The sequence below is a fragment of the Pseudoalteromonas sp. LC2018020214 genome, assembly GCF_016598755.1.
In the GTDB taxonomy this organism is placed as follows: Bacteria; Pseudomonadota; Gammaproteobacteria; order Enterobacterales; family Alteromonadaceae; genus Pseudoalteromonas; species Pseudoalteromonas distincta.
The window spans coordinates 1,903,161-1,960,831 of record NZ_CP066804.1 but is presented as its reverse complement, the minus strand read 5'-3'; the positions used below and the strand labels follow the sequence as shown (position 1 = coordinate 1,960,831).

The 57,671-nt window shown below is 38.1% G+C and carries 50 protein-coding genes and 2 tRNA genes (2 of these 52 cut by a window edge); 32 read left to right on the top strand and 20 right to left on the bottom strand.

Annotated elements, in window-relative coordinates; translation table 11 throughout:
* Nucleotides 1-812, bottom strand: partial view of a PQQ-dependent sugar dehydrogenase gene (locus tag JG479_RS08680; protein WP_200218717.1) — the 5' portion only. It extends 379 nt beyond the left edge of the window; only the first 812 of its 1,191 coding nucleotides appear in the window; the start codon lies at nucleotides 810-812; its stop codon lies beyond the left edge, outside the window.
* Here JG479_RS08680 and JG479_RS08675 point away from each other — a divergent pair.
* The gene (locus JG479_RS08675; protein WP_200218714.1) at nucleotides 797-1,249 is read left to right on the top strand and encodes a hypothetical protein; all 453 of its coding nucleotides are present in this window, start codon (nucleotides 797-799) and stop codon (nucleotides 1,247-1,249) included. The two genes, JG479_RS08680 and JG479_RS08675, sit on opposite strands and share 16 nt — an antisense overlap.
* Nucleotides 1,250-1,352: 103 nt before the next feature.
* Here the strand turns inward: JG479_RS08675 and JG479_RS08670 are convergent, their stop codons facing one another.
* The 4 genes from JG479_RS08670 to JG479_RS08655 form a co-directional block, all read right to left on the bottom strand.
* A complete protein-coding gene (locus JG479_RS08670; RefSeq protein ID WP_149602550.1) occupies nucleotides 1,353-2,552 on the bottom strand; it encodes an Nramp family divalent metal transporter in 1,200 nt (399 codons plus the stop codon).
* Between the two features lie 293 nt (nucleotides 2,553-2,845).
* Nucleotides 2,846-4,108, bottom strand: a complete 1,263-nt coding sequence (locus JG479_RS08665) for a valine--pyruvate transaminase (RefSeq protein WP_200218712.1) — start codon at nucleotides 4,106-4,108, stop codon at nucleotides 2,846-2,848.
* A 137-nt stretch (nucleotides 4,109-4,245) separates the two neighbouring features.
* Nucleotides 4,246-4,905 carry a glutathione S-transferase gene (locus JG479_RS08660; protein WP_200218710.1) on the bottom strand — a complete coding sequence of 220 codons (660 nt, stop codon included), beginning with the start codon at nucleotides 4,903-4,905 and terminating at the stop codon, nucleotides 4,246-4,248.
* A 10-nt stretch (nucleotides 4,906-4,915) separates the two neighbouring features.
* On the bottom strand, nucleotides 4,916-7,207 hold the full coding sequence (locus tag JG479_RS08655) for a peptidase U32 family protein (RefSeq protein WP_200218708.1): 2,292 nt from the start codon (nucleotides 7,205-7,207) through the stop codon (nucleotides 4,916-4,918).
* Nucleotides 7,208-7,713: 506 nt separating this feature from the next.
* Between JG479_RS08655 and JG479_RS08650 the strand changes: the two genes are divergently transcribed.
* The 3 genes from JG479_RS08650 (at nucleotide 7,714) to JG479_RS08640 (ending at nucleotide 11,990) form a co-directional block, all read left to right on the top strand.
* Nucleotides 7,714-8,817 carry an endonuclease/exonuclease/phosphatase family protein gene (locus tag JG479_RS08650; protein WP_200220328.1) on the top strand — a complete coding sequence of 368 codons (1,104 nt, stop codon included), beginning with the start codon at nucleotides 7,714-7,716 and terminating at the stop codon, nucleotides 8,815-8,817.
* A 177-nt stretch (nucleotides 8,818-8,994) separates the two neighbouring features.
* A complete protein-coding gene (locus JG479_RS08645; RefSeq protein ID WP_200218705.1) occupies nucleotides 8,995-11,382 on the top strand; it encodes a tetratricopeptide repeat-containing diguanylate cyclase in 2,388 nt (795 codons plus the stop codon).
* Between the two features lie 188 nt (nucleotides 11,383-11,570).
* A complete protein-coding gene (locus tag JG479_RS08640) occupies nucleotides 11,571-11,990 on the top strand; it encodes an MAPEG family protein (RefSeq protein ID WP_002963227.1) in 420 nt (139 codons plus the stop codon).
* 127 nt (nucleotides 11,991-12,117) lie between these two features.
* On the opposite strand, the gene JG479_RS08635 is transcribed toward JG479_RS08640, so the two are convergent.
* Both JG479_RS08635 and JG479_RS08630 read right to left on the bottom strand, forming a co-directional pair.
* Complete coding sequence (locus JG479_RS08635) at nucleotides 12,118-13,965, bottom strand: ABC transporter ATP-binding protein (RefSeq protein WP_138489146.1); 1,848 nt, start codon at nucleotides 13,963-13,965, stop codon at nucleotides 12,118-12,120.
* A gap of 97 nt (nucleotides 13,966-14,062) precedes the next feature.
* Nucleotides 14,063-14,899, bottom strand: coding sequence for a hypothetical protein (locus tag JG479_RS08630; RefSeq protein ID WP_200218698.1), 837 nt, complete (start codon nucleotides 14,897-14,899; stop codon nucleotides 14,063-14,065).
* A gap of 223 nt (nucleotides 14,900-15,122) precedes the next feature.
* On the opposite strand from JG479_RS08630, the gene JG479_RS08625 reads away from it, so the two are divergent.
* Entirely contained in the window at nucleotides 15,123-15,527 is a 405-nt protein-coding gene (locus JG479_RS08625) for a GFA family protein (RefSeq protein ID WP_200218696.1), read from the top strand.
* Between the two features lie 6 nt (nucleotides 15,528-15,533).
* Here the strand turns inward: JG479_RS08625 and JG479_RS08620 are convergent, their stop codons facing one another.
* Complete coding sequence (locus tag JG479_RS08620) at nucleotides 15,534-16,331, bottom strand: hypothetical protein (protein WP_200218694.1); 798 nt, start codon at nucleotides 16,329-16,331, stop codon at nucleotides 15,534-15,536.
* Between the two features lie 149 nt (nucleotides 16,332-16,480).
* On the opposite strand from JG479_RS08620, the gene JG479_RS08615 reads away from it, so the two are divergent.
* The 3 genes from JG479_RS08615 to JG479_RS08605 all read left to right on the top strand — a co-directional run bounded on the left by JG479_RS08615 (nucleotide 16,481) and on the right by JG479_RS08605 (nucleotide 19,036).
* The gene (locus tag JG479_RS08615) at nucleotides 16,481-16,894 is read left to right on the top strand and encodes a hypothetical protein (RefSeq protein ID WP_002962719.1); all 414 of its coding nucleotides are present in this window, start codon (nucleotides 16,481-16,483) and stop codon (nucleotides 16,892-16,894) included.
* A 174-nt stretch (nucleotides 16,895-17,068) separates the two neighbouring features.
* The gene (locus JG479_RS08610) at nucleotides 17,069-18,472 is read left to right on the top strand and encodes a M28 family peptidase (RefSeq protein ID WP_200218691.1); all 1,404 of its coding nucleotides are present in this window, start codon (nucleotides 17,069-17,071) and stop codon (nucleotides 18,470-18,472) included.
* Nucleotides 18,473-18,589: 117 nt separating this feature from the next.
* Nucleotides 18,590-19,036, top strand: coding sequence for a DUF4826 family protein (locus tag JG479_RS08605; RefSeq protein WP_002962716.1), 447 nt, complete (start codon nucleotides 18,590-18,592; stop codon nucleotides 19,034-19,036).
* A 62-nt stretch (nucleotides 19,037-19,098) separates the two neighbouring features.
* Here the strand turns inward: JG479_RS08605 and JG479_RS08600 are convergent, their stop codons facing one another.
* The 12 genes from JG479_RS08600 to JG479_RS08545 form a co-directional block, all read right to left on the bottom strand.
* Nucleotides 19,099-19,557, bottom strand: coding sequence for a GNAT family N-acetyltransferase (locus JG479_RS08600; RefSeq protein ID WP_039488036.1), 459 nt, complete (start codon nucleotides 19,555-19,557; stop codon nucleotides 19,099-19,101).
* A gap of 154 nt (nucleotides 19,558-19,711) precedes the next feature.
* Nucleotides 19,712-20,869 (bottom strand): ribosomal protein uL16 3-hydroxylase, encoded by a 1,158-nt coding sequence (locus JG479_RS08595; RefSeq protein WP_200218688.1) that lies wholly within the window; start codon nucleotides 20,867-20,869, stop codon nucleotides 19,712-19,714.
* 88 nt (nucleotides 20,870-20,957) lie between these two features.
* Complete coding sequence (gene purB, locus JG479_RS08590; RefSeq protein WP_002962710.1) at nucleotides 20,958-22,328, bottom strand: adenylosuccinate lyase; 1,371 nt, start codon at nucleotides 22,326-22,328, stop codon at nucleotides 20,958-20,960.
* A gap of 31 nt (nucleotides 22,329-22,359) precedes the next feature.
* Nucleotides 22,360-22,962: a high frequency lysogenization protein HflD gene (gene hflD / locus JG479_RS08585; RefSeq protein ID WP_033028400.1), complete on the bottom strand. Its 603-nt coding sequence runs from the start codon at nucleotides 22,960-22,962 to the stop codon at nucleotides 22,360-22,362.
* Complete coding sequence (mnmA, locus tag JG479_RS08580) at nucleotides 22,962-24,062, bottom strand: tRNA 2-thiouridine(34) synthase MnmA (RefSeq protein ID WP_002962705.1); 1,101 nt, start codon at nucleotides 24,060-24,062, stop codon at nucleotides 22,962-22,964. Before mnmA ends, hflD begins: the two co-directional genes overlap by 1 nt.
* A 246-nt stretch (nucleotides 24,063-24,308) precedes the next feature.
* A complete protein-coding gene (locus JG479_RS08575; RefSeq protein WP_200218685.1) occupies nucleotides 24,309-24,749 on the bottom strand; it encodes an NUDIX hydrolase in 441 nt (146 codons plus the stop codon).
* Nucleotides 24,742-25,428, bottom strand: a complete 687-nt coding sequence (locus tag JG479_RS08570) for a pseudouridine synthase (protein ID WP_200218682.1) — start codon at nucleotides 25,426-25,428, stop codon at nucleotides 24,742-24,744. The genes JG479_RS08575 and JG479_RS08570 overlap by 8 nt, the downstream gene beginning before the upstream one ends.
* Complete coding sequence (locus JG479_RS08565; RefSeq protein WP_002962700.1) at nucleotides 25,428-25,757, bottom strand: TusE/DsrC/DsvC family sulfur relay protein; 330 nt, start codon at nucleotides 25,755-25,757, stop codon at nucleotides 25,428-25,430. Before JG479_RS08565 ends, JG479_RS08570 begins: the two co-directional genes overlap by 1 nt.
* Nucleotides 25,758-25,760: 3 nt before the next feature.
* Complete coding sequence (locus tag JG479_RS08560) at nucleotides 25,761-26,027, bottom strand: DsrH/TusB family sulfur metabolism protein (protein WP_200218679.1); 267 nt, start codon at nucleotides 26,025-26,027, stop codon at nucleotides 25,761-25,763.
* Complete coding sequence (tusC, locus tag JG479_RS08555) at nucleotides 26,024-26,380, bottom strand: sulfurtransferase complex subunit TusC (RefSeq protein WP_002962696.1); 357 nt, start codon at nucleotides 26,378-26,380, stop codon at nucleotides 26,024-26,026. The genes JG479_RS08560 and tusC overlap by 4 nt, the downstream gene beginning before the upstream one ends.
* Nucleotides 26,377-26,730 carry a sulfurtransferase complex subunit TusD gene (tusD, locus tag JG479_RS08550; RefSeq protein WP_024607063.1) on the bottom strand — a complete coding sequence of 118 codons (354 nt, stop codon included), beginning with the start codon at nucleotides 26,728-26,730 and terminating at the stop codon, nucleotides 26,377-26,379. Before tusD ends, tusC begins: the two co-directional genes overlap by 4 nt.
* A gap of 55 nt (nucleotides 26,731-26,785) precedes the next feature.
* Nucleotides 26,786-27,451, bottom strand: coding sequence for a Bax inhibitor-1/YccA family protein (locus JG479_RS08545; protein ID WP_008133668.1), 666 nt, complete (start codon nucleotides 27,449-27,451; stop codon nucleotides 26,786-26,788).
* Nucleotides 27,452-27,702: 251 nt separating this feature from the next.
* On the opposite strand from JG479_RS08545, the gene JG479_RS08540 reads away from it, so the two are divergent.
* The 24 genes from JG479_RS08540 to JG479_RS08425 all read left to right on the top strand — a co-directional run.
* Nucleotides 27,703-27,793, top strand: a tRNA-Ser gene (locus JG479_RS08540).
* 83 nt (nucleotides 27,794-27,876) lie between these two features.
* Nucleotides 27,877-27,967, top strand: a tRNA-Ser gene (locus JG479_RS08535).
* 371 nt (nucleotides 27,968-28,338) lie between these two features.
* Complete coding sequence (locus JG479_RS08530) at nucleotides 28,339-29,235, top strand: LytR/AlgR family response regulator transcription factor (RefSeq protein WP_234047840.1); 897 nt, start codon at nucleotides 28,339-28,341, stop codon at nucleotides 29,233-29,235.
* A gap of 118 nt (nucleotides 29,236-29,353) precedes the next feature.
* A complete protein-coding gene (locus JG479_RS08525) occupies nucleotides 29,354-30,166 on the top strand; it encodes a CPBP family intramembrane glutamic endopeptidase (RefSeq protein WP_200218676.1) in 813 nt (270 codons plus the stop codon).
* Between the two features lie 13 nt (nucleotides 30,167-30,179).
* Nucleotides 30,180-30,428 carry a hypothetical protein gene (locus tag JG479_RS08520; RefSeq protein WP_138489135.1) on the top strand — a complete coding sequence of 83 codons (249 nt, stop codon included), beginning with the start codon at nucleotides 30,180-30,182 and terminating at the stop codon, nucleotides 30,426-30,428.
* 173 nt (nucleotides 30,429-30,601) lie between these two features.
* Complete coding sequence (locus JG479_RS08515) at nucleotides 30,602-30,982, top strand: hypothetical protein (RefSeq protein WP_002961912.1); 381 nt, start codon at nucleotides 30,602-30,604, stop codon at nucleotides 30,980-30,982.
* A 128-nt stretch (nucleotides 30,983-31,110) separates the two neighbouring features.
* Nucleotides 31,111-31,569: a GAF domain-containing protein gene (locus JG479_RS08510; protein ID WP_138489133.1), complete on the top strand. Its 459-nt coding sequence runs from the start codon at nucleotides 31,111-31,113 to the stop codon at nucleotides 31,567-31,569.
* A complete protein-coding gene (locus JG479_RS08505; RefSeq protein ID WP_002961910.1) occupies nucleotides 31,569-31,847 on the top strand; it encodes a hypothetical protein in 279 nt (92 codons plus the stop codon). Before JG479_RS08510 ends, JG479_RS08505 begins: the two co-directional genes overlap by 1 nt.
* A gap of 15 nt (nucleotides 31,848-31,862) precedes the next feature.
* Nucleotides 31,863-32,513: an RNA chaperone ProQ gene (gene proQ / locus JG479_RS08500; RefSeq protein WP_002961909.1), complete on the top strand. Its 651-nt coding sequence runs from the start codon at nucleotides 31,863-31,865 to the stop codon at nucleotides 32,511-32,513.
* Nucleotides 32,514-32,539: 26 nt separating this feature from the next.
* Nucleotides 32,540-34,564, top strand: a complete 2,025-nt coding sequence (prc, locus tag JG479_RS08495; protein WP_138489132.1) for a carboxy terminal-processing peptidase — start codon at nucleotides 32,540-32,542, stop codon at nucleotides 34,562-34,564.
* Nucleotides 34,565-34,745: 181 nt separating this feature from the next.
* The gene (nhaC, locus tag JG479_RS08490) at nucleotides 34,746-36,209 is read left to right on the top strand and encodes a Na+/H+ antiporter NhaC (protein ID WP_002961908.1); all 1,464 of its coding nucleotides are present in this window, start codon (nucleotides 34,746-34,748) and stop codon (nucleotides 36,207-36,209) included.
* A gap of 47 nt (nucleotides 36,210-36,256) precedes the next feature.
* Entirely contained in the window at nucleotides 36,257-38,851 is a 2,595-nt protein-coding gene (gene pepN, locus JG479_RS08485) for an aminopeptidase N (RefSeq protein ID WP_200218674.1), read from the top strand.
* Nucleotides 38,852-39,073 carry a DUF2835 family protein gene (locus JG479_RS08480; RefSeq protein ID WP_010552655.1) on the top strand — a complete coding sequence of 74 codons (222 nt, stop codon included), beginning with the start codon at nucleotides 38,852-38,854 and terminating at the stop codon, nucleotides 39,071-39,073.
* A gap of 252 nt (nucleotides 39,074-39,325) precedes the next feature.
* Nucleotides 39,326-41,425, top strand: a complete 2,100-nt coding sequence (locus tag JG479_RS08475; protein ID WP_002961905.1) for a DUF1302 domain-containing protein — start codon at nucleotides 39,326-39,328, stop codon at nucleotides 41,423-41,425.
* Nucleotides 41,426-41,438: 13 nt separating this feature from the next.
* Nucleotides 41,439-42,803 (top strand): DUF1329 domain-containing protein, encoded by a 1,365-nt coding sequence (locus JG479_RS08470; protein WP_200218670.1) that lies wholly within the window; start codon nucleotides 41,439-41,441, stop codon nucleotides 42,801-42,803.
* A gap of 126 nt (nucleotides 42,804-42,929) precedes the next feature.
* A complete protein-coding gene (locus JG479_RS08465; protein WP_200218667.1) occupies nucleotides 42,930-43,925 on the top strand; it encodes a WD40/YVTN/BNR-like repeat-containing protein in 996 nt (331 codons plus the stop codon).
* Complete coding sequence (locus tag JG479_RS08460; RefSeq protein WP_200218664.1) at nucleotides 43,925-46,246, top strand: efflux RND transporter permease subunit; 2,322 nt, start codon at nucleotides 43,925-43,927, stop codon at nucleotides 46,244-46,246. The genes JG479_RS08465 and JG479_RS08460 overlap by 1 nt, the downstream gene beginning before the upstream one ends.
* A gap of 208 nt (nucleotides 46,247-46,454) precedes the next feature.
* The gene (locus JG479_RS08455; protein ID WP_002961899.1) at nucleotides 46,455-51,296 is read left to right on the top strand and encodes an NAD-glutamate dehydrogenase; all 4,842 of its coding nucleotides are present in this window, start codon (nucleotides 46,455-46,457) and stop codon (nucleotides 51,294-51,296) included.
* A gap of 120 nt (nucleotides 51,297-51,416) precedes the next feature.
* Nucleotides 51,417-52,427, top strand: a complete 1,011-nt coding sequence (gene pyrD / locus JG479_RS08450; RefSeq protein WP_200218655.1) for a quinone-dependent dihydroorotate dehydrogenase — start codon at nucleotides 51,417-51,419, stop codon at nucleotides 52,425-52,427.
* Nucleotides 52,428-52,544: 117 nt separating this feature from the next.
* Nucleotides 52,545-53,075 (top strand): cell division protein ZapC, encoded by a 531-nt coding sequence (locus JG479_RS08445; RefSeq protein WP_002961896.1) that lies wholly within the window; start codon nucleotides 52,545-52,547, stop codon nucleotides 53,073-53,075.
* Nucleotides 53,076-53,167: 92 nt separating this feature from the next.
* Nucleotides 53,168-55,285, top strand: a complete 2,118-nt coding sequence (rlmKL, locus tag JG479_RS08440) for a bifunctional 23S rRNA (guanine(2069)-N(7))-methyltransferase RlmK/23S rRNA (guanine(2445)-N(2))-methyltransferase RlmL (protein WP_138489126.1) — start codon at nucleotides 53,168-53,170, stop codon at nucleotides 55,283-55,285.
* Complete coding sequence (locus JG479_RS08435; RefSeq protein WP_002961779.1) at nucleotides 55,278-55,517, top strand: glutaredoxin family protein; 240 nt, start codon at nucleotides 55,278-55,280, stop codon at nucleotides 55,515-55,517. Before rlmKL ends, JG479_RS08435 begins: the two co-directional genes overlap by 8 nt.
* Before the next feature lie 15 nt (nucleotides 55,518-55,532).
* A complete protein-coding gene (gene uup, locus JG479_RS08430; protein ID WP_200218652.1) occupies nucleotides 55,533-57,446 on the top strand; it encodes an ATP-binding cassette ATPase Uup in 1,914 nt (637 codons plus the stop codon).
* 11 nt (nucleotides 57,447-57,457) lie between these two features.
* Nucleotides 57,458-57,671, top strand: partial view of a DUF3466 family protein gene (locus tag JG479_RS08425; protein WP_182695654.1) — the 5' portion only. Its footprint extends 1,544 nt past the window's final position; 214 of the gene's 1,758 nt are visible here — the first part of the coding sequence; the start codon lies at nucleotides 57,458-57,460; its stop codon lies beyond the right edge, outside the window.

The window sequence follows — 57,671 nt, the reverse complement described above, 5'->3', positions numbered from 1 at the left end:
AAGTAGTTTAGCTCGTCACCGCCTGCAGGGCCGTGTTCGTTGCTAATAATTTGCTGAGTATCGTAATCATAAACTAAGCCTTGAGGGTTACGATGACCGAGTGAGTAAACAGCATGCGCATTTGGGTTTTTGTGATTAATAAATGGGTTGTCTATTGGAATGGTGCCATCTAGGTTTATACGTAATATTTTACCAAGTTGGCTGGTGATAACTTGTGCTTGCTCTCTAAAGTCAAACCCATCGCCCGTTGAAACTAATAACGTATTGTCGGGTAGGACAAGGGCGCGTCCTGCGTAATGTTGCGGTGTGTTTTTATCAGTCGCTACTTTATAAATAATGTTAGGTTTTGAAAAGTCAGTGCCATTAAACGTGGCTTTGGCAACAACAAGCCTGTTTGCGCTTGCACCACCTTGGGCATAGGTAAAAATAACTTCTTTGGAGTCGTTATAATCTGGTGATAATACTATGTCGAGTAAACCACCTTGGCCCGCAACGTATAAGCCCTCAAGGTTTAATTTTACTCTTGATTGCGCGTTGTTTTTAACTATAACTACATGACCATCACGCTCTGTAATTAACCATGTGCCGTTTGGTAGTTCAACCATACTCCACGGAGACTGTAATTGCGTAGCCAGTGTTTTTGTACTGTATTGCTCCTTTGGGAGCGCAGCGATTGCATTAACAGAAAACGCACAAAGCGAAAGCAGAGTAAAAAAAGAGATACATTGTTTACGGGGCAAGCCTTTGCTAGCATGGCTAGTATAAGAAAAAAGCTTTATTTTAAGTTGAGATAACCATGTCGTTTTTAACACGTATATTGCCTTCATTTTTAGTTTCTTGGTTATTTACATTCACACTAGCTAGCTTGTTTCATAGCCAATACGTTGTCAATCAATTAGTTAATGTAGGTGTAGTGGTGGACTTAAGTGATCGTGCTAGTTTAACGTTTGATGATTGGTTAGGCCTATTACCTACCTACGGCGCTATTATTGCCCTAGCACTTGCCATCGCTTTTTTTGTTACCGCAAAGCTTAATAAAAAGGTTAAAAAATACAGTACTCAGTTATTTGTTATTGCTGGCATTGTGGCATTTGCCATTGTGCTAATTGCCATTGAATCAATTATGAATATTCATATTATAGCGGGCGCAAGAGGCTGGGGTTTTTATGCTCAACTGCTTGCAGGCGCGGTAGGTGGTTTTACATTTTCACAATTATTTAAAGCAACTAAAAACCAAAAAGCGTATTAGATGTGTGAATATAAGTACGACTTATACGTTATTTGGTGATTAATAAATAAAGCCCGCTGTTTATTGTAAACAGCGGGCTTTAAATATGGCCTTTAGAGTTAAATTAAAAAATTAAACTAATTAGTTTGTAGCTACTTAACCCAAAAATTAGGATTAAAACGGGCAGGGTCACCAGGTTTAACACCAAAGAATTTGTGTAGTTTCCCATAACCCCTTTTTGATTAACCAGCCATACAAGGTAGGTGCTAACAATAGGGAGTAATAACCCGTTAGCCGCTTGCGCGAATATAATTACCGCGACAGGGTCTAAACCGAGTGACGCCACAGCAGCACCAAACAATAAAATAACAATAGCGACGCCTTTAAAGCGCGTGTTGCTCATATCGTTAGACCAACCTAACATGCCACACACGGCATAAGCACCGGCAAGTGGCGCTGTAATCGCGCTTGTTAAACCTGCAGCAAATAAGCCAATAGCAAAAAAGTAATGAGCGGCGTCGCCAAGCAATGGCTCTAGCTGCACGGCCATGTTAGCCGCACTAATTTGCCCCGCATCGGTGCCATAAAATGCAACTGAAGCTGTAGATAAAATAGCTAAAGTGATCACACCGCCTAAAGTGATTGATAGGCCTGTATCAACATTTGTTTGTTTAATCACTTTTTGCATGTCGCTGTTACTGTCGTGTCTAGCAGCGAGTACGCCGGAGTGCAAAAATAAGTTGTATGGCACAATGGTAGTGCCTACTAATGCCAATATTGTCGTAATAGAACCTTCAGGCATACTAGGAATAAAACCTGCAAATACATCACCCAGTGAAGGCGCTGCCATTACAAGTGTTGAGATAAACACTAAGCTCATTAAAATAACGAGTAAAATTAGCGCGTTTTCAACCACTTTATGTTTGCCGCTATACAGTAAAGCTGCACTAAAAAAAGCAATAAGTGGTGTCCATAGTTGAGGACTAACTTGAGGGAATATTTCAATTAATCCCATGCTAGCGCCACTTAAATTACCAGCTTCATAAGCTGCACTGCCCACACCAATGGCGCTGATGACTAAAAATATAGCTAAAGATTTGAATAAGGGCGTTTGAATATGTGCTCTGAGCGCTTGAGCTAAATCTTGCCCGGTAGCAACGCCAAGGCGCGCCGCCATAGATTGTAATAATATAGTGGCAACTACTGAAAACAGTAATGTCCATATAAGTGCAAAACCAAAGTTTGCACCTGCCACGCTGGCGGTAGTAATGGTCCCTGGTCCAATGAAGGCAGCGGTGACAAGTAGTCCTGGTCCTAATCGCATAATTGACCTTAATAGTGCTATTGCATGTTGCTATTTAAAGTTACATCTAACGTTTAAAATCAATAATTATACGCGATGCCGATTGTGTTAAAGCTGTCACTTACAGTAAGTGCCTTGCAGCAGTATTCGCTCCTTGACGAGTTCTTTTTTATAAGCATATGCTAAAAAAGGGCGCGTAGGATACCAACTTGTATATAAATTTAAAGGGGATACAGTGCGTTTGCATGAATTTTAAACGAATATATAAGCGAGTTAAATGAATGATGCCGATATTTATATCGGCATCAGTATATTTACTTTATTAGGCTTTTAATCGCTTCTAAGCCTTTTTTTAGGGTATCTGCATCGGTAGCATAGTTAATACGAATACACTCGTGCTTGTGCGCCCAATCATCGTCAATGCCGATAAAAAAGTTATGACCTGGGATCACATACACGTCTTGCTCTTTAAGTTGTTGATACAATACCTCGCTTGTTATTTTTGCATCTTTAAACCACAGCCACATAAAAAATGCACCTTCAACTTTGTGCAAATAAACAGGCAGTTCGGCAAATACTTCATCAAACAACTCAATCGCGATTTGTGCTTTATTACGATAAAAAGGCAGTACAACATTACGACTCAGTGGCAGTAGTTCGTTGTCGTTAATTAAGCGTGTCACTAAGCTTGGGCCAATACTATTTGGCGATAAAACCATGCTGCCGTTTACGCGGCCAATTGCTTTAATAATCTCATTGTTTGCAACCACAATGCCGCTGCGTAAACCCGGTAGGCCAAGTTTTGAAAGTGACATACATAAAATAATATTTGAGTTCCACGTTAGGTTTGCATCGGTGTAAATACAACCTGGGAACGGATCGCCATATGCGTTATCAATAATGAGTGGAATGCCATATTGCTTAGCGAGCAAATCAAGGTGTTTTACTTCATCATCAGTAATTACATTACCTGTTGGGTTAGTAGGGCGTGAGACGCACAGCGCGCTTATACTGCTGTCGTTTGCTAGTGTTTTTTCAACTGCTTTAAAATCAATGACGTATTTAAACTGTTTTGATGTGCTGCCTGTATTTAAAATTTCGATATCAGGCTTTATGGCAACAAACATATCAGCCGATAAACCTTGATCGGCATAACCTATATACTCTGGCGCGAGGGGGAATAAAATCTTTTTGTGGCTGCCATCAGGCATTTCGCCTGCCAACATATTAAACAACACAAAAAAGTTAGCTTGGCTGCCATTGCCAAGTGCTACATTATCGGCACTAATATCCCATGCGTACTCTTTACTTAGCTGGCCAGCTAATGCGGCTCTAAACTCGTCGTTACCGGTTGGGCCATCGTAGAGCCCAAATACTTGCGATACCTTGTTACTGGCAACGAGTTTTTGTAATTCACTTAAAAAAACCTCATTTACTTGTGGTACTAATGCGGGATTACCGCCACCCAGCATAACAATATTAGGATTGTTACTGTTTTTAGCCCCGCCTAAGTCTTCCATTAATTGGGTAATGCCGTTGGGTTGTGTAAATTTAGTGCCAAAGTTTGAGTAGTTCATAATGCATAGCGTTTGTTAATATTGGGGGAGGGCAGTATAGCGTAAATATAGGGCTTAAATCCGATGATGAGAATAATTCAATGCTGAGATTTACAGCTAGTTAAAGTAATGTAATTCCTTATAAAACAAAGGCTAATTTAAGACTTTTTAACGCCGTATAAAAACTCTTCGCCGCAGTCCATATACAAATCAAATTTGGCCATGACTTTGGTGAACATGGGGGCGTGTAAAAACTCGTTTAACCATGCGCGTACATGCGTGTATTCACTTTGTATGTACCAGTGTTTATCTACACGGGCAAACTGTCTAATAAATGGCAGCAGGGCATAATCGGCTAGACTTTTTTCATCGCCCATTAAGTATTTGTGCGTGGTTAGTTTTGCTTCAAATTGCTTAATAAACTCTTCGCAGGCTTTTTGGTAATAAATTTGTGCCATGTCTTTTGTACGCGCATAAAATTTGTACTTTTCGAGCACAGGTTTAAATTGCGTATCGTTTAGCTTAATTAACTCAAGCATGCGCTCAAGTGCTAATGGGTCTTGAGTATGCAGTAAATTATGCGGATCGTTTTGCTTTAAAGCCCACAGCATAATATCGAGGCTTTCATCTATAACTTGGTTATTAGGCAGTAATAAAACAGGCACAGTGCCCTTAGGCGATATTTGCAATAGATGCGGCGGTTTATTTTTAGTTTTTATAGCGCGTAGAAGTACTTGTTGCTCTGCCATTAAAATACCCATTCGTGCACGCATTGCGTATGGGCAGTGTTGTAATGAATATAATAATGGCAATGTCATGTTAGTTACCTTAGCTGTTTAGGCCTTCAACATACTGCTGACGGGTTTGTACTTTAACCAAGCTATTTAAGTGTTCAACCGCTTGTGTTTCCCCGTTAATTAAATCTTGAAAATGCGCAAGTAACACGGCTTTGTCTAGCTTTTCTTTATCGCCTGAACCAATGTCGGTTAAATCAATCATAAACTCGTCAAATTTGTCGGCAAAGTCACTCACAATATCCATGTTTAAAAATTGCTCATGGTTATAAATACTTGGGTAGCCGCCTTTTTGCTTATCAATAGCAAAGCTAATACCTTTAACATTGGTAACGGTAGTTTCTTTTTTACAGCTCAGCATACAGCTTGCGTCAATACGTGGTTTTTTACATCCTACTGTTTGCTGGAAAAAACATTGTCGGCTAGTCATCATTAGTATTGGATGATAAATGCTGTACATCATTTTAAAGTTGTTAGGACGTTTAATATTACGCATTTGTGGTTTGTTTATTTCGTTTGAAATAAACGCGCCTTTTGCGTTTAAATCTTCTTGTAGTGTTAGTAACGCATAAGAGTTTGTGGTGTTTAACAACGGGCCTGCAATCCAGTCAATACCCATTTGTACTGCTTTAAATGCAACGCCTGTGTTGTTACTAATAATAAGCTTAGGTTTTACAACCTCGAGCAAACGTACCGCTTCTTCAAAATCTTTACCAATTAACACCGCCGGAAACCACGGAATTAACTGTGGGTGCTCTAAAAATACATTAATGTATTTATCGTTATCGGTTCTAAAGCTCTCTGGTAATTTAAAGTAGACATCGCCACCTGTTAAATCACATAGATGAACGTCTTTTATGTCCGATATTAAAATAGAGAGTGTTGTTTTGTTATCGGCTTTAGGGTGGTTTATTAGTTTTGGCAGTTCAACAGGGGCGAGGACGTCTTTGCCTTCGTTTAATAAAAACGCGACTTGCTTTTTAATACGGGCAAGCTCTTTAAACGGAATGCTTAAGTTGTTGCCTAAGTTTGAGTAATCCATATTTTTAATTTCAAAATTGGCATTACTAAAGGTTTTAAAGCGCTTATCAATGGCAGCAATATCAACAACTGATTTATCGGCGGTTTGCATAGGCATTTGCGATTGAACTTCAAAGCGTAGAGGTTGAAGGGCGCTTTGCTCTGCTAGGGTGTTGTCGTGTTTATCGTTTATTGTCAGTGTGACTGTAAATAGCTGGTTTAATTGGCCTGTAAACTCAAAGCGTAGTTCTCGCTTTGAAATATCTAAAAACTCAATCTTCTTTTTAACTAACGTATCAATGTCATTTTTTTCTGCGGCGAGCTCTTGTTGTGCATCGTAAATTTGCACAACCGAAATTGCGTTATTCTTTTCGTTAGCGTGATCAAAGCTATGGTCGCGTGGGTTATCGGTAAACATGTTTTTGGTCATGTCGCCGGTTAAAAACTTATTAGTAAAGTTACGGTTAAACACTTTATACAAGCTTGAATCGTCTTCAATTAGGTTACCGGTTTGCACAAAGGTGTCTATCTGTTTACGCCAGCTATCAATAACCGTATGTACGTAGTTAGCGCCTTTAATACGACCTTCTACTTTTAACGAGTCGACACCCGCGGCTACCAACTCCGGTAAATCAAAATAGGCTGAATTGTCTTTTAAGTTTAACGGATGTTTGTTACCCATAGCCGTTGGCTCGTATTCATCACGACATGCTTGTGAGCAACGACCACGGTTACCTGAGTTACCCACACTTACTGAGCTTGAATAACATTGCCCCGAAAACGCAATACACAATGCACCATGTACAAACACCTCGGTCAATACATCGCATTTGTGCGCTACATCGGTCAGTATTTTAATTTCAGTTAAGTTAAGCTCGCGGGATAAATTTACACGTGTAGCGCCAATGCGCGCTAAAAACTCAATCTGTGATTCGTTATGCGTAGTTAACTGAGTTGATGCGTGAATATGCAAAGTAGGAAAGTGCTTTTTAACTATATTGAACAACCCTAAATCTTGAACAATAATGCCATCGAGCGTGGTATTTACTAGCTGATTTAATAGCTTAAATAGCGCACCCATTTCGTGCTCTAATATAACTACATTTAGCGTTAAAAAAATCTCACAGCCGTATTCATGGGCTAGGCGAAGTGCGCCGTTAAGCTCATCAAACGAAAGATTAGACGCTCGGTTACGTGCATTAAAGGTATCTAATCCACAATAAACCGCATTAGCACCGGCTACAATGGCGGCTTTTACCGCGTTAACATCACCGCCTGGGGCTAATAGTTCAATCTTTCTACTCATTACAATGTCGCTTTGCTCATATTTAATTGCCGCGAATTTTATATGGTTAAGCACGTTAATGCTATTTATTGAGGGATATAATAAAGACTAATACCAATTCGCTTAATTAAGTGATCTATTTTGAGGCTGGAAAAACGTGTTGATAGCTAGGCAAAAAATTTGCTATTTAGTTGTTCTCGGCAATTGCTCCTGCATTGCTCTACCTTCTGCATCCATGCAGTCGTAAATGAGAATTTTTTAACACTGGTAGCGACACGTTTAGCCCCGTAAAATGATTAAGTATTATTGCGGATTGGTATAGAATAAAAGAGTGCATAAAATTACAATTAAGCTGGCTGATTTATTACGTAAACATGTAATAAAATGATAGTTTATAAGCAGGCAACACTTTCAACTTTACTTAGGCGAACCCCATCAGCAATCAAGATCTTAAACATTTAGATACAGATTTAAACAGTGATGAATCTGGAATTATTAACACCCAACTAAAAATAGCCACATTTAACCTGTTTAACTATCTTGAGCCGCCCAATGCATACTATGAGTTTGAGAAAATTTATACCGCGCAGCAGTGGGCTAAAAAGCAGCGTTGGATTGTTGATTACTTAACAGAACATGCCCCTGATGTGATTGGTTTTCAGGAAGTGTTTAGTATTGACTCGTTAAAAGAGCTAGTAGGCGAGCAAGGTTATGATTACTTTGCTGTAGTTGATACGCCAGAGGTGATTGATGACTTTATTTATAAACGCCCTGTAGTGGCAATCGCCTCTAAATACCCCATAGTTGAAGTAGCAGCGGTTGAGCACGATAGTGAGCTTGCAAATGCGCTTGGCCTTAATAGTGAGTTTACTTTTAGTCGTAAAGTACTAATAGCAACTATAACGCTGCCGCATATAGGTAATACCGATTGTTACGTGGTGCATTTTAAATCTAAGCGCCCTATGATTAATGTTGATGAACATAATAAAGAGCTTACACCCGAGCAAAACATAATTGAAATTTTAAAAGCGAATGTAGCGGGTGGGTGGGGCTCAACTATTCAGCGTGGCAGTGAAGCTACATTACTCATGATACAAATGATTGCTCGTCGCGAAGCTACGCAACAACCCATGTTATTAATGGGGGACTTTAATAATGAACTTGCGGATGGCGTATTAAGCCATTTACTGACGAGTACGCTACGCTTTGCGCCTGCATTTGATGCTAAAACCTACCTCGCTAAATATTGTTTAAATGATTCATGGGATTTGTTTGTTAAGTCGCAGCTAAGCGAAGATGAACTATTTAATGGTGAGGCAATGACTAGCGATGAAATAAGCGATAGTAAAAGCAATAGCATTTTTGATTTAGCTGATGAAAACGAAGTAAAAAATGTTAATGCAACTAAGCTTATGCCTTTAAGAGCACCAACACATTATTATGGCGCGAGCAGCTCCGTGCTTGATTATATTTTATTATCTTGTGAGTTTGATGCCAGCTACCTTGGCAGTTTTTTTGAGGTGATTGAGTATAATACTTATGATCGTCATTTAATAAACCCCGAATTTGAGCGTGATGATTTAAGTACCGATCATGGTATTGTGTTAGTTACACTAAAACTAAGAAGTTAGGCTTGCTCTATGCATAATTATGCTAAAATTATAAATTAAAAGTATTCATATAGCAGCAATACTTGATGTATTGCGCCGGTTTGTATATTTTATCACCAGCCTTTTGAATTGTATTAATAATAAATTACTAAAATGGTAAATATGGAATTTTATACCTACTTGAATCATAAGCGAAATATGGATTTACCTTCGCAAATACATAGTTTCATTGTAAAGCGAATTTATAATTTTACATTTTTAGTGAAAGCTTTGCTTTTTGCTTTGTTTGTTAGCTTAAACAGCGCTTACGCACAAGAAACCACCTCATACAGTTTAACTAATGAATCTAATGCAGGGCTGCTTAAAAGAGCTGAATTACTTATAGATACTGACGTTATAACAAGTATTGAACTAAGTAAGTCGTTGTTGTCACAAGCGCAAAGTGCTGATGACACGTTACTCAGCGCAAAGCTACATAACTTGCTAGGTAGGGCGAATAAAAAAAATAATAATATTAATGAATCGCTCGAGCACTTTTTACAATCCTCTGTTTACTACAGCAAATTAAATGATTCACGAAACCAAATAAAGGCGTCTATTGATTATATAAATATATTATTAGAAGAAAAACGTTATGACGAACTTACTACCCGTATTGAAACTTTATTACCAACAACCCTTGTGTATGGCGATGACTTTTTTATAGCGCAAGTGCTACTTATTAAGGGAGATTCGTTTTATGGGCAAAAAAAGTACGATAACGCGAACGCGCAATATACATCTGCTTTAAAATACCTTGTTGACGAAGACGAATTAATACAAAGACAGTTAGGTGAAACGTATAAAAAATTAGCTCAGTCGTACAAACGCCTCAAAAATAGAGAGCAAACGGCTCACTTTTATACAAAAGCTTTAGAAATATACACAAGTTTAGGTGATTTAAAGCTAATGGCGCGTACTTTAAATACACTAGCAGAAGCACACCGTTATTTAGATAACTTAGTTTTAGCCCTTGATTACTCCACTCGCGCATTAGAAATACATAAAGACATTGACGATCCTGTTGGCTTTGCTAAAGCATTACTAGGGGCGGGTATTATTTATCGTCATATTAATCTTTATGAAAAATCACTTGAACATATAAATGAGGCATATTTATATTATAAAAAAGTAAATAACATGCTTGGGATTGCTAAAACATCAAATCAAATGGGACTGGTATATACACGATTAAGGCAGTTTGATCAGGCCGAATTTTTCTATCAAATAACTATCGATTTGCCAAAAGGTATGGTCGAGGAAAAAACGCTCGCTTCAGCTTTAAGAGAAATGGCTGTTATTAACCTCGAATCTGGCGACTTAGCATCAGCAATGCAATATGCTAAAAAAGCTTATATCACTTATAAAAACAAAAACCTTACATCGTACATTTCTACAACAGCACGTATTATTGGTAATATTTATCGTGCCCAAGGAAATAACAACAAGGCTATAGAGTATTACAAAGAGTCGTTGTCGTTTGCCAGAGAAACAGGTGGTAAACTTTATGAGATAAAGTCGCTTACTGCGCTTGCGGGCATTTTAATTGGTATTGATACAAATGAGGCGATTTCCTTACTGAAAAGGTCACTCGCTTTATCAACCGAAATAGATGATAAATTACATATGCTATATGCCTATCGTGAAATTCGAATAGCAGAAAAATTGCGTGGTCGTATAGAAGAGTCACTTCGTTATGCAGAAGAAGAAATAGCCCTAACCGATATTATTCAAAATGAAAGAAATGAAGATAAATTGGCGCTTGAAAAAGCACATTTACATTCGCACAAAATGGAAATAGAGCTTGAGACGTTAAGAGAAAAAGAAAAACGCCATCAGCTTGAGCTTGAAAAGAAAAATAATCAAATTGAAATCGCCGCCCAAGCTAGAGTTATATCAGAGCTAGAGCTATCAAAGAATAAATACGCCAGTATTGCGCTCGCATTTTTATTAGCCGCTTGTTTAGCTATTGTATTACTGGTTTATAGAAGTTTTATTGCCTCTAAAAAACGTAATGAAGAGTTAGACTATTTGGCAGCAAGAGACCCTTTAACCAATTGTTATAACCGTCGTATTTTATTTGAGGTTATGAATCGCGACTTTTTGGATTTACCTCAGATTGAAGAGTACTGTATTTTAATGGTCGATATTGATCATTTTAAAAGCGTTAACGACACCTATGGGCATAGCATTGGCGACACAGTACTTTGTGGCGTAGCCGAGCTTTTACAAGCTAATATACGTAAAAGTGATAGCGTGGCCCGTTTTGGTGGCGAAGAATTTTGTATTATTTTGCCCAACACAACTCAAGAGCAAGCAATACGTATAGCTGAGGCTATTCGTATTAAAGTTGAAAAAGCGACATTTGATGATATTCCTGTTACGTGTAGCTTTGGGGTTACGTCTATTAAATTTAAAGCAAGAACACCTTCTGAGTTGATTGAACAGGCAGATTTAGCTCTTTATGAGGCTAAGTCCTTGGGGCGTAATCAGGTTGCGTTATGGGATGCTTCGCTTGAAGAGTTTAAGCTTTTTAGATCGGAGTAAACCAGCAGTATACAGTTTAGTTTTGATGTTATTTTTTAAAATTATAACAAGTAAATTTTATATAATGCTGTGTGTTACTTACATATGTAATTAGGCTTATTAAATTAACCCCTTTAATATCAGTGTATTAACTTAGGCTTTAAAATTGCAATCAATACTAAGTTAAAAACAAAACAAGGGATTTAATAATGACTGAAGTTGCACTTTCTGCCTATTTGGCATTTTACCTCTATTTAATTATGTTGCTTGTACAGTGGGCTGTGGCTACGTTTAGCAAAGCTAAAGAACCAAATGCTGTACCAGGTAAAATTGACGAGGATTTATCGCACGACAGCTTTATATTTAGAGCACATCGTACGTTTCATAATACGCTTGAAAACAGTGCATTATTTATAGGTACGGTGTTATTTGCGTTTGTAATTAATTATCAAAGCCCGATTTTTGCAATGTGTATTTGGGTGTATTTAATTGCGCGTTTAATTCACATGGCGCTGTACTACGCTATAGCAACGGAGAAAAACCCAAGCCCACGTAGTTACTTTTTTTTAATCGGCGTACTTGCTAATGTGGTTATGCTGATAATGATAGGGTTAAGGCTAATCTCTTAATTTATAAAAAAGTTATAAAATTTATTTATAACGATAAAAAAAGCGAAGAGCCTTTAAGGCATCTTCGCTTTTTTGTTTAAAGTAGAAGCAGAATAAAACCACCTCTACCGTAAGGTAATATTAATGGTTAATCGACGCCTATAAACCCGCCTGTTTGGTGTGTCCATAGTGCTGCGTATATTCCACCCTTAGCAATTAATTGTTCATGAGTGCCTTGCTCAACTACGCCGCCGTCATCAAGTACAATTAATCTATCCATTTGTGCAATGGTTGAGAGCCTGTGCGCTATGGCAATAACTGTTTTACCTGTCATTAAATCATCAAGACTTGCCTGAATTGCGGCTTCTACTTCTGAGTCGAGTGCGCTGGTGGCTTCGTCGAGTATAAGTATGGGTGCATTTTTAAGTAGTACACGTGCAATAGCAATACGTTGGCGTTGACCGCCTGAAAGCGTAACACCGCGTTCGCCCACTTGTGCATCAAAGCCTTTATTACCTTTGCTGTCGACCAAGTCGTTTATAAACTCAAGCGCCTTAGCTTGTTTGGTGGCGTTAATCATCTCATCGTGGGTTGCATCGGGGCGACCGTACAAAATATTGTCTTTTACTGAGCGATGAAGCAAGGAGGTATCTTGCGTTACCATGGCTATATATCTGCGTAGGCTTTCTTGGCTTACGTCTGTGATGTTTTGCCCATCAATTTTTATTGTTCCAGAGTCGGTATCATAAAAACGCAGTAATAAGTTAACAAGTGTTGATTTACCCGCGCCAGAGCGACCAACTAAACCAATTTTCTCGCCAGGTTTAATATTTAAGTTTAAACCGTTCATTACAGGGCTGCGATTAGTCTCGTTTGCAGCTTTTCCGTAATTAAAGTGTACGTTGTTAAACTCAATGGCACCTTGGCTTACGTTAAGCGTATTAGCGTTTGGTTTATCGGCAACTTCGATAGGGTTTGACAGTGTTTTCATACCATCGGCTACGGTGCCAATGTTTTCAAATAAGCTGCTTATTTCCCACATGATCCACTGCGCCATACCGTTTAATCTAAGCGCTAAACTAACAGCAACTGCAATGGCGCCGGCGCTAATTGCACTAAGTGACCATAAATAAAGTGATACAGCGGCAACCGAAAATACTAATAGGTAATTTAAGCTTTGAATAACAAAGTTTAAGCTGGTTACTAAGCGCATTTGCTTGTACACAGGCTGTAAAAATACATCCATGCTTTGTTTTGCGTATTGCTCTTCACGCTGGGTATACGAAAACAATTTAATAGTTGAAATGTTAGTGTAACTATCAACAATACGGCCGGTCATTTCTGAGCGCGCATCGGCTTGTGAGCTGGCAATTTTTTTAAGGCGCGGTACAAAGTAAAGTTGCACGCAAATGTATAAAACCAACCAAACTAATAAAGGGATCATTAAGCGCCAATCAGCTTCGGCAACTAAAAATACCATTGAGCCAAAATAAACCACGATATACATTAATACATCGAGTAGTTTGGTCACTGTTTCGCGAACGGCTAAAGAAGTTTGCAGTACTTTAGTGGCTATTCTTCCTGCAAATTCATTTTGATAAAAGCTAACACTTTGGCGCAGTAAATAACGATGCGCTAACCAGCGAATCGACATAGGGTAATTGCCCAGTAATGCTTGGTGCAAAATAGCAGAATGAAAAAATACGACTACGGGCAATACCAGTAAGAGCATGACAGCCATTTTGATAAGTTCTGATTTTTGCTCTACAAACAAGGTTTCGGGTGTGTAGGCCGTTAACCAATCAACAAGTTGGCCCATGTAGCTAAATAAAGAAACCTCTAAAATAGCGAGCATGGCGGCGCTGATTGACATTAGCACCAACGACAATTCCATTCCTTTGGTGTAGTGACGACAAAAAGCAAATAAAGTCGAAGGCGGCTGAGTGGGTTGGTCCTCAGGAAATGCTTTTGTCATTTTTTCAAATAATCGATACATTTTAAAAACTTAAATGGCAAATAATGGTGAGTATCATACCATTTAAGTATTTTTAAATGCAGGTTTGTGGGGCATTAATTATGAGTGTTATTCTTATTTATTGCGTTGGGTTACTTAGGTTTATTCCTTCGCTCATGTATAAATCGTCATATCTGAGACCACCATTTCCGTAAGGTTTTTTAATTGGGCCTGTATTACAATTTGCTAAAAAGTATATAAGAGGTTGTTCGCGCTTCATTCTAAATTGTGCATTTTTATATACCAGCGTTTGACTGTTAAACTCACCACCTTTTACGTAAACATCATATTGCTGACCTTGCTCTGAGGCTGCTGCGTTATTAACAACGTACCATACGTCGTACCAAGTATTTGTTTGCAGAGGTTTAGCTGACTGTTTTGTAGTGTAGTTTTGAATGTTGCTATATCCGCTGTCGGTTTTAACCATTAAAGCGCCATCGTTTACAAACCCGTTTGATTCTGTTTTATCGGTTACGCGAAGTGTTGGCTCAAAGGCATCGTAAGCATGTTTATTTATTAGCGCTGGAGTAAGGTTACTCAATCCAAAAGCATGGTTATTAGGAAACGCAGCGACGTTTATACGTATATAAAATGTGTAGGTTTGACCAACTTCAACCGCTTGTGGAAGCTTTGTATAAGAAAGTGCTTTACGATTTCCTACAATGCCCTCAGCCGCAGGCTTTTTGAGTAAATAATGATTTGTTGATGAGTTTGCTTGTTCTGATTGTATAACCGTGATTTGTGGATTTTTAACCTGTGGCTTAGTTTCATTTTGGGTATCGACACTTTGCCACTTGCTAAGTGAATTTTCAAAGTCATCAATAAGTAGCCAATCGCTCGATGTATTTTTGTGAATGTTTGAACACGCTGAGAGCGTGCTGAATAAGCAAAGAATTAGAATATGTTTGGAATGCATAATTGGCTCTCGCAATATTATTGATGTTTGGTTAACCAATTTTAATTTTGGCTATAACCTTAAAGTAAAGGCTATGTAACCAATTTAATTTTTTTATGTCAATCACTAAAATAAAAGTTATGGTTTAATAGAGCTGAGAAATATAATGTTGTTATTGTATTTATAAAATCAACTCAGCAAATTTTAACTGAGTATAAAAATAATTTAATAGTTAGGACGTTATATGTATACGGGTTCGTGTTTGTGTGGTGAAGTAAACGTTGAAGTGTCGGGCAGTATAACCAGCATTATTCATTGTCATTGTTCACTGTGCAGAAAAAACAGCGGGACTGCATTTGCAACCAATGGCTTTGTAAATACAGATGACTTTACAATAACTAAAGGTCAAGAACGACTCAGTGAATATAGTTTTAAAGCAGGGCGCACACGTTATTTTTGTAGATGTTGTGGCTCGCCTGTTTACAGTAGCAATAATGATGACAAAAGCAGAATACGAATTCGGTTAGGAATATTCGATACCGATATTACTGAGCAGGTATTATCGCATAATTTTGTTACGTCTAAAGCTAACTGGGAGCAGCTCGAAACAAGCTTACTGTGCTATGAAAAACATGAACCTGGTCGGTAAAGCGTTTTATTCAATATGATAAATGCTGTTAATACTTTTATAAAGGTCTGGCGCAAAGTTTATAAACACCGGTGAGTTTTGTATTTCATCAACGTTTATATGCATTAATGTTTGCTGGCTTAGTATGATCACTATATTTTTGTATTCGTTAAACTCTATTATCGCTAAGCACTTAAAATGTTGCCTTAAAAGTACTAAAAGCATTTGCAGCTCTTGGCCTGTTTGTGGGTTTAAATTAATGATTACTTGCGTATTTTGCTCACTGCAGCGATTTATATTTTGCCAAAAGCTATCGCTAGTTAAAAAAGGCTGATGATATTCACCACTAAAAATATCGATAGTGATTACGTTAAAGTGATCAGAGCATTGGGTAATATATTGCTCGGCGCATTGTAAATAGCTGCTGTGCTTAATAGGTAACTTAAAGTGCTGGGCTGCAATTAAGGCAATGCTTGGGTTTATTTCTACCGTGTTAAATGTATTGATGGTGTTTATGTAATGCGTATTACTTTGTAAGTGATACATAATTCGCTCAAACCCTGCAGTGCCTAAACCTAAATTTAATATATTTAGTGTATCTACCGGTTTAAGTAAAAATAACATCATACACTGGTTTACAGGTACTATTACTTGCTCTGGGTGCGTAAGGTTCATAACGCCTTGAATTGTTATATCTTTATTGGTTTTTTGTGCAAGCGTTAACCAACGGTATTCTTTGTTTTGATACACGCATACGGGGCCGTATGCACTTTGCTGCGACTCAATAAGGTTACTTTTAATTGTATTTTCTTTTAGCTGACGCATAACTTAAACTATTAATGTATACACAATTACAGTGTGCCACGAAAATCGCATTTTTTTATAGATTATTGTGTAACAAGGTTTGTAATTTAACCTCTAAATATAATATTGTATTAGCAATTAATTACTTAGACGTTATTCAAGGATTGGAAATGGGGTTGATTCTAGGGCCTGCTGTTTTAGCGTGGTTTGCGGTATTTATCTATTCTTTACGATTAGGGTATGTGCTTATTTATAAAAATATGAGCGTGTTAACCACAGTGTCTACTTTTGCAATTAGTATTGTTGGTATGTTGGCTTTTATGACGTATGGATATAGGCAGTTTGTAAACAATACCTCTGTTTGGGCATTTGAGATCCCGAGTTACTTTTTATTTAGCAAAATAGCTTTTATAGGTGTGTTGAGTGGTTTTTTACTTAACTACTATATTAAGCCTGAAAATAGTTCGGAGTTTTTGAGCTGTTTAGCATTTGTATTAATATTTATGTTTTCTGCTGGTGTGCTTGCAAGCTTAGGAGGACATGAGGCCTTTTTGAAAGAATTTGATATTAAAACCACTCATTAAAAATATGCATAATAAATTTTGGCCCAGTACCTATAAAAGGTAGTGGGCTTTTTACTATCCTAATAACCTCTTGTAAATGCGCTTTAGCGTGATCCTTTCTACATCTACCTCAAATGTATTGCCATAAAATCTTAGTTAAGTAATGGTTACACTATAATAATTAGGAGCTAATAGATGCTTAAAACACCTTTGAAAATCACAACAACGTTACTTAAATTTACTGCAATTGCAGGCGCCTGCACACTTGCATTATCAGCACATGGGAAAACACAACTTCAATACACAGAACAGCAAAAATTACATGATATAGCAGCTCAAGTATCAGCTGAACGTATTGGTAGTGACATTCAAACGCTGGTGGATTTTGGTACTCGCCATACGCTTTCAGAAACTAAATCGGATACTCGAGGCATTGGTGCGGCTAGGCGCTGGATAAAAAATGAATTTGAAAAAATATCCGCGCAGTGTGGCGGTTGTTTGGAAATCATTGAAGTAAAGGACATCATATCGGGCGAAAAACGCATTCCTAATCCTGTTGAAGTGGTTAACATTGTGGCTATTCAACGAGGGTCAAGCGAGCCTAATCGCATGGTGATTATGTCGGGTGATATAGATTCTCGTGTAAGTGATGTTATGGACTTTACGAGTGATTCACCTGGGGCAAATGATAACGCATCAGGTGTGGCGGGAGTAATTGAAGCTGCTCGTGTTTTAAGTAAATACAAATTTAATGGTTCGGTAGTTTACGCGGCGCTTTCGGGCGAAGAGCAGGGTTTGTTTGGCGGAAAAATATTAACGGCTTATGCGCAAAAGCATGACTGGCAAGTTCATGGCGTTTTAAACAACGATATGATTGGCAATATTACCGGTATTAATGGGGTAACTGATAATACAACTGCGCGTATATTTTCAGAAGGTACCCGTGTTGTAGAAACAAAAGAGCAAGCCAATACTCGGCGCTTTACGGGTGGTGAAGTTGATTCGGCGAGTCGAAATTTAGCTCGCTACATAGATACTATTGCTGACAGATACATTCCTAACCTAGATACAATGCTTGTATATCGATTAGATAGATTTGGCCGTGGTGGGCATCATCGTCCATTTAATGATGCAGGTTTTGCAGCAGTGCGTATTATGGAAACTAACGAGCACTACGATCGTCAGCATCAAGATTTACGCACTGAAAATGGCGTTGAGTATGGCGATACTATTGAAGGCGTTGATTTTGATTATACGGCTAAGTTAACTTCACTTAATGCGGTAACTATGGCATCTATGGCGTGGGCGCCCGCACCGCCAAAAGAAGTTAAAATAAAGGGAGCTGTTACAGCTGATACGTCGTTTTCATGGCAACAAAGCAGTGATGAAAATATTGCTGGCTATAAAATTTATTGGCGTTACACGAGCGAGCCGCAATGGCAGTTTAGTAAATACGTTGGTAAGGTTTCACAGTACACACTTAAAAACGTAGTGATTGATAATTATTACTTTGGTGTAGCCTCTGTTAGTAAAGACGGTGTTGAGTCGCCAGTAGTATTTCCGGGTGATGTGGGTTCGTTTGATCACAATATAAAATAATAGTTTGGCTAAAAACACAGCAAACAGAGCGCTTTAAGGTGCAAATGACCGTTTTATACTTGCACCTTGTTTACTAAGCCCTTAGAGTGTTAAAAAAGAAGTAAAAGGTTAATAAAAATGCAGCAACAAGAAAAAAAGCCGTTAACAGCAAAAGAACAAGTTATAACTGATGAGCAAAGAATGCAGTGGCAACGCGAATGTTTTCAAACAGCGCAAAAGCATTTAGCCGAAAAGGGTATTATGCCAAAATCAGTAGTTGATAAAGACAGCCGATTTTTAGCACCACTTTGTGCAATGTGGAAATTTAAAGCACAGAACGGTAAAACATATTGGGTAGTAACAGGGCGCTTACCTACAGATCATGCTGAAGTAAGTGCAGCTACAGATGCGCGTGATGCAATGCGGTATTTTTCTTTGCAGTGGCAATTAAAAGCGGATCAGATTATGAGTACAGGCGCGCGTGATAAAACACAAGTAGACTTTGCTAACTTACTTATAAATAGAGCACATGGCTTGTACGAAATGTATGATAATGAACCGTTGTGGGCAAATGAGACAAAATAACGACAGTTTGGGTTAAGTAAAAAAGTAGAGGGTGATAGCTTATTTATTGCCCTTTTCTTTATCTAATGGACAAGTGTAAAGGGAGTAGTATTAAACGCCGAAACGGGGCATTGCATACGTTGCCTAGGAATTCCCGCCTCCATAAATACATTCCCTTGCTGAATAAAGCCATTGCGCTTAAAACGTTCTACCTCATTTAAAATACAATTAATGCTTACTTCTTTAATACCTTGGTTTGACGCTAATTCAACAATAAAGTTGAGAAGCGATTTATATACTTTGCGATTACGGTGCTCAGGTAATACAGCTATTCTGCCGATTAAGCCATCTGTACATAATCTACCTGTTGCTATTGGGCAGTTTGCATCGTCTGTAACAAGTACATGTAATGCGATTTTATCTAGGCTATCAAATTCGATATGCTTGGGGATATGTAACTCGTAAACAAAAACTCGCTCTCGAATTTTTTGTAGCATATCTTTTTTTATATCCCATTCAACCTTATCAACCAGATAGCCCATTGCAAACTCCTATTGATACCAAATTAGAATGAGTAAGCAATCACAGCAAAATTATTTAAGCCAATATCAGATGAAAATTAAAAATTTTAACTGGCCTGTATACATAATATTTTACGCTGTAAAATGCTCATCATTATTAATATAATTGGTATTATTACTCGTGGTCTATATTAAACCAGATCCCCTCATTAACAAGTGTAGTAAAAGTTTGAGTAAAAACTAAACTTGGCTTTGTTAAATTTAATGCTGAACTTTCAAACTCAGTATGATCGGTAAGTAGTTTTACCGCCGCTAAGTCGGTTAACGGCATAGCGTAATTTTCGCCATTTACACTTAGTAAAACTTCTGTATCGAGTTGCTGATAAATAGCGCGTGTGCCACCTAAACGCTCAAACACAGCTTCTTCATTACTTAAATCATCGCTTATTTGCTCTGACGTAAATGGAGGCTCTACTGGCGCTAAATCCATTTCATGTTTGGGCTGACTAAGCGTTGAGCCTAACCATTGTTTAAATAAATCGTCATTTTCTAAAAGTGCTGCCATCAGTGTTTTAACTTTATCAACTTCAAGGTTTGTAAGTTCACCCTTTGATTTTCTTAATGTGATGTTGTGATCGGTATAACGTTTTTGGCCGCTTTCGGTATCAATAATATGATCGGCAAAGCTCGACAATAAATCTTGTTGATTTGGCGCTCTAAAACCAACTGAATAATTTAGTGCGTTTTCTACAGCGTAACCTTCGTGAGGGCACCCTGGTGGAATATACAAAATATCGCCTGGCTCTAATATGCAATCGATTACGGCTTCAAATGCTTCTACTTGCAGTAATTTTTTGTTTTGAGCAAACTGCTTAAGTGTTGGATCGGGCAGGCCTACGCGCCAATGACGTTTACCTTCGCCTTGAATAATAAATACGTCATATTGGTCTAAATGTGGGCCAACACCACCATTAGGCGTTGAATAGCTGATCATTAAATCATCTATGCGCCAGTTTGGAATAAACCTAAATGGCTCTAGTAGTTGTGCAGCTTCGCTATGCCAGTGATCAACTGCTTGCACGAGCAATGTAGAATGATCGTCTGTTAACTGCTCAAAGTCTTCAAATGGACCTTGGTGCGTTTGCCAGTCATTTTTATGATTGGTGATAATACGTGACTCTATGCTTTCTTCCATTGCGAGACCGGCAAGTTCATTAGCATCAAGCGGGTCTTGAAAATCAGCAAAACCTTGTTTGATTAAAAGCGGTTTTTTTTGCCAAAAATGGCTTAAAAACTCTTGCTCAGACAAATTATTTATTTTTAATTGATACATACATTATGCCTACTAGTTAGTGCAATGGGGTTAAAACAAAAAAAGCGAAAGGATGATCCTTTCGCTTTTTAAAAGAGCAATTTAGTTTTTAAACTAAATCATCAATAAACTCAACAGCACGACCAATGTAATTAGCAGGTGTTAGTTTTTTCATTTCTACTTTAGCGTGCTCTGGAAGGTCAAGACCATCGATAAAGTCAGCCATTATTTCTTGATTTACACGTTTACCGCGTGTTAAATCTTTGAGTTTTTCGTATGGCTTTTCAATGCCATATTTACGCATAACTGTTTGAATCGGCTCGGCTAGCAATTCCCAGTTTTGATCAAGCTCGTCAGCTAAACGTTGCTCGTTTACTTCAAGCTTGCTTACACCTTTAAGTGTTGATTGGTATGCAATAATCGCATAACCCATACCTACACCTAAGTTACGTAATACCGTTGAATCGGTAAGGTCACGCTGCCAGCGAGAAACTGGTAATTTTTGTGCTAGATGAGCAAAAATAGCGTTTGCTAAGCCTAAGTTACCTTCTGAGTTTTCAAAATCAATTGGGTTAACTTTATGCGGCATTGTTGATGAGCCAATTTCGCCAGCAATTGTTTTTTGCTTAAAGTGATTAAGGGCAATGTAGCCCCACATGTCACGGTCAAAATCGAGCAATATAGTGTTAAAACGTGCAATTGCGTCAAACAACTCTGCAATATAGTCATGCGGTTCAATTTGTGTCGTAAATGGATTTAGTGTTAAACCTAAGCTTGATACAAATTTATCTGCGTGAGTATGCCAGTCGTAATCTGGGTATGCACTAAGGTGAGCGTTGTAGTTACCAACAGCACCGTTAACTTTACCTAGCATTTCTACTTGAGCAATTTGGTCTCGTTGACGCTTCAAACGCATGTATACGTTAGCAAACTCTTTACCCATCGTTGATGGTGTAGCTGGTTGCCCGTGCGTACGAGTCATCATTGGAATGGCTTTGTACTCAATCGCTTTTTCTTTAATTGCGCTTAAAAGCTCATCGCAATAAGGAAGCAAAACCTTGTTACGTGCTTCGCTAAGCATTAAACCATGAGATAGGTTGTTAATATCTTCTGAAGTACAAGCAAAGTGAATAAATTCATTGATTGCATGAAGCTCACTGTTATCGGCTACTTTTTCTTTTAATAAGTATTCAACCGCTTTAACATCGTGGTTTGTCGTGCGTTCAATATCTTTAACGCGCTGTGCATCAGCTTCGCTGAAGTTATCTACAATAGCGTTAAGTAGTGCATTTGCTTGCTCGCTAAATGCAGGTACTTCTTTTATATCGCTTGCTGCAGCTAACGCTTGCAACCAACGCACTTCAACAATTACGCGGTATTTAATTAAGCCAAATTCGCTGAAAATACTGCGTAGTTCAGTGGTTTTGCTGCCGTAGCGACCATCCACTGGAGAGATAGCCGTTAACGCTGAAAGCTCCATAATAACTCCTAAATTTTAGTTTGAACGATAGTTAAATTTTTGATTTAGCAATGGCGAGTATTTTTCTTTTTGAAAAGAAAAAGTGACGGCGTTTACCGCCCATTTGTCGCCATAATACTGCACTTCTAACACCGGCTAGTAATAGCGCACGGATTTTATTTTGAGTGAGCTGCTGTTTTAATAACTCGGGTTTACCATAAACCTGTATTCGGTGCCCAAGGGGGCTCAGCACCGACGAGTATATATCTGCTAAGCCGGCAACAACACTCTCGTCGGTAATAGCAAAATGATCCAAACGACGATGAATATCATCAATTCGTTTGCCTAATTCGTTTAAGCTCTTGTCGTTTGCATTTAGTGCACGTTCAAGCTGCATTAAACCACCTACGTACTTTACTATTTCAACATCTTTTTGAGCGCCAGCAGTTAGCTGTGCCATTAATGTTTTATAGCCATCACGCAGGTTATCTGTACCTTGATAAACGTCCTCCGGTGATTCAGGAGATGTTTGAATAATACTTGAAAGTAAGATTTCTAAATCGTGTTCGTTGTTGCTGCCGTATTGAGCAATTTTTTGAACTTGTTTAGCAACCTGGCACATGGCGGCAAGCGCCATGACTTGGTATTCATTCATTACTTAATCACCGAGTCAATAATACCACCACCTAAACACACATCTTCTGCATAAAATACAGCAGATTGACCTGGCGTAACTGCTTTTTGTGGTTCATCAAATAATACACGAGCCATGCCGTCTTCACCTACAAGTAGGGTACAGCTTAAGTCTTCTTGACGGTAACGTGTTTTAACTGTGCAGCGAGTGGTACCTTTAGGGCCAACGCGGTCTACCCAATGTAATTGGTTTGCATTAAGACCATTACTGTATAGGCGAGGGTGATCTTTACCTTGGCCAACAACAAGTACGTTACGTTCTAAATCTTTATCAACTACGTACCATGGTTCGCCAGACCCTTCCTTCATACCACCAATTAACAAGCCTTTGCGTTGTCCAAGCGTATGGTACATTAAGCCTTCGTGCTCGCCTACGTTGTTACCGTCAGTGTCTTCGATAACGCCAGGTTGAGCTGGTAAGAACTTTTGTAAAAAGTCTTTAAATTTACGCTCACCGATAAAGCAAATTCCGGTGCTGTCTTTTTTATCGTGAGTGATTAGGTCTTGTTCTTCTGCTATTCGGCGTACTTCTGGTTTTTCGATATCACCTACAGGGAATAACGTTTGGCCAATATGTTCATGGCTTAGGGTATATAAGAAGTAGCTTTGATCTTTATTGTTATCAAGTCCGCGACACATTACGTATTTGTCATCGCGAAGTTCACGGCGAACGTAGTGTCCGGTTGCAATAAAGTCAGCACCGAGTGCTTGAGCCGCAAATTCTAAAAAGGCTTTAAATTTAATTTCTTTATTACACATTATATCTGGGTTTGGAGTACGACCCGCTTTGTACTCTGCTAAAAAGTACTCAAATACATTATCCCAATATTCAGCAGCAAAGTTTACTGTGTGAAGCTCAATGCCTAATTTGTCGCACACGGCTTGTGCATCTTTTAAGTCATCAGCGGCGGCACAGTACTCATCATTGTCGTCTTCTTCCCAGTTCTTCATAAACAGGCCTTCTACTTGGTAGCCCTGTTGTTGTAATAAATATGCAGATACAGAAGAATCAACACCGCCGGACATGCCAACAATGACTTTAATGTGACTATTTTCGCTCATGAATAATTTCGCTTATACAGATTGCTGTTAACTTGGAAAGGCCGCGATTATAGCATGTATTTTGTTTGTGCTTAAAGAGCGTAGGGCGGCAAAGGACATAATTTGTCACTATTTTATTTGTATAACAAATAGCAAAGTAACCTTACGAAGTATTGTATAAATTTATTTATCGATTTTTTGATGAAAAATGATACTTTCAAATTCCTCAAAATACATAAACTAGGGATTAGTGGAGGAAACTATAATTTAGTCATCGTAAATTGTATCTAATTTCAAAGCCTTTTTGCTTAAGCTATCTTCAACACACTTGAGCACTAAAGGGCTCCTAAGCGGTAATGATTTTATTTGCTCTAATGTATGCCAGTTAGCGCTGATAATGTCAGAATCTATTGGTGTTGGTGCTTTTATATTATTAGGCGCTTCAAATAAAAAGCAGAATCGCAAATAGTGCACTGCGTTATCGGCATGCAAATTATAAACACCTAAAAACCCAATAGGCTCAAGCGCTAAGCCTGTTTCTTCTAGTAGCTCTCTGCTTGCAGCTTGGGCAAGTGTCTCATTTTGCTCTAAATGACCCGCAGGTTGATTGTAACAAATTTGCTTTGTAAATTTATCTCGCTCTTTTACAAGTAAAAACTCGTTTTGCTTTTTTACTATTGCTGCAACCGTGACATGCGGTTTATGCATCAACTACGCCCTTAATTACTTTGTATTCACCACAATTAATATCATCCAACGTATAGTTGCCAATGCTATAGCGGATAAGGCGAAGTGTAGGGTGTCCAATATGCGCGGTCATTCGACGAACCTGTCTGTTTTTACCTTCATTAATAGTAATACTTAGCCAAGTGGTAGGGATTGCTTTTCGCTCGCGTACAGGGGGATTACGCGCCCAAATTGTTGGCTCATCAATTATTTTAACGTTAGCGGGGAGTGTAAGCCCGTCTTTAAGTTCAACGCCATTACATAAATCATTAATTGATTCACTCGTTGGTTCACCCTCAACTTGTGCCCAGTAGGTTTTATTCGTTTTTTTATCAGGAGCAGTTAAGGAGTTTTGTAGTTTCCCACAGTTTGTTAGAAGCAATAAACCTTCACTGTCTCTGTCTAACCTTCCTGCTGCGTAAACTTCTTTAATAGGGATAAATTCAGCAAGCGTTTTTCTGTCTGCGTCATCTGTAAATTGACATAGCACATCAAACGGCTTGTTGAATAACACAATTTTTCTGTCTTTAGATGCTATTTGCGGCTTTATTTCTCTTTTACCAGATGGCGTTTTGTTAAGTGCACTGCGTGAATAAGTACGCCCAGTACTTCTTTTTGGCTTGGCTTGTGTTGCTTGATTATTGCCTGATTTAGCTCTCATTATATGCACCTAGCTGGTTTTGGTAATCCGGCAATTTTTGTTGCTTGCTTGGCTGGGCCTTTAGGAAATAATTTATATAAATAAAGGCTATTTCCTTTATCTTCACCGAGTGCTTTAGCCATTGCTTTTACAAGCATTCTAATTGCTGGACTGGTGTTATATTCAATGTAAAAATCACGAACAAAGTTAATAACTTCCCAGTGCTGCTCACTAAGTGTGATGTTTTCTTGAGTAGCAATTATAGGCGCCAGCTCCTTTGACCATAAAGTATGGTCGAGCAAGTAGCCTTGTTTGTCGGTTTCAATCTGTTGGTTGTTAAATTCAAGCATGAGTTACCACGTAATTGATTGATTAGTTGATAAAGTGATTGCCACAAAGTCTTCATAGCTAATTGCTTTATCGTTATCTGCTAATTTTATTGCACGTACTTGCGCGTCTTGTTCAAGCATTAACAGTGTATCTGCAAATTGTCTAAATTGTTTTTTTGCAAAGCAGGCATCACCAACAAGTAGTACCTTATCGCCTGATAAAATTAAATTCTCAAGCTGATTTGCCGAGTAATAGTTAAGCGGCTTTGAAAAAATATGTAACGTACTCATAGATTCACCACATGTTGCTGCGCTTTAATTAGTGTTTGTTGTTGACTAAAGTTAAGAGCTTTTGCCTCTATAAGTAAATCATGTTTATTTAAACCATAATCAAGCAATGATTTTTCACACACGAAAATATTTTCAACATCATATATTTCGAGTGTTTTAATATTTTTAAAAAAGTCTTTTAAGCCAATATTGTTTGGTTGTTGGTGCTTTTTTAAAGCCAAAACAGCGGGGCCACTAAACAACCAACTTACATTTTGGTCAACAGCAGCAAATATCAATGTCATATCTAGTGCATCACGAATATTTAAATCGTCAAATGGGCTGCACTGACTCATTACTAATACGTTTATCATTTAAATTGCACCCATTTATCTGCGTCGCTTGCAAGCATTGCAAATTCAGCTAACCCTGCGACTTTAAATACACCTGTGTTTTTAATATCTAACCCGCGCTTTTGCGCGGCGGTAACACACAGCATTAAATTTAAATTTTGATCAGCGAGTTGCTGCCAAAGTGCTGAAATTTGAAGCTCGTCTGAGGATAAATCAAAGTGGGTAGATGCATGATAAATACCTTGCTGGTATAAAAAAATAGCATCAATGGTGTGCCCTTGGGCTAAACATGCATTCGCAAATTTAACTATGCGTTGCGTGGTATCGTGATCGGATGGTGGTGTATGTAATGAAAGAACAAAGCGTGCCAAAACAATTCCAATAAAAAAGCCCCAATAAAGGGGCTATTTTAACAGAACTATTTAATTAGTCATCACTTGCGCCAAGTAGAGCAAGTAAAGAAGTAAATAAGTTATATACGCTTAGGTATAAAGACACTGTTGCGCGAATGTAGTTAGTTTCACCACCGTTTATGATTCGGCTTGTATCAAATAAAATCAAACCAGACATAATCAGTACAACTGCTGCATTAAGCACCATAAACATCAATGAACTGCCAATAAAAATATTAACGATGCTTGCTACAATCACAACGATTAAGCCAACAGTTAAAAAGCCACCCATGAATGAGAAGTCTTTTTTAGTATTTAGTGCATAAGCAGATAAACCAAAAAAGATAAGCGCTGTAGAACCTAAGGCTTGCATAATAAGCATTGGGCCATTAGGTAATGCAGCATAATGGTTAAGCAATGGACCTAAGCCTGCCCCCATTAAACCTGTGAAAGCAAACACCCAAAATACACCAGATGCTGTATCTGCTTTTTTATTTACAACAAATAATAAACCGAACGAAACGAGTGTAAACACAATTCCCATAAAGTAAGGTAATTGTAGTGCCATTGAAATACCGGCTGTAACTGCACTAAATGCAAGTGTCATAGCTAGTAAAAAGTAGGTGTTTTTAAGTACCTTGTTTGTTTCAATGGTAGACATTACCGGTTTCGCGGTATTGTACGATTGATTAAACGCCATTGTAGAGCTCCTTTAAGTGAAACATGTGTGTTTCGATAATTTAACTAAAATTAGATTACCAACTCTTATATGTTTGGGCAAACCTTTGTAGATCAATAGAGTTAAATATTTAAATAAAAGTATATTGACGGCTAAATTAAAAACATTTTGTTTTAACTTTAAACAAATTAATTGTTTTTTAGGCACTTAAACAATTAATTTAAAAAAAAGCTTCACAAAAGGGATGGGTTTCCCTATTATGCAGGCCGTGCGGAGAGATGGCAGAGTGGTCGAATGCACCGGTCTTGAAAACCGGCATGGGTTTATAGCCCATCTAGGGTTCAAATCCCTATCTCTCCACCACTTATTTAATAAGTGTGTGGTAATTAAAATATCATTCATTTAAATAGTTATTAGTACACTCTTACTTTTAACTTAGCAGTATCGGAGAGATGGCAGAGTGGTCGAATGCACCGGTCTTGAAAACCGGCATGGGTTTATAGCCCATCTAGGGTTCAAATCCCTATCTCTCCACCATATAACAGAATAGCCCGCTAACTTAGCGGGTTTTTTTGTGCTTGGAACAATATCAGTACACTTATACCAACCCGCAATAATACTTAATCATTTTGCGGGACTAAACGTGTCGCTCCCTGCGTTAAAAAATTCTCATTTTAAACAACTAAATAGCGAATTTATTGGCTAGCTATCAACACGTTTTTCCGCCCACAATATAGACCACTTCATTAAGCGAATTGGTATTACATCTCTTATCCCTTATTAGTAAAACCTTAAAAGCAGATAGAATTGCTCACACATCATCTTCAGATGTTAAAAAACGTTGATGTTCTCTTCCTATTTTTGTTTTTAATAAAACTACCATCACAAAAAACTTTAAATGAGTTGGAATGCACATATTAATGTGTGTTATTTTTAAATATTGGTGGATTAAAGGTATGCAAAATAGGATGTTGTGGCTCAAAGATGATCTAGATTCGAGAAAGTTAGTTGTATATCGTGCCTTCATGTTTTCGTTTATAACGCTTTTTGTACTTTTTGTATTTCAACCTTTTGGCACTTCAAGCGATACCGAGTCTTACAAGTTTCTGCGACTTTTTGGCTATGGGTTAGTAACCTTTTGTGCTTTGCTATTGTCAGGTTTCATAGAAATAGTGTTACTTAAGTTTAAGCTAAGTAAATTAAACCGTTTAATTATTATTCCTATCACATATATTTTAATTACTGCGATATTCAATCATGGGTATTTTGTGGTTGCTGTACTTGGGTCTTGGCATTGGCAGAATCAATTACTTTTTGTAGGGTATATTTTTTGTATTGGTGTATTTCCTCTTATTTTTTTACTTGTGGTAAATAGGCATGTAATAGATTTAACTAAGCCTAGTAAAGTTAGCGTTGATCAAGAGCAGTTGAGAGAAGTTGAATTAAAGACAATTACTCTCAAAGGTGATAACAAAAACGACAAAATTAACACGGCTCATCACCATATTTTATTTATTAAATCTTCAGACAACTATTGTGAAATAACAATACAGAAAGGAGCTTCAACTTCACGTAAACTATTACGTGTATCTCTTAGCGGTTTATTAAAGCAGCTTCCAGAAAATACAATCATATTACGATGCCACCGTTCTTATGCGGTCAACCTGCAAAACATTCAACACTACAGTGGTAATGCTGGAGGGTTGCAATTATCGCTACATACAATTGATATTAAAATTCCGGTGTCTCGTTCTTATGTAAAAGTAATAAAAGATGCTTTGTCATTAATCCCAAAAACATGTTAATCCCCCCTAAAACATGGGCTTTATACCTAGTCTTGTAATTGAGACCTAATAGGTCGCTTTGTATTTTTACTATTGCCAAGATTAAGTTGAAATTTACAACTTAACGAGAAAAGTAGATATGAAATACGCTATCAAGGCACTTGTAATAATTTCTATATTTGTATTTTGCCACTATGTAATGAGGCAGTTTTGGGGAGAAGGTTGGTCTAGCTGGTTGTCTGAACTTGATAATCTAACTGGCATTTTATTTACCCCCGCTAAATATACTTTTTTATATGGACCGTTAGTTATTGCGGCTATTATTTTGTTTAAACAAAGTGAACCTTTTGAATCTATAGGGCTCAATTCCTCTGGTTTTATTAACTATGCACTTGCAGCAATTATTTGTTGTACTCCTATGGCAATAGGTTATGGATTTTTGAGTGATGAACTTAACCTATCAATACCAGCAATAATAACTGGCTCAGTTTATGCGGGTTTTTTTGAAGAGCTAATTTTTAGGGCTGCATTGTTTGGTGTTTTATTTAAATATTGTAGATGGGGCTTTGTGTCAGCGGCATTAATTAGTTCAGTAATATTTGGCTTGGGCCATATTTATCAAGGCAATGATGCGATTTCTGCATTGATGGCGGTTGCAATCACTACTGTAGCAGGTACATGGTTTGCGTGGCTATATTGTGAATGTGGTTATCGTATTTGGTTTCCTATGTGGATGCATATTTTTATGAATGCAGCTTACGGAATATTTGGTATGTTGGGTGGCGCAGTAGGTGATCTACAAGGTAATTTATTTAAAGCAACAGCCATTGTGTTAAGTATTGTGTATGTTGAGATGCTAATTCGACGAGGAAAGCAGCGTGAAGTTACATTATCAAAATTATTCCAATGCACTAAAAATGGCCTTTGCACGCAACAAGTTAACTTAAATTGATTGGGAAACGACCATGCTAGAATTATTTATTGTAATAATTATATTTAGCTCACCCTTTTTGATTCTTATTATTACTAAACGTTATTTCTCCTATAAAACTACAATAATGGCAGCGCACGCAAAATTTAAAGGACTAAATAATAATAACAAGATAACAAAATTAGAGGAACAAACAGCGATGTTAAGCAAAAGGGTGGCAGTGCTTGAGGAAATAGTAACATCTCGCCATTTTGAGTTATCAAATAAAATAGCTAAGTTATAAGCATTTTGATAAGTGTGACCCAAACTTATGAGCCTATTAATAAAGTAATAGGCTCATACTGCAATAAGGTTTATTTTTAATCATAAATTACGACCATAGTCTCTGTTTCTAACCTTTAGATCTTGGTGCATGCTTTATACATAGAATTTAGATTTGTGTATTAAGGATTTTAAATGAAACATCAGCTAGCAAAAAGCGTAGGGCTTTCGTTATTATCGCCTGTTATTGTAGGCAGTTTACTTGGTGTTTATTACTCACTTACGCTTGAAGGCGAGTTTGTATCAATATTTCTTACCTTATTAATGACTGCTATATCAAATGCACACATAGTAGGCTTAACAATGGCTGCTTTTGTTGTGCCTGGGTATTTACTCATGTTTAAGTATTCTAAAGTTAATTATTCAGGGGTATTAACTCTTGGATTGTTAGGCGGAGCGATATTTAGTTACTTATTAAGTGCCACAACAGGGGAGATATTTTTGATCAATAGTGTAATGTCAGCATTCGCTGCTGGACTGTTTTTGTTTGGTCTTCGTAAAACGGCAAAAAAATAATCGCAGCATTATTAACCAAGCGCACTGATAAACGGTGTGATTTCCTTTTTTTTACCTCCAAAAGGTTCCAATTTTTCACGACAAAGAGTACCTTTAGCTACTGTATGTTTAATAAGAAGTAGTTTGGTATGCAAAAGCACGATTTTTACCAGTCATTAGTTAAGCAAACTGAATCGCTGATAGCTGGTGAATCCAATGTAATTGCCAATATGGCAAACATAAGCGCGCTGTTATTTACCTCTTTAGAGGATGTGAATTGGGCGGGCTTTTACTTTATGGATTCTCCTACTGAATTAGTACTTGGTCCGTTTCAAGGTAACCCTGCATGCATTCGTATTCCAGTAGGAAAGGGTGTATGCGGAACTGCTGCGGCAACCGAAGAAACACAATTAATTGAAGATGTTCACGCTTTTGACGGCCACATAGCCTGTGATGCAGCGTCTAATTCTGAAGTAGTTGTACCTATCATGAAACATGGTAAAGTATTTGCTGTACTAGACATTGATAGTCCGAGTATTGGTCGATTTGATGCTGACGATAAAGCCGGTCTAGAAGCATTAGTAAAATGCTTAGAGGCGAGCTTGTAATGAAAGATTTGCTAAATGTTCAAGACTACCTATTTGCTGTACAAGATGTTGGCGATTGGGAAGGCGAAGAAGAACATGTAGCGGAAACGCTCAATGATTTGATTCATATTGCATGGGATCGTCTTCCAGATGATTCAGAATGTGAATTTATTGATGAAACAATTAATGGTATTTGGGAACACCTTCGAGGTGATATGGCTGTTATAGAAGCCGATTTCGAAGAGTTGGTCGACTGGGTAACACACTACGTCGATTCGTCCCTTGATGAAAAGATGTGAAAAATAGGTTCTAAAATGGAAACCACAAACAAGCTAAAAGATATTAATGAAGTGTTGGAATTTTTATATCAAGAATTCCCACAATGTTTTAAACAAAAAGATGGCATCAAGCCGCTTAAAGTAGGTATTTTTAAAGATATTGCTGAGCGTATTGAAGGGTCTGAAAAAGTAAGTAAGACTCAAGTTCGTCAAGCGCTTAGAAAATACACGTCTAACTGGCGTTATTTAGAAGCTGTGACCAAGTCAGAGTTTCGTATTGATCTTGATGGTAATCAAGGTGAAAAAGTTGAGCAAGAGCATATCGACCATGCGCAAAAAGCATTGGAAGAAAGCCGCGCTAAAATGGCTAAACGCAAAAAACAACAGCGTCCTCGCCAAGATTCTGATTCTAAATCTTTCAAGAAAAAACCAGCTCATGCTAGCAAACCAGGCGATAAAAACGCTCCTGCAGCTAACAAACCTGCTAAAGCAGCGCCGGCTAAGCGTTCAGGAAAAATTGAACCTTTGCCAGCAACTGAGGTCAAGGTTAATAATAAGGTTAAGGTTAAACTTGGCCAAGCACTTGTAAATGCAGTAATAACTGAAGTGAACAAAGATGATGTTCATGTTGAGTTAGTAACAGGTATGCAAGTTAAAACCAAAGCTGACAGCTTATACATTGTTTAAGTTGTAATTAAATTAAGGAGTTGTGTATGAGTAAAAAGTTTACGCTCATTCCGTTAGTTGCTGCCCTGTTTTCAGGTTCATTATTTGCTGCTGTAGAAGCCGTCACTATTGACGATTTACCCCAGCTCAAGCAAGAGAGTCAACATGGTACTGCTAGCAAACGAGTGGCTAGCTTATTTGCTCGTTCACACTATACACCGGTTCGATTTAACGATGAGCTTTCTAGTAAAGTGTACGATCGTTATATCGAATCCCTTGATTTTAATAAAAGCGTTTTCTTAGCCAGTGATATCGCCTCATTTGAGCAATATCGTGATGACTTTGATAACGCTATTACTACCGGTAAATTAGACTTTACGTTTGATATTTTTAACTTAAGTCTTAAACGCCGTTTTGAACGTTACGAGTATTCACTTACTTTGCTTGAAAAAGAGATGACGTTTGATAAAAAAGATGAATACTTTTTTGACCGTGAAGATTCAGCATGGCCTGCGTCACAAGCTGAGCTTGATGAAATTTGGCGTGAGCGTGTAAAGTACGACGCACTGCGTTTAAAAATGACGGGTAAAGATTGGGAAGGCATTAAAGAGGTGCTGACCAAACGCTACAAAAATGCAGAAAAACGTTTAGTACAATCAAATTCAGAAGATGCTTTTCAAATTGTTATGAATTCGCTAGCACGCAGTATTGAGGCGCATACGTCTTATTTATCGCCACGTCGTGCAGAGCAATTCAAAATGGATATGGACTTAGAGCTTGAGGGCATTGGTGCCGTATTAAGCCCTGATGAAGATTACACTGTTATTCGCAGCTTAGTGCCGGGAGGCCCAGCAGATAAAACAGATCAAATTAAAGCTGATGATCGCATTATTGGTGTTGCTCAAGATGGCGAAGAGTTTGTAGATGTAATTGGCTGGCGTTTAGATGACGTAGTTGATTTAATTAAAGGTCCTAAAGGGACTAAAGTACGTCTACAGTATTTAAAAGGTGTTGATGCTCACGGCGCTCCGAAAGTTGTAGAAATCACTCGCGATAAAATCAGACTTGAAGATAGAGCGGCTAAATCAGAAGTATTTGAAGCAAAATACTCTGATTTAACAAGTAAAATTGGGGTGATTGAAATTCCTGGCTTTTACAATAATCTTTCGAAAGATGTAAAAGTAGAACTTGCTAAGCTTAAAGAAGAAAAGGTTGATGGTATTATTATCGACTTGCGCCAAAATGGTGGTGGTTCTTTATATGAAGCAACACAATTGTCAGGTTTGTTTTTTGACCAGGGCCCTGTTGTTCAAATTCATACCTTAAATAACCGTATTGAAGAGCAAAAAGATCGTGATGGTATAACTTACTATGACGGCCCTTTAACTGTGTTAGTTGATCGTTACAGTGCTTCTGCTTCTGAAATATTCGCAGCAGCAATGCAAGATTACGGTCGCGCTGTAATTATTGGTGAGCAGACATTTGGTAAGGGTACTGTACAGCAGCACAAAGGCTTAGGCCGTGCTTATGACCTATACGATAATGCGCTAGGCAGTGTACAGTATACTATTGCTAAGTTTTATCGTATTAACGGTGGTAGCACGCAACATAAAGGTGTTATCCCTGATATTTCGTTTCCATCAGCAATTGATCCTGCACAGTGGGGCGAAAGTAAGCAAGATAATGCACTTCCTTGGGACAGCATTGTTAAAGCGAAATATAAAAAACTAGGTAATCTAACACCTATTATTACGTACCTTGAAAAACAACACGAAGTACGAATTAAATCAGAGCCAGAATTTGGTTATGTATTTAATGACATTACCTTATACAACGAAGAGAAAGACCGTAAAACTATCTCTTTAGTTGAAGCAGACCGTATTAAAGAAAAAGATGAAGGTGAAGCACGTGCACTTGTACGTACTAACGAACGTCTTAAGCGTTTAGGTAAAGATCCGGTAGAAAACTTAGACGATATACCAGAAGTAATCGAAGAGCTTGACCCATTTTTGGAAGAGGCTGCATTAATTACTCAAGATTATATTAATTATGGTCGTATAGCTAAGAAGTAATAACTGGTTTTACCTTTGTAAAAAAGGCGCATTGGCGCCTTTTTTACTACCTAAAATTTACTAAATTGTTATAATCTTCGATTACATAAAGTTGAGCTGGATTAATGACGCTCAATTAATGCGCTTTACGTGCTAAAAATAATAATTAAACACACAGCAAGTGTGTGTAGGAGTCTCTATTTTGAAGCCATTGGAAGATAAACCAATCAAACCCGCCTCGTTTTTTGATGCATTAATTCCTATCTCTGTATTAATCTGTTTACTTGGCGCGGCTGTATACTTATTCGGTGACAACTCTTCATCCGGTCCTAACCAAATAGCACTTTTATTTGCCACTTTTGCAGCGGCTTTAATTGGTCTTAAAAACGGTTACACATGGAAAAAATTAGAACAAGCTATGATCGAAGGCATAACGCTTTCACTTGGTGCTATTTTAATTTTACTTATGGTAGGTGCATTAATTGGTACTTGGCTACTTTCTGGGACTGTACCAACTCTAATTTATTATGGCTTACAAGTTATAAATCCAAGTTGGTTTTATGCAGCGAGTTGTTTAATTTGTGGCATTGTAGCAATGAGTATTGGTAGTTCTTGGACCACGGCTGCTACGATAGGTGTTGCTTTATTAGGTGTTGCTACGGGTCTTGGACTTGAGCAAACAGTAACCGCAGGTGCAGTTATATCTGGCGCGTACTTTGGTGATAAGCTAAGCCCGCTGTCAGAAACAACCAATCTAGCACCAGCAGTTGTTGGCGCTGATTTGTTTGAGCATATTCAACATATGCTGTGGACGACAGTACCGAGTTTTGTAATTGCACTAATTATATTTATATTCATGGGCTTTAATGCAACGGCTTCAAGCGAAGCAGGGCGCATTGATGAAATAACGGCTATTTTACAGCAAAACTTTAATATTGGTTTTGAAATGCTGATCCCGTTAATCGTACTTTTAGTTTTAGCTATTAAAAAAATGCCAGCATTTCCTGCTATCTCAATTGGTGCTGTTGTGGGCGCTGTTTGGGCTATGTTGTTTCAGTCTGATCTAATTGCTAGCCAAATTGATGTTTCTCAAGGACAGCTAGTTGGCTACTTCAAACTTGTTTGGACTACTTTTTTTGATGGTTTTAGCATAAGTACCGGCGATGATAAGATGGATTCGTTACTCAGTGGTGGCGGTATGGCTGGTATGCTTACAACTACATGGCTGATTATGACTGCACTGATGTTTGGTGCCATTATGGAAAAAACAGGTCTTTTGGATATTTTTGTAAAAAGCATACTTAAAATAGCTAAAAGCACGGGGTCGTTAATTGCGGCGACAATAGCTACGTGTATAGGAACTAACGTAATAGCGGCCGATCAATATATAGCGATTGTTGTACCTGGACGTATGTTTAAAGATGAATACGAAAAACGTGGTTTGAAGCCTGTTAACTTATCTCGTACATTGGAAGATGGCGGTACAATTACTAGCCCACTAATTCCATGGAATACGTGTGGCGCATACATGCAAAGCGTTTTACTTATAAACCCTTTTGATTATGCACTCTACGCTTTCTTTAACTTAATTAACCCTGTTTTAGCGGTTGTTTATGCCTACTTAGGCATTAAAATTTTACGTATTAAGCCAAAACAATCTGCCTAATTTTAAGCAGCTCCTTTTAACTTAAAAGGAGCTGCTTTGGAGTATCTATGACTGAATCAAGTAAACCTCAAGCACAATATCTTAAAGACTATAAAGCTCCTGACTTTCTAATTGACCACACAGAGCTAACATTTGACCTACAGCCTTTATCAACCAAAGTAAGCTCTTTACTAACACTTACCCGAGTTGGTGATAAAAAAGCACCTTTAGTGCTTGATGGTATTGATTTGCGTTTACTGTCTTTATCTGTTGATACAGTTGATATAACGGATTATGAAATTGTTGGTGAGCAGCTAATAATTAATAACCTACCGGATAGTTGCCAATTAAGTATTGTGACCGAGATATCACCTGAGACGAATACTTCTTTAGAAGGTTTATATTTATCGGGCGGTGCGTATTGCACACAGTGCGAAGCGCAGGGATTTAGAAAAATCACCTATTACATGGATCGCCCTGACGTACTTGCCACGTTTGATGTAACTATTATTGCCGATAAAAAGTATCTACAACTTCTTTCTAATGGTAATCAAGTAGATAGCGGTGAAACATCAGATGGTCGTCATTTTGTGAAATGGCAAGACCCATTTAAAAAGCCGAGCTATTTATTTGCACTTGTAGCGGGCGATTTTGATGTTTTAAAAGATACGTACACGACTAAAAGCGGCAAAGACGTAGAGTTAGCATTATTTGTTGATAAGGGTAATTTATCAAAAACATCTCATGCTATTGATTCACTTAAAAAAGCAATGCAATGGGATGAAGAACGCTTTAATTTAGAGTATGACCTTGATATTTATATGATTGTAGCCGTCGATTTTTTCAACATGGGCGCGATGGAAAATAAAGGGCTAAACGTTTTTAATAGTAAATGTGTATTAGCCAATCAAGAAACAGCGACAGACAAAGACTACCATACGATTGAATCCATTGTAGGGCACGAATATTTTCATAACTGGACGGGCAATCGTGTAACGTGCCGAGATTGGTTTCAGTTATCGCTAAAAGAAGGATTAACTGTATTTAGAGACCAAGAGTTTAGTAGTGATTTAGGCTCTCGTGCACTTAACCGAATTGATGCAGTTAAAGTAATGCGTACGCATCAGTTTAGCGAAGATGCAGGCCCTATGGCGCATCCAATTCGTCCTGAAAAAGTTATTGAAATGAATAACTTTTATACTGTAACTGTATACGATAAAGGTGCTGAAGTTATCCGTATGATGCACACGTTACTGGGTGAAACTAATTTTCAAAAAGGGATGACACTTTACTTTGAGCGCCACGATGGGCAAGCAGTAACATGTGATGACTTTGTCAGTGCAATGAGCGATGCATCAGGTGTAAATTTAGAGCAATTTAAGCTGTGGTATAGTCAATCGGGTACCCCGCGCTTAAATGCAATACAACATTTTGATAGCAGTTCAAATACGTATACATTAACAATAGAACAAGCAACACCGGACAATCAGCCAGACAATAAACCACTTCATATACCTTTTGCTATTGAACTACTTGATGCGAATGGGGAAAGTATTGCTCTGCAATACAAAGGTAAAAAACTAGATCATGTGCTTGATGTAACAAGTACGACTCAAACATTTAGCTTTGACAATATCTTAGAAAAGCCCGTTGCGGTTTTACTAGAAGATTTTTCTGCACCTTGCATTTTAAATCAACAAATAACAGAGCCCGAACTATTGCATATTATGCGTTTTGCACGCAGTGATTTTTCACGTTGGGATGCACAACAGCAGCTATTTATTAAAGCGATTAAATCTCAGATTACCGACACATCTAATAGCGTGTTAAGCAGTGAAACTATAAATGCGCTACGTGTACTTATTAACACCAAAGAGGGCGATTTAGCCTTAATTGCAGAGCTGTTTAAACTGCCTAGTTTTGATACATTAGCCGCTGAATTTGAAGTAATACCTGTTGATGAGATTATTGAAATAACAGAAAAGTTTGAGCAACAAATTGCTGACGAACTTGCTGATGAACTGCTTGCTTGTTACGAATCTCTTGAAGATGATGGCAGTATAAGTGCAAGCTCCGTTGCTAAGCGCGCTTTAAAACAAATATGCTTGCATTATTTGGCTAAAACTCAAAAGCCAGAGGCTGTAAGCTTTATTAAAGAAGCCGCGAGTTCGACTAATATGACCAATGTACTTGGTGCACTAAGCGCAGTGGTAAAAGCATCCCACCCTATACAAGAAGAGCTTTTGAATCATTTTGATAGTCGATGGCGCCATGATGTTTTAGTGATGGATAAGTGGTTTGCACTGCAAGCTATGCAGTCAGGCAATAAAGCTATAGATAATATTAAGGCACTTTACGAACATCCGTGTTTTGATTTTTCAAACCCGAACCGTGTACGTGCACTTGTAGGAAGCTTTAGTCACTTTAATACAGCACAATTTCATCGCTCAGATGCCCAAGGCTATACGTTATTAGGTGACTTACTAATAAAACTTAATGCAATTAATCCACAAAATGCGTCTCGTATGCTAACACCGTTCATGTCATGGAAGCGTTACGATGATGTTCGCTCTCAAGCAATGAAACTGCAATTACAACGCTTAGCTAATCTAGATGGGCTAAGTGCTGATTTGTATGAAAAGGTTGAAAAAGCGCTCGCATAAATGATTGAGTATTATTTTACCTTAAGATTGAGCTATAACGAGTGCATGGATTACTACCATGGCCGTTTTAGCTCTTTACAAGTTGTAGAAGATGGCGGTAAAACGATTCGTTTTGCTGCTACACATTTGAGGCCCTTCATTTCAAGTTTAGGTGTACGTGGCCGTTTTAGACTCTTATTAACCCCCGAAAACAAGTTTATCCGCCTAGAGCGAGTGGCCTGACACTCGGTTTTTATGTTATATATACATAAAAATATTGTATTTTTGTTAATTTCAATTTGTCCTATTGTTAAATTACGTGTATAAATTATCTGGTACGACGTCTTACCAATACGTAAGCGTCAACCAAAATATAAAGTATACGGAAGATTAGAGCGAGTATTTGTAATTTCACTGATTCGCTTCTATCGTTATGATTACACTAAAAACAATAACTTGATCACACAAAATGACCCGCGACAGGGGGGAACCAAAATGATAAGAAGATCGCTTTTTGTTAAAAATAGAATCGCTATAGGTATAGCAGCCGCTAGCTTAGGTTTATCTGCAGCAAGTACACAAGCTGTAACATTTGAAGCTGGAGGTTTTGATATTACCTTCGATTCAACCTTTTCATATGGGCAAAGTGTTCGGGTAGAAGACAGAGACTTTAGCCTAATTGGTAAAAGTAACAATCCGGCATTTGATTGGACAGGTTACAACCCTGCGCTAAACAACACTATTTACTCATCTCAAGATGTATGGGCTCAACCTGGCTCTTATTCAAATAATGGTGATGCTGGTAATTTAAATTTTGACAGTGGTGACTCATTTTCAAAACTTTTGAAGGGAACACACGACCTTTCAATAAATAAAGATAACTACGGTTTGTTCACTCGCTTCATGTATTTTTATGACTTTGCGTTGATGGATGGCAATCATGCATATTCAAATCCTACATCAGGGCAGGGGGTTGATCCGTGTGATGATAAAGACACTAAAGCGCAAAGTTGTGCAGATATTCGTTTATTAGATGCGTTTGTGTGGGCTGATTTTGATTTAAATGATGGTAATAACCCTTTATCTGTCCGTTTAGGTCAACAAGTAGTTAACTGGGGTGAGAGTACACTTATATCTCATGGTATTAACGTAAACCCAGTTGATATTGACCGATTGAAAGCGCCAGGTGCTGAGCTTAAAGAAGCATTTATACCTGTAGGCATGCTTTGGGCATCGCTTGGCATTACTGACAACATTACCCTTGAAGGTTTCTACCAATACCAATGGCAAGAAACGCGTTTACCAGCAGCTGGTACGTATTTTTCGACTAATGACTTTGCAGCAGAAAATGGTTATCAGCAGAATGTTCAATTAGGTTTTACGTCTAATCCTGATATTGATGTCGCTTTTTTAACAGATAGCTTGAATAACTTAACATCTGATTTTGCATTAGCCGCAGCAGCACAAGGTATTGATCCTTCAAGTGCAGAAGGAAGTGCTTTATTAGCTCAAATGTATCTTGCATACCCAACTAAAGTTGCTTTAAAAGGTAAAGGGGATAATGGTAAAACAGAGCCTGAAGATGGCGGTCAGTATGGTTTACGTTTAGGTGTATTTTTACCTGAATTTAATGATACTGAGATTGCACTCTATCATGTGAATTACCATAGCCGTCGTCCGCTTATATCTGGTCGCGTATCAAACTTTTCACAAGCTGCAATTGCCCAAGATTTAGCGATGATCATGACAACAGAAATCACGTCAGATAATGTTGCTGATTTAACTGCTTTTTCTAAAGCTGAAAACGAGTACCCTGAAGATATTAAGTTATATGGTTTAAGTTTTAATACGACTATCGGCGAAACAGCCTTCGCGGGTGAATTTGCTTTTCGCCAAGATGAACCGCTACAAATTGATGACGTAGAGTTACTTTACACAGCTATGCCTGAACAATTGGCGGTTGCTGGTATTCGTCCTGATTTTGCGGGTATTTCGCAAATGAGTATAGGCGATGCGGTAAGCTCAGTTGGTGCAGGTGAAGTTGCCAAAGGCTACATTGAACGCGATACATCACAAATTCAATTTACAGCAACACATTTATTTGGTCCTTCATTAGGTGCTGATAGCTGGGCTGTAGTTGGTGAAGTGGGTGCAGTTAAAATTCACGATATGCCTGACTATGATGAAATGCGTTTAAATGTATCAGGTACTGGCCGTAGTGGCACAATAACAGGCCCAGGTACTACTGATTATTCAACATTGCAACTTGGTCTTTCAAATGGCGCTGAAGAAAAATCATTCGCTACAGCATCGTCTTGGGGTTACCGCCTAATTGCTAAAGGCGATTACTTCAACTTTTACAAAGGTATTAACTTTTCACCACGTTTTGTATTTTCTCATGACGTAAACGGTAATACACCAGATCCTATGTTCTTATTTATTGAAGATCGTAAATCTTTAGGTGCTACGATGAACTTTAACTACCAAAATGCGTGGTCACTTGATGTGAGCTATAACTCGTTTTGGGGCGGTGGCGGTGTTAATACATTCTCAGACCGCGATTACGTTTCTTTTAACTTAAAATATTCTATTTAGGGGTAACATTACTATGATTAAAAAACCTACCCTCATCGCTACAGCATTTTGTAGTTTGTTTGCAAGCAGCGCAGCTTTGGCTAAATTAAGCGCTGATGAAGTTGCTCAATTAGGTCAAAACTTAACACCAATGGGTGCAGAAAAAGCTGCGAATGCTGATGGTTCTATTCCAGCGTGGAATAACGGAATTACAACAGCGCCTGCAGGTTATGAAGCTGGTATGCATCACCTTGACCCATTTGCGACTGACAAAGTACTTTTCACTATCGATAAAAGTAATATTGAAAAGTACAAATCCAATTTAAGTCCGGGTCAAATTGCTTTATTTGAAGCATACCCAGACACATTTAAAATGCCAGTGTATGAAACACGCCGCTCAGCTTCTTACCCTCAGTTTGTTTATGACGCAACTAAAAAGTTTGCATCAACTGCTGAATTAATCGAAGGCGGTAACGGTATTAAAAATACGGCGATTGGTATCCCTTTCCCTATCCCTAAAACAGGTTTAGAGGCAATTTGGAATCACTTATTACGTTACCGTGGCCAGTCTATTGAGCGTTTTGGTGGTCAAGCTGCACCGACTGCATCTGGTTCTTACAACTATGTTGGTTTTGATGAGCAGCTATTAGTTAAATACTCAGACCCAAGCGCTACACCAGCAGAGCTACAAGACTCAAACATTTTGTTTAAGTTTAAACAAAGCGTTACAGAGCCTGCACGTTTAGCGGGTACTGCATTATTAGTTCATGAAACAATGGACCAAATATTAACGCCGCGCCAAGCATGGACTTATAACTCGGGACAACGTCGTGTTCGTCGTGCACCTAATGTTGCATATGATGCACCAGGCACAGCTGCAGATAGCCTGCGCACTACCGATGATTTTGATATGTTTAATGGCTCACCAAATCGTTACAACTGGACGCTAAAAGGTAAGCAAGAGTTATATATACCTTACAACAGCTACAAACTTCATAGCGACAAGCTAGAGTACGATGATATTTTAATGCCTGGTCATATTAACCCAGAACAGACACGTTACGAAAAACATCGTGTTTGGGTTGTTGAAGCTAACTTAAAAGATGATACACGCCATATCTATAAAAAGCGTGTGTTTTACATTGATGAAGATAGCTGGCAAGTACAGGTAACTGATATTTATGATAACCGCGACCAACTTTACCGTGTAGCAATGGCTTATGGCCTTAACTATTACGAAGTACCTACACAGTGGAGTACGCTTGAGGTTTATCATGATTTGAATTCTCGTCGTTATTTAGCAATTGGTTTAGATAACCAAGAAAAAATGTACGATTTTTCACAGTCATTTAACGATAACGAATTTACTTCAAGCGCTTTACGTCGCGCAGGTAGATAGTATTAAACTAGGCACTTAACAATTTGTTAAGTGCCTTTTCCTTTCTCATCGCGTTTGTCTTACAGCGCGCAACGCACTCCCTAGTAAAAAGACAAACAACTCTCTCGTACAAGGCGATTAAAATTTATGAAGTATTTGGTATATGCCAGCCTGATAATAAGCGGTGCGAGTGTTGCACAAGAAGCCCCTAACAATGCAATCAGTGCAACAAATGCAGCTAAAACCTTACTCACCGACATAACTAACACGGGTAATGGCTTAATTGCTGTTGGTAAACACGGTACTGTTATTAAAAGTACATCGGGTGATTCATGGCAACAAGCTGAGCTAGTTCCAACTCAAGTGCTCTTAACTGCCGTTGATTTTAGTAACGAAAATAATGGATGGGCGTGTGGCCACGATGCAACAATCATAAATACTACTGACGGTGGCGTTAATTGGCAGCTACAACAAGCATTACCTGAATTAGACAAACCATGTTTAGATATTTTATTTGAAGATGACTTAAAAGGTTTTGCAGTGGGCGCATATGGCATGTTTTATCAAACTACAGACGGTGGTCAACATTGGCAAAAACGCTTTTTAGATTCGCTACTTTTTAGTGATGATCGTGATTACTTAAACGATTTAAAAGAAAATGACCCACAAGGATACGAAGCGGAAACTGCTTCTATTTTACCGCACTTTAATCGCATAGAAAAAACAGACAATGGATTAATGCTCGTTGGTGAAATGGGTTTAATGGCCAGAAGCATTGACGATGGTCAAACTTGGCAAAGAATAGAAGAAGTTTATCCCGGTTCATTCTTTGCTGTTGCCTCTGATAGCACTCAAGAAATTGTGGCGGGGCTTCGAGGTAATGTTTTTGCAAAGCAAAGTGGCGAAAAGCAGTGGCAGCATTTTGAAAATGTTAAAACAGCGACGATTAACAACATCATTAATTATAATAACAAACAATGGCTCATGCTCGCTAATAGTGGCGTTATTTTTCATCTTCAAGATGGGTTACTCACCCATGAGCAGCTTGCTGACGGTAAAGCGATTCTTGATGGTGTAATTTTAGATAACAGATTGATCATGGCTACAGAAGATGGCATTAAAGTGAAGGAGTTAACCCCTTAATGCATAAGTTACTCGATTTTATTGAAAAGGCGATTTTTAGACATCGCTTAATTATGGTTATAAGTTTTGCACTTATAACCTGTTTACTTGTATTTAAAGCGACTCAAATTCAACTTGATGCATCGTTTAATAAAAATATCCCGTTAAATCACGATTACATGAAGGTATACACTAAACATGAAAAACAGTTTGGTGGTGCAAACAGTATTTTAATTTCAGTATGTGACGACAGCGGAGATATATTTAATCCAGAATTTTTTACTCAATTAAAAGCGGTTCACGATCAGCTTTATTTTATTCCAGGTGTAAATCGTCCTTTAGTGAATTCTATATTTTCACCTAGTGCTCGCTTTGTAGAAGTAGTAGAGGATGGCTTTGCCGGTGGTCCAATTATTCCTGCAAACTTTAAAGCAGATACGCGTGGATTAGGTGTAGTAAAGGAAAACATTGAAAAAGCAAAAGTTGTAGGGCGTATGATTGCCAGCGATTACTCGTGTGCAATGGTAACGGCTCAACTTTTAGAAACAGATCCTCAAACACAACAAAAATTAGACACATTAGCTTTTGCACAAAAGCTAGAAAGTGATTTAAGAGAGCCTTTAAGTACAGACAAAGTAAGTATTCATATTATTGGCTTTGCAAAAATGGCTGGTGATATAGCTGAAGGCGCAAAAGGGGTAGTCGTATTTTTTGCCATTGCTATCGCCTTTACCTTTATTATGGTTTGGCTATTTTGTGGCAGTTTAAAGCTAACTATTTTGCCTATCGCGTGTTCTATTATTGCCGTTATTTGGCAATTAGGCCTGCTTTCAAGTTTAGGGTTTGGACTAGACCCTATGTCTATTTTGGTGCCGTTTTTAGTCTTTGCTATTGGTGTAAGCCATGGTGTGCAGATGATCAATGCGATTGGCAAAAAAGTAGGTGAAGGAAAAAGTACGCGAATTTGTTGTCAGTCAAGTTTCAGGGCTTTATTAATACCAGGTGGTATTGCACTGCTTTCAGACACCGTAGGCTTTTTAACGTTACTTACTATTGATATTGGTATTATCCGCGAACTTGCTATTACAGCGAGTTTAGGTGTGGCAGTAATTATATTTACAAATTTAATTTTGCTGCCAGTTTGGGCGTCGTACATGAACTTTGAAAACAGTGTACATATTCAATCTGGTGATGCTGAGAAGCCTAATATACTTGATAAGATCAGAGACATTTTAGTAAAAGCAACCGATCCTAAAATCGCTAAAATGATTATCGGTTTTACTCTTGTTTTATTTGCTCTAGGCTACTGGCAAGCAGATAAAATGCGTATAGGTGACTTACACGCAGGCGCACCATCTCTGCATCAAGATGCCCGTTACAACCAAGACACGTTTTTAATATCGGATAAGTACACTATCTCATCTGATATTTTAAAAGTAATTGTAGAGGCGTATCCTGCAGCATGTACTGAGCATGATGTGATGGAGCGTATAAGCCGTTTTCAATACAAAGTTGAGAATGTTGCCGGTGTGCAGTCTGCTGTAAGTTTGAGCTCTGTAGCTCAATCGGTTAACGCGGGCTACAACGAAGGCAATTTAAAATGGCAGAGTTTGCCAAGAAATTCAGCAAGCTTAGTACAGTCAACGTCTCGAGTTGAAACTAGTACAGGTTTACTTAACGGTGATTGTTCTGTTATGCCAGTGATTATATTCTTAGATGATCATAAAGCACAAACTATCGATACCGTAATTAAGAGTGTTAAGCAATTTGCACAAGAAGAGGGCACTGATAAATTAGCATTTAAATTAGCGTCAGGACCTGTGGGCGTAATGGCCGCGACTAATGAGTCTGTATCAGAAGCACAAATACCCATGATGCTTTACGTTTATGGTGCCGTTATTATTTTATGTTTAATGAGCTTTAGAAGCGTAAAAGCAACAGTAGCCGTGGTATTACCGCTTTATATCGTATCAACACTTGCCCAAGCACTTATGGTACAACTGGAAATAGGCTTAACAGTGTCTACTTTACCTGTAATTGCATTAGGTGTAGGTATTGGTGTTGATTACGGTATTTATATACTGTCGTCGATGATGGGGCAGCTTAAGCAAAACGTACCGCTTAGTGTTGCTTATCGTAATGCGCTTGTTGAGCGTGGCAGCGCAGTTCTATTTACTGGTATTACATTAGCTATTGGTGTGAGCACTTGGATATTTTCAGATCTTAAATTCCAAGTTGATATGGGTATACTATTAACCTTCATGTTTTTAGTGAATATGTTAGGTGCAGTGTTGTTATTACCCGCAATTGGCAGCCTCCTCTGGACTGACCAGAAAAAATAATGTGAATACTTTTGCTCCTAAATGGCCAGTAATGGCCATTTATATCTATATTTTGTGAATAGATGACCAAATAGCTGAAATGCTTAAAATGTTTTCATCGAAAAGGCTGTTTATTAGCTGTAAAAGGGTTAGAATTTAACTGACTCCACGCTAATAATACGCTGTACAAATATTCTGCTTTTAGCAGTAATAGATTAAGGAACATACAATGACACGAAATGAAGGCCAAGCCTCGGTTATCCTAGATAATGTCTGTAAGCTGATCCAGAAAAAAGTTCGCGCTGATAATGTGTTACTCGTTGAGAAATTCGCCAAAGCCTTGTACAGCAATATGTCTAAAGAGGATTTGGCAAACCGCAACGATAGTGACCTATATGGCGCAGCATTAAGCCTTTGGAACTCGCTAGAAAAAAATACTACTGACGACGCTGTTATCCGCGTTTTCAATCCAGAAGTGGCAAAAGATGGCTGGCAGTCATCACATACAATCGTTGAAATTATCACTAAAGATATGCCGTTCTTAGTTGATTCTGTTCGTATGGCCATGACTCGTGAAAATATCGCCTCTCACTTATTACTTCACTGCCCATTAAAAATTAAGCGTGATGAAAACGCTAAAATTTCTGGATTATCAAATTTAAAAGCAGAGCAAGAATCTTCATCTACTAAAACAGTATTTTTTATTGAAATTGACCGTCAAACAGATTCTTCTGTGATTGAGTCTTTCAAAAAAGAATTAGAGTCTGTGCTTGTTGATGTATCAGTTGCTGTTGATGATTGGCAACCAATCCGTAAAAAATTGATTGCAGTGACTAAAGAGTTACCTAAACGTCATCATAATAAAAGTAAAGATGAAGTTTCAGAAACAACTGAGTTTTTAGATTGGTTAGCTAAAGATAATTTTACCCTAATGGGTTACCGTGAATATGAGTTAAGCCCAGTTCAAGGTGATTACCAACTAAAAGGTAAAATGGATACAAGCCTAGGCTTGATGAAAAACTCGACTGAAGAACACACTCGCTTATTATCAGAATTACCTGAAGTTGCACGTCAAGAAGCTCGTAGCAGCAACCTACTGATTTTAACAAAAACTAACTCTGTTTCTCGTGTTCATCGTCCAGCTTACATCGATTATGTAGGCATTAAGCGTTTTGACGATGAAGGCAATGTAATTGGTGAAGACCGCTTTATCGGTTTATTTTCATCAAGCTTTTACAATAACAGTGCTACTGATGTACCTGTGTTAAAAAGTAAAATTAATCGCATTATGGAAATGTGTGATTTTGCTAAAGGTACTCACGCTTACAAAGCTGTTTTAAATATTTTAGAAACCTACCCACGTGATGAGCTAGTTCAAGCGCGCGAAGGTGAGCTACTTGAAGTTGCTATGGGTGTGTTACAAGTACAAGAGCGCGATATGTGTCGCTTGTTTGTACGTAAAGATGCGTATGGTCGTTTTTTATCTTGTATGGTTTATGTACCTCGCGAGCGTTATAACACGGCTCTTCGTCGTGAAACGCAAGATATATTAGCTAATGCATTTAATTCTGACGATAAAGTCGAATTTACTACTTATTTCTCTGAGTCAACACTGGCGCGTACTCATTACACCGTTCGTGTGACCGACAACAAGATCGAATATAACGTGAAAGACATCGAAAACAATTTAGTAGAAGCTGCACGTACGTGGGAAGATAAACTTCAATCTGCTCTTTTAGAGTCTGCGGGTGAAGCTCGTGGTAACGATTTAAATCGTAAATACTGTAACGCGTTTGCACGCTCATACAAAGATGAAGTGCTTCCAAGTGCTGCGGTTGTTGATATTGAAAAGTTAGAACTACTTAGCGATGAAAACAAACTAGAAATGCTGTTTTATCGTCCTCAAGAAGAAGCAAACAGCAATATTGTACGATTAAGCTTATTCCATAAAGATGAGCCGATTCACTTATCTGATGTCATGCCAATGCTTGAAAACTTTGGCCTTCGCGTTGTTGGTGAAACACCATATTCAGTTAAAACTAGCGATGGTCGTATCAACTGGATCATGGACTTCTCGATGCTTATTGACAGCAAAGGGATGGCGGATTTTGATAAAATCTCAGCACGTTTTCGTGCTGCATTAACAAATGTTTGGGGCAACCGCCTTGAAAACGATGGTTTTAACCGTTTAGTGTTAATGGGTGGCTTAACAGGCCGCGAAGCCTCTATTTTACGTGCGTACGCTAAATACATGCGTCAAATTGGTGTAACGTTCTCACAAAGCTACATAGAAAGTACATTTGCAAATTATCCAAATATCGCAGCGCAAATTGTTAACTTGTTTGCTAAAAAGTTCTCAGTTAAAAGCCCTGCAAGTGCTAAAACACTTGAAAAGCTAAGCACGCAAATTTATTTAGAGCTTGAAAATGTAGCAAACCTTGATGATGACCGTATTATACGTTTATACGTAGATATGATTGTTGCGACGCTGCGTACTAACTATTTCCAAAAAGACGATGCTGGACAGTTTAAGTCTTATGTGTCGTTTAAAATACAACCTAGCTTAATCCCTGATGTACCACTTCCTTTACCTGCGTTTGAAATTTTTGTTTATTCTCCGCGCGTAGAAGGTGTGCATTTACGTTACGGCAAAGTAGCGCGTGGTGGTCTGCGTTGGTCTGACCGTCGTGAAGACTTCCGTACTGAAGTACTTGGCTTAGTTAAAGCACAACAAGTTAAAAATACGGTAATCGTACCTGTTGGTTCTAAAGGTGGCTTTGTATGTAAACAACTACCGACTGAGCGTGAAGCGTTTATCAAAGAAGGCCAAGAGTGTTATAAAATCTTTATCCGTGGTCTTTTAGATATTACTGATAATATTGAGCGTGGTGAAATAGTACCAGCGCGCGATGTTGTTCGTCACGATGAAGATGATGCTTACCTAGTAGTTGCAGCCGATAAAGGAACTGCTACTTTCTCTGATATCGCAAATGGCATTGCTAACGAATACAATTTCTGGCTAGGTGATGCATTTGCATCTGGTGGCTCGGTTGGTTATGACCATAAGAAAATGGGTATCACAGCAAAAGGCGCATGGGAGTCAGTTAAACGACATTTCCGTGAAATGGATATTGATTGTCAAACTACCGACTTTACAGTCGTAGCAATTGGCGATATGGCAGGCGATGTATTTGGTAATGGTATGCTGTTATCTAAGCATATTCGTCTACAAGTTGCCTTTAACCATATGCACATTTTTGTTGACCCTAATCCAGATGCTGCTACATCTTACCCTGAGCGCGAACGTTTATTTAATATGCCGCGTTCTTCTTGGGAAGATTACAATAAAGAGCTAATTTCTGCCGGTGGCGGTGTGTTCTCTCGTGCAGCTAAATCAATTACGCTTAGCCCAGAAATGAAAAAAATGTTGGGCACTAAAAAAGCTAGTATGACACCAAATGAGTTAATGAAAGCCTCATTAATGATGGAGTTTGATTTACTGTGGAATGGCGGTATTGGTACATACATTAAACACTCTAAAGAAACTGATGCCGATGTAGGGGATCGTGCAAACGATGCACTACGTATCAATGGTAGAGATTTAGGCGCTAAAATAATAGGTGAGGGCGGTAACTTAGGTGCAACGCAATTAGGTCGTGTTGAATTTGCAGCTAAAGGTGGTCGCGTTAATACTGACTTCATTGATAACGTAGGGGGTGTTGCCTGTTCAGATAACGAAGTTAACATTAAGATTTTACTTAATGGCTTAGTTGCTGAAGGTGACCTAACACGTAAACAACGTGATGAGCTACTTTACTCAATGACAGATGAAGTTTCTGAATTAGTATTAAAAGACTGTTACCGTCAAACACATACTATTTCAATTACGCAGTCTAAAGGAACTTCAACGCTCAAAGAAAAGATTCGCTTTATTCATGCGCTTGAAAAAGAAGGCAAGTTAAACCGTGCTATCGAATTTATTCCAAGTGATGAAGAATTGGCAGAACGCGCCGCTGCAGGTAAAGACTTGACTCGTCCTGAGCTTTCAGTGCTAGTGTCTTACGCAAAAATGGTATTAAAAGAGTCTTTAGTAAGTGATGAAATTACTGAAAACCCTTACTATCGCCAATTGCTTGTTAAGTCATTCCCACGCCCATTGCGTGAGAAGTTTAACGATGCGATGAACAACCACCCACTTCGCAAAGAAATTATTGCAACTAAACTTGCTAACAGTATCGTTAACGATATGGGTTTAAACTTCATGGTACGTATGCATGAAGAAACCGGTGCTAATGAAGCTGAGATAGCAATGTGTTACTCAATTGCTAGCGAAATATTTGAAATGCGTGAAACATGGTCTTCTATTAGTGCACTTGATAATAAAATACCAGCAGCAGTTCAAACTGAAATGCTTTACCAACTTCGTCGTACTGTGCGCCGAGCAACGCGTTGGTTCTTACGTCATCGTAATAAGTCACAAACGATTGAACAAGGAATTGAATTCTTTGCGCCAACCTTTAAAGATTTAAGCGATAACTTAAATACGTATATGATTGAAAAAGAAAATGATCGTATTGTAATTGAGGCCAATAAGTTAATTGACGCGGGCGTTCCAACAGATATAGCTAATCGTATTGTTTCTTTATCAAGCTTATTCTCTGTGATGGATTTAGCAGAAGTTGCGAATAGTTCAGGTAAGAGTATTTCGATGGTGTCCAATACTTACTTTAAACTAGGTGCAAGAATGGGTCTGCATTGGTTCTTAGAGCAAATAACTAAGCAACCAGTAGCAAATCATTGGCAAGCACTTGCTCGCTCGTCTTATCGAGAAGAGCTTGATTGGCAGCAACGTACGTTATCTGAAGTTGTATTAAATAGCTTTGAAGGTGATGAGAGCGATGTTGATAGTCAAATAGACGAGTGGATGGATAGCCAAGATTTATTACTTCAACGCTGGAAACAAATGCTGGCTGAGTTTAAAACATCACAAAGCCACGACTTTGCTAAGTTCTCGGTAGCACTTCGTGAACTTATGTTGTTAAGCCACAATTGTGATACGTCAGGAAAATAATTTAGCTTTAATCAGTTAATTGTTTAGTAAATAAATAACTGATTGTTAAAATTGTTATACAATACCTCAGCCTTGTCTGAGGTATTTTTTTGTCTAAAATTTAAAAAGAGGATTATATTGATGTTTTATGATTTAGCTCGCCGTTTTATGTTTACCCGTGATGCGGAGTGGGCGCATGAGTTTGCACTTAATAATCTTCGTCGTTTTACCAATACACCTTTAAATTTAGCTTGGTCGCAAAATATTTCTGATCAGCCAGTCGATTTTTTGGGTCTGAAATTTAAAAACCCTGTAGGGCTAGCAGCTGGCCTTGATAAAAATGCGGAATGTATTGATGCATTTAGCCAAATGGGCTTTGGTTTTATTGAAGTTGGCACTATTACGCCGCGTGCTCAAGCGGGTAATGATAAACCTCGTATTTTTAGGTTGCCAGAATCAAACGCTATTATTAACCGCATGGGTTTTAATAATAAAGGCGTTGATAACTTAGTCGCAAATGTAAAAGCAGCAAAATACAGTGGCATACTCGGTATTAATATTGGTAAAAATAAAGATACGCCAAATGAACAAGGTAAAGATGACTATATTCATTGTATGCGTAAAGTGTTTGAGCATGCCTCATATATTACGGTAAATATTTCATCACCAAATACACCTGGCTTGCGTGATTTGCAATATGGCGCTGCACTTGATGATTTACTGCAAAGTCTTAAAAACGAACAGTTAGATTTAGTTGCAAAGCACAATAAACAAGTGCCTATGCTTGTAAAAATTGCACCGGATCTAGATCAAATTCAAATTCAACAAGTAAGTGAATCACTTTTAAATAATAAAATCGATGGTGTAATTGCCACCAATACCACGCTTGAGCGAGCTGCAGTTATGGGCCAGCAATATGCAGAAGAAGCCGGCGGTTTATCAGGTCACCCTGTTAGAATGCGTTCTACAGAGGTAGTGAGTGAATTGAAACGCTTAACACAAGGTAAATTACCAATCATCGGAGTAGGCGGAATAGATGATGCGCAATCAGCAAAAGAAAAGTTCGATGCAGGCGCAAATTTAGTCCAGGTTTATACTGGGTTCATCTACAAAGGTCCACAATTGGTAAGGTCGATCGTTAACGGCTTATAAGGATCAGTTATCTAAGCTTTTGATCGTTCGATAAATGTTCTAAGCAAGCATTTTAAAAGTGGTCAAAAGCTGTTATACTGTGAGCAATAATTATTCAACATACCCAAGGAGGAGTAAATGTTACAAGCATCAAAGCAATGGCAGTGGATTACTTGTCCTAATAAAAATCGTTTGTTACTTGATTTAAATGACGACATGCAATTATGTACGCCCTATAAGTTAAGACAACTCACCGATTCTGTTTTTAAAAATCCACGTTTTAGTTTAGAAGATGCTGCATTTTATGAACAAGTTTATAACTATTTAGATGGGTTTGAATTGTGGTCTGCTGCTCAAATTTGTCAAATATCGCTAAATGCGACTGCTGTTAAGTATCACTTAAAACCCGTTTTATCAAAAAGCTGGTTTTTTGAAGAGTACACTGGAACAGAGCCTAGTGTAGAAGCAATAGTTAAATTAATATCTAAAGCGCAGACTGGCGATTTTTTAATTGTAGAGCATTGCCCTGATGCATCTATTTGCTTAAATTTAAGCGAAACCTTTAAATTAGACGAAAATTTATCTTTAGCACAATTTGAAGTAATCCGTATTTTGAATAATCGAGTCCACCCCATCCTAAACCAGCAATATCAAAGTCAAACCGCCTAACCAAATTTAAGTTTTTAAGCGTGTCTTTATGGCGTGTTTGTCGCCCAACCTATGTTATAATCCTGCGCAATTAGCTATTAAGGGTTATTACTTTGCAATTTATCGCACTTACTTCTATCGGAATCGAAAATTTATTGGTTGATGAACTAACAGAACTTGGCGCAACTGTGTCTAAGCAAACTGTTGGTTCTGTTCGTTTTGAGGCTGACTCATTACTGGCGCAAAAGGTTTGTTTATCAAGTCGTTTTGCAACGCGTGTGCTTATGCTTATTGAAGAAAAAGAAGGCGTAGATGACAAGAATAGCCTGTATAATTTTGCTCGCTCGCAACCTTGGCAAGAGTGGTTTGGACCAACTCAAACATTCGCTGTCGATTTCAACGGTACCAATGACTCATTAAAAAACACACAATTTTCGGGTCTTGTAATAAAAGATGCGATTGTTGACTACTTTAATGATTTATACGAGCAGCGTCCTAACGTTGATAAGCAAGATGCAAATGTGCGTGTTGTTGCGCGATTAAATCGTTACGGCGTTTCTATGTATATTGATTATTCGGGCCCTCGTTTGTCTGAACGTGGTTACCGTCAAGGTCAAGGTAAAGCACCAATTAAAGAACATTTAGCTGCTGCATTAATTAAACGAAGTGGTTGGCTTGATAATGTAAAACAACCTTTATTCGATCCATGTTGTGGTGCAGGTACTATTTTAATCGAAGCGGCTGGCATGGCGCGAAACGAGGCGCCGGGATTATTTCGTGAAGGCTTTGCTTTTGAGCGTTTACCCAGTTTTAGAGCCGCTAAGTTTAAAGAACTTAAAGAAGAGTTACTTGCTAACATTACCGATCCTAAATTGTGGTTAATTGGCCACGATTACGATGAGCAAGTTTTAAATAAAGCGATTGATAATGCCAAACGTGCTGAGCTTGACGATGTTATTAAGTTTAAGCAAAGTGATGCCACTAAACTTACTGCTGTTGCAAAATTACCGGGTGTTGTAATTTCAAACTTACCTTACGGTGAGCGTATTGGTTCTATGGCTGAGCTTGTTGATTTACACCGTAATTTAGGTGTTGGCTTTAAAAAGCACTTTAATCATTGGAAACTTGCCTTACTAGGTATGGACGAGAGCTTATTTAAACTTTTAAAACTTGTGCGCCTTAAGCGTTATAAGTTTAAAAATGGACCACTTGATGTTGAACTTAACTTATATCAATTAGATGATAAGCAAGTAAGTTTGACTACCGATGATAAAAAAGCGCTTAATTTTGAGGGCTCTACGTCATTCGCAAATAGATTGAAAAAGAATAAGCAAGGCTTAAAAAACTGGCTTAAACAAAATAAAGTAGACGCTTATCGTGTTTATGAAGCGGATATCCCTGAGTACAATGTTGCTGTAGATATTTACGGTGATTCTGCGGTTATTTTTGAATATGCAGCGCCTAAAGAAATTGATGAAAAAACATCAGAAAAACGCCTGCAAGACGTAATAACGTTGACTTCGCAACAACTTGATATCTCACCTGAAAATATTGCTGTAAAAGTGCGTAAAAAGCAAAAGGGCGAAGAGCAGTATACGGCCATGTCTAAACAAAACCGCACTATGGTAGTTGAAGAGTTTGGTGCTAAGTTTAAAGTTAATTTATTTGACTACTTAGACACAGGTTTGTTTTTAGATCACCGTTTAATGCGTCGTTATATTCAAGAAAATGCGAAAGATAAACGCTTTTTAAACTTGTTTGCATACACAGGTACTGCCTCTGTGCATGCTGCACTTGGTGGCGCTAAAGCAATTACAACAGTTGATTTATCTAAAACCTATTTGAAATGGGGCCAAGATAACTTCGATTTAAACAATATCAGTAATACACGTTACCGTTTTGAACAAGCAGATTGTTTAAAGTGGTTAGAGCATGCGACAGCACAATATGATTTGATATTTTTAGACCCTCCAACGTTCTCAAACTCAAAACGTATGAAAGACGCGTTTGATGTGCAAAGTGATCACATTAAATTATTAACGTGGGTTAAAAAGATCTTAAGTCCATCAGGTACTTTGATTTTCTCTAATAACAAACGTGGTTTTGTAATGGATGAAGTTGGCCTGATTGGTTTAGGTTTAAAAGCCGTTAATATCTCAGATAAAACGCTATCACCAGACTTCAAACGTAATAAAAAAATCCATAATAGCTGGCTAATTACGCATGGCTAAATGGATTTTATATCATACTGATGGTTGCCACTTGTGCGAACAGGCTGAGCAACTTATCACTGATGTACTAAATGACAACAGTGAGTTATTACTAATCGATATTATGACTGATGAGCAGCTTATTGCTGAGTATCAAATTACTATTCCTGTATTAAAAAGTGAAAAAGGCGAGAAATTATATTGGCCTTTTACTTTACACTCTGTGCGCGAATTTTTAGCACAAGCAGAATAAGAGCAAATAAGAACTATGGATTTAATAAGAATTTTAAAAGCACAACTTGCTTTTGGTACACATGCTTTGCTTAACAAAGCAGACGCTGTTATAGAAAGTGGCGAAAGAGTGTGTGTAGTTGGTCGAAATGGCGCGGGTAAGTCAACGTTATTAAAAGTGCTAGATGGACAAGTTGTTTTAGATGACGGTGAGATAAATCAGCTTGGTGGCATTCGAATTTCTCGTTTAGAGCAAGATCCACCAAAAGGTGCAAGCGGAACTGTATTTGATTACGTTGCGCAGGGTATGCCGGAAATTGCTAACTTACTCATTGATTTTCATCATGTTAGCAACGAACTGCAAACACAATGTACTGATAAGTTATTAAATAAACTTGAACGTTTATCAAACCAACTTGAAGCCGCTGATGGTTGGCGTTTTGATAGCCGAATTCAATTAGTTTTGACACAATTAGAATTAACACCAGAGGCTAAGCTTGAGTCTCTTTCTGGTGGCTGGTTACGTAAAGTAGCACTTGCGCGTGCACTTGTAAGTGAGCCTGACTTATTATTACTAGATGAGCCAACAAACCATTTAGATATGGCAAGTGTAATGTGGCTCGAACAGTTTTTAAAAGAATTTAAAGGCGGCATTGTATTTATATCGCATGACCGTGCGTTTATTCGCGCTGTCGCTACGCGTATTTTAGATTTAGATCGCGGTAAACTTATTTCGTACCCAGGTGATTACGCGACTTATCTAGAGCAAAAAGCGCATGATTTAAAAGTAGAAGAAGCGCAAAATGCATTGTTTGATAAGCGTTTAGCTGAAGAAGAAACGTGGATTCGCCAAGGTGTTAAAGCGCGAAGAACGCGTAACGAAGGGCGTGTTCGAGAGCTAAAACAGCTACGTAATGAGCGCAAGCAACGTGTTGATCAAGTTGGAAAAACTGACTTTAATATTGAAACAGCTGATCGCTCAGGTAAGTTGGTATTTGAAGCTAAGAACCTTTGCCATGCATTTAAAGACAAAGTTATTGCTGATGATTTTTCGACACTTGTAATGCGTGGCGACAGAATCGGCTTAGTAGGCCCAAATGGTATTGGTAAAACAACACTATTAAAACTAATGTTTGGTGATTTAGAACCTGATAGTGGTATTACTAAGCAAGGTGTTAATTTAGAGTTTGCTTACTTTGACCAATACCGTGAAAAACTTGACGAAGAAGCAACTGTTCAAGATAACGTTGCCGAAGGTAAACAAGAAGTGATGATGGGCGGTCGTTCACGCCATGTTTTAGGTTACCTGCAAGACTTTTTATTCCCTCCAGCTCGCGCTCGAACCCCGGTTAAAGCACTCTCTGGTGGTGAAAAAAATAGACTGCTATTAGCTAAACTGTTTTTAAAACCATCTAATATACTTGTTCTCGATGAGCCAACGAATGACTTGGACATTGAAACGTTAGAGTTACTAGAGGACATTATTAATCAATATCAAGGTACAGTGCTGATTGTAAGCCATGACCGAGAATTTATTGATAATACATGTTCTAGTGTATGGGCATTTGAAGGCAATGGTAAAGTAACAGATATCGTCGGTGGTTATAGCGACTATGAAGCTTATGTAGGTTACTTAGCTGAACAAGAAAAAAAAATTCAGCAACAACCAGTAAAAAAAGTGGAAAAAGTAGCCGCTCCAGCTGCAAAACCAGCAGCTAAGACAAATAAACTCTCTTACAAATTAAAACTTGAATTAGAGCAACTACCGAATAAAATGGAAAAACTAGAAGCTGAAATTGAAGCTCAACAAGCTGTAGTGAGTGACGTAAACTTTTTTAAACAAGAGAGTGATGTAACAACTAAAGCATTGAACCATTTAGCACAACTTGAGTCTGACCTTGAAGCTGCCCTTGAGCGCTGGGAAGAACTTGAAGAATTACAGAATCAGTAGTAAGGACTAAAATGAAATATAAATTACTCGCTGCCAGTATTTTAGCGACATTAAGCACTTCAGCAACAAGTGCGACGTACCAGTTAAGTGAATTAGGGACTCTTGAAGACGCTAAATATTCTTATGTAACAGATGTAAGCGAAAGCGGGCATATTATTGGTTTCGCAAATGGTTTATACAATTTACCTATTGATACCAGCTATATAGATTTTACTGAAAATGTTA

What these genes read in the sequence shown, in the direction of transcription:
- JG479_RS08610 (WP_200218691.1), top strand. Translation starts at nt 17,069, where the DNA reads ATGCTTAAAACACCTTTGAAAATCACAACAACGTTACTTAAATTTACT.
- JG479_RS08595 (WP_200218688.1), bottom strand. Translation starts at nt 20,869, where the DNA reads ATGTATCAATTAAAAATAAATAATTTGTCTGAGCAAGAGTTTTTAAGC.
- proQ (WP_002961909.1), top strand. Translation starts at nt 31,863, where the DNA reads ATGGAAACCACAAACAAGCTAAAAGATATTAATGAAGTGTTGGAATTT.
- JG479_RS08620 (WP_200218694.1), bottom strand. Translation starts at nt 16,331, where the DNA reads ATGCGTCAGCTAAAAGAAAATACAATTAAAAGTAACCTTATTGAGTCG.
- JG479_RS08505 (WP_002961910.1), top strand. Translation starts at nt 31,569, where the DNA reads ATGAAAGATTTGCTAAATGTTCAAGACTACCTATTTGCTGTACAAGAT.
- JG479_RS08470 (WP_200218670.1), top strand. Translation starts at nt 41,439, where the DNA reads ATGATTAAAAAACCTACCCTCATCGCTACAGCATTTTGTAGTTTGTTT.
- pyrD (WP_200218655.1), top strand. Translation starts at nt 51,417, where the DNA reads ATGTTTTATGATTTAGCTCGCCGTTTTATGTTTACCCGTGATGCGGAG.
- JG479_RS08455 (WP_002961899.1), top strand. Translation starts at nt 46,455, where the DNA reads ATGACACGAAATGAAGGCCAAGCCTCGGTTATCCTAGATAATGTCTGT.
- uup (WP_200218652.1), top strand. Translation starts at nt 55,533, where the DNA reads ATGGATTTAATAAGAATTTTAAAAGCACAACTTGCTTTTGGTACACAT.
- JG479_RS08545 (WP_008133668.1), bottom strand. Translation starts at nt 27,451, where the DNA reads ATGGCGTTTAATCAATCGTACAATACCGCGAAACCGGTAATGTCTACC.
- hflD (WP_033028400.1), bottom strand. Translation starts at nt 22,962, where the DNA reads ATGAATGAATACCAAGTCATGGCGCTTGCCGCCATGTGCCAGGTTGCT.
- JG479_RS08435 (WP_002961779.1), top strand. Translation starts at nt 55,278, where the DNA reads ATGGCTAAATGGATTTTATATCATACTGATGGTTGCCACTTGTGCGAA.
- JG479_RS08655 (WP_200218708.1), bottom strand. Translation starts at nt 7,207, where the DNA reads ATGAGTAGAAAGATTGAACTATTAGCCCCAGGCGGTGATGTTAACGCG.
- JG479_RS08530 (WP_234047840.1), top strand. Translation starts at nt 28,339, where the DNA reads ATGCACATATTAATGTGTGTTATTTTTAAATATTGGTGGATTAAAGGT.
- JG479_RS08630 (WP_200218698.1), bottom strand. Translation starts at nt 14,899, where the DNA reads ATGCATTCCAAACATATTCTAATTCTTTGCTTATTCAGCACGCTCTCA.
- JG479_RS08635 (WP_138489146.1), bottom strand. Translation starts at nt 13,965, where the DNA reads ATGTATCGATTATTTGAAAAAATGACAAAAGCATTTCCTGAGGACCAA.
- JG479_RS08570 (WP_200218682.1), bottom strand. Translation starts at nt 25,428, where the DNA reads ATGAGAGCTAAATCAGGCAATAATCAAGCAACACAAGCCAAGCCAAAA.
- JG479_RS08515 (WP_002961912.1), top strand. Translation starts at nt 30,602, where the DNA reads ATGAAACATCAGCTAGCAAAAAGCGTAGGGCTTTCGTTATTATCGCCT.
- JG479_RS08475 (WP_002961905.1), top strand. Translation starts at nt 39,326, where the DNA reads ATGATAAGAAGATCGCTTTTTGTTAAAAATAGAATCGCTATAGGTATA.
- pepN (WP_200218674.1), top strand. Translation starts at nt 36,257, where the DNA reads ATGACTGAATCAAGTAAACCTCAAGCACAATATCTTAAAGACTATAAA.
- JG479_RS08465 (WP_200218667.1), top strand. Translation starts at nt 42,930, where the DNA reads ATGAAGTATTTGGTATATGCCAGCCTGATAATAAGCGGTGCGAGTGTT.
- JG479_RS08645 (WP_200218705.1), top strand. Translation starts at nt 8,995, where the DNA reads ATGGATTTACCTTCGCAAATACATAGTTTCATTGTAAAGCGAATTTAT.
- JG479_RS08640 (WP_002963227.1), top strand. Translation starts at nt 11,571, where the DNA reads ATGACTGAAGTTGCACTTTCTGCCTATTTGGCATTTTACCTCTATTTA.
- JG479_RS08445 (WP_002961896.1), top strand. Translation starts at nt 52,545, where the DNA reads ATGTTACAAGCATCAAAGCAATGGCAGTGGATTACTTGTCCTAATAAA.
- JG479_RS08665 (WP_200218712.1), bottom strand. Translation starts at nt 4,108, where the DNA reads ATGAACTACTCAAACTTTGGCACTAAATTTACACAACCCAACGGCATT.
- prc (WP_138489132.1), top strand. Translation starts at nt 32,540, where the DNA reads ATGAGTAAAAAGTTTACGCTCATTCCGTTAGTTGCTGCCCTGTTTTCA.
- purB (WP_002962710.1), bottom strand. Translation starts at nt 22,328, where the DNA reads ATGGAGCTTTCAGCGTTAACGGCTATCTCTCCAGTGGATGGTCGCTAC.
- JG479_RS08560 (WP_200218679.1), bottom strand. Translation starts at nt 26,027, where the DNA reads ATGAGTACGTTACATATTTTTTCAAAGCCGCTTAACTATTACTCGGCA.
- JG479_RS08625 (WP_200218696.1), top strand. Translation starts at nt 15,123, where the DNA reads ATGTATACGGGTTCGTGTTTGTGTGGTGAAGTAAACGTTGAAGTGTCG.
- JG479_RS08565 (WP_002962700.1), bottom strand. Translation starts at nt 25,757, where the DNA reads ATGCTTGAATTTAACAACCAACAGATTGAAACCGACAAACAAGGCTAC.
- tusC (WP_002962696.1), bottom strand. Translation starts at nt 26,380, where the DNA reads ATGATAAACGTATTAGTAATGAGTCAGTGCAGCCCATTTGACGATTTA.
- JG479_RS08525 (WP_200218676.1), top strand. Translation starts at nt 29,354, where the DNA reads ATGAAATACGCTATCAAGGCACTTGTAATAATTTCTATATTTGTATTT.
- JG479_RS08675 (WP_200218714.1), top strand. Translation starts at nt 797, where the DNA reads ATGTCGTTTTTAACACGTATATTGCCTTCATTTTTAGTTTCTTGGTTA.
- JG479_RS08600 (WP_039488036.1), bottom strand. Translation starts at nt 19,557, where the DNA reads ATGGGCTATCTGGTTGATAAGGTTGAATGGGATATAAAAAAAGATATG.
- JG479_RS08480 (WP_010552655.1), top strand. Translation starts at nt 38,852, where the DNA reads ATGATTGAGTATTATTTTACCTTAAGATTGAGCTATAACGAGTGCATG.
- mnmA (WP_002962705.1), bottom strand. Translation starts at nt 24,062, where the DNA reads ATGAGCGAAAATAGTCACATTAAAGTCATTGTTGGCATGTCCGGCGGT.
- JG479_RS08670 (WP_149602550.1), bottom strand. Translation starts at nt 2,552, where the DNA reads ATGCGATTAGGACCAGGACTACTTGTCACCGCTGCCTTCATTGGACCA.
- JG479_RS08575 (WP_200218685.1), bottom strand. Translation starts at nt 24,749, where the DNA reads ATGCATAAACCGCATGTCACGGTTGCAGCAATAGTAAAAAAGCAAAAC.
- JG479_RS08615 (WP_002962719.1), top strand. Translation starts at nt 16,481, where the DNA reads ATGGGGTTGATTCTAGGGCCTGCTGTTTTAGCGTGGTTTGCGGTATTT.
- JG479_RS08605 (WP_002962716.1), top strand. Translation starts at nt 18,590, where the DNA reads ATGCAGCAACAAGAAAAAAAGCCGTTAACAGCAAAAGAACAAGTTATA.
- JG479_RS08520 (WP_138489135.1), top strand. Translation starts at nt 30,180, where the DNA reads ATGCTAGAATTATTTATTGTAATAATTATATTTAGCTCACCCTTTTTG.
- JG479_RS08510 (WP_138489133.1), top strand. Translation starts at nt 31,111, where the DNA reads ATGCAAAAGCACGATTTTTACCAGTCATTAGTTAAGCAAACTGAATCG.
- JG479_RS08460 (WP_200218664.1), top strand. Translation starts at nt 43,925, where the DNA reads ATGCATAAGTTACTCGATTTTATTGAAAAGGCGATTTTTAGACATCGC.
- JG479_RS08660 (WP_200218710.1), bottom strand. Translation starts at nt 4,905, where the DNA reads ATGACATTGCCATTATTATATTCATTACAACACTGCCCATACGCAATG.